Origin of the sequence: Rhizobacter sp. LjRoot28 (assembly GCF_964253025.1) — a bacterium.
GTDB lineage: Bacteria > Pseudomonadota > Gammaproteobacteria > Burkholderiales > Burkholderiaceae_C > Rhizobacter.
The window spans coordinates 1,444,827-1,501,365 of the sequence record NZ_CAXUQC020000001.1 but is presented as its reverse complement, the minus strand read 5'-3'; the positions used below and the strand labels follow the sequence as shown (position 1 = coordinate 1,501,365).

The window sequence follows — 56,539 nt, the reverse complement described above, 5'->3', positions numbered from 1 at the left end:
GCAAACCGGTCAGCCACGAACTCGGCAGCCCGGCGCGCTTCCCGCGATTCCCCAACTCGTCGCGCTACGACCGCGTGGCCGAACTCGGGCCGCGCCACCTCGAAATCCTCGAACTCGTGCTGTCGGGCTGCTCCAACCAGGAGATCAGCAGCGCGACCGGACTGTCGCTCGGCACCATCAAGAACTACGTTTCCACGATCCTGCTGGCGCTGGACGTGAAGTCGCGCTCGCACCTCATCAGTCTCTTCCGCTGAGCGCGCGGTGAGCTTCAGCATCTCGCCGCCCGCATCCGGCCGGACGCAGGACGCTGCCCTGGAGGATGCGCTGGACCGGCGGCGCGCCCGCCTGCGCTCCACGCAGCTCGAACGGCTGCTCATGCGCTCGTACCAGCAGCTGGTCGTCAGCTTCGTGCTGGCACTGGCGCTCTGGACCGGCCACTGGTTCATCACCGGAAAGACCGACGCCATCGGCTGGGCGCTGATCGTGCATTCGGCCCAGCTCCTCCAGTGGGCCGTGGCGCGTGCCTTCAAGCTGAGCGGGCGCGCGGCGCTGGTGGAGTCCGCCCGCTGGCTGCGCCGCTACCAGCTCACCTTGTTCATCTCGGCCACCGCCTGGGGTCTGGCGGCCGTGGTCGTGCTTGCGAACGAGACGAACCTGATGGTCATCACCGCCTGGGCCGTCACCCTGCTCGGCATGGCAGGCATCGGCGCACACGTGGTCTCGGCCGTGCATTCGGCGATCTACCTCTGGCTCGTGCCCCTGCTGTTGCCGCTCGTGCTGATGATGCTGGCCAACGGCGGCGTCGTGCAGACGAGCGTCGCCGTGCTGGTGCTCGGCTTCGGCTCCATGACCGGTTTCTTCGCGAGCGCGATGCACCGGCTGCTCCGCACCGCCTTGCAGACCAAGCTCGACAACGACGCCCTCGTGCGTGCCTTGCGCCAGCAGGTCGTGCTGGTGGAGCGGGCCGACCGAGAGAAGAGCCGCTTCCTCGCCTCGGCCAGCCATGACTTGCGCCAGCCCATGCACGCGCTCGGGCTCTTCGCCGGCGCACTCGACAAGCACCTCAACGGCACCGCGCTGCAACCCACGGTGACGAACATGATTCGGGCGATCGACGCGCTCGAACAGTCGTTCAGCGCGATGCTCGACATCTCCAAGCTCGACGCCGGCGTCATCCAGCCGAACCTGCAGGCCTTTCCCATCCGCGACCTGTTCAGGGTGCTGCACATGCACTGCAGCGGCCAGGCGGAGGAAAAGGGCCTGGGCCTGCGCTTCAAGGCCGACGGCAAGATCGTCACCAGCGACCCGCAGCTGCTGCAGCGGGTGCTCAGCAACCTCGTCCACAACGCCCTGCGCTACACGCGCGAGGGCGGCGTGGTCGTGGTCGTGCGGCAGCGCGCGGGCCAGACGAGCCTCGAGGTGTGGGACACCGGCATCGGCATCGCCGAGGACGAGCTGCCCCGCGTGTTCGACGAGTTCTACCAGGTCACCAACCCGGGCCGCGATCGTTCACGCGGCCTCGGCATGGGCCTCGCGATCGTCAAGCGTCTCGTGCTGCTGATGGGCCACAGCCTGGAAGTCCGGTCCACACCCGGGCGCGGCACGGTGTTCCGGATCCTGATGAAGCCCACCGAGATGGCCGACATGGAAAGCGTGGTGCTGGGCGCCGACACCGTGCCCGCGCCGATCGACGAGGACCACACGGTACTGCTCATCGACGACGAGGAGAGCATCCGGACCGGCATGCGCGAGTTGCTGGAAACCTGGGGCTACCAGGTGCTCACCGCGGGCAACATCACCGAAGCCTGCACCGAGGTGCGCCGCCATGCCGGCGTCATCGACCTGGTCATCTCGGACCTGCGCCTGGCCAACCGGGAGGACGGGATCCACGCCATCGAGCGGGTTCGCGAAGCCTATGGTGCGCCCCTGCCCGCCCTGCTGATGACCGGAGACACCTCGCCCGAACAGGTCAAGCGCGCACACGAAAGCGGGCATCGGGTGCTGTTCAAGCCGGTGCGCACGCGCGACCTGCACGCCGTGCTGCGCGGCATTCCCTGACGCACCCTGCGCTGCGCGAGTGTTCCGGCGCTCGATCGCAGTCACCTTGGTCACTTGGACCCGCCCGACGGCCCTCCTACGATGACGGAGGTCACCATCGCACAGGGCACCCCGTGGCATCGACTCGTCTTTCTCTTCACGCGCTGTGCCGCGCTGCCTGCCTGGTCGCGACGGTGGCGCTGCTCACCCCGGCAGGCGCGCAAACGCCGGCATCCCCCTCCCCGCTCGCGCCGCGCAGCGCCGTCATGGACCACGCACTGGCTCGCCAGCGCGACGCCGAGACGCTCGTCGCGCTGAGCGCCGAGGGGCGCGCCCTCTACGAGCGCGACGTCATCAAGCTCGACGGCTACGCCTACTGCGGCGCGGCCCTGGCCCTGGCCGAGCAAGGGGAGTTCCGCCAGAGCATCCGGGCCGCCAGCAAGGCGCTGCACCTGGGCAACGTGCAGGGCAACGACGACCTGAAGGCGGTGGCCCAGCGCGACCTGGCCATCGCCTACAGCTACGCCGGCCTGCTGGACGAAGCCGAACGTCATGCCCGGGGCGCCCTCGCCATGACCGCCAACGATCCGCAACAGGCCCATGCCCCGGCGCACAAGGTGCTGGGCGACGTGGCCAGCCGGCGGGGGCGCTTCGACGAGGCTGCCGCCGCGTATGAGCGCGCCCTCGCCCTGGCCAGCGCGCGCTACCGCCCGCTGGTGCTCATCTCCATGGCCAACACGGCCACCCGGGCCGGCCGGCCGGCGGAGGCCCAGGCGCTGCTGGACCGCATCGTCCCGGCAGAGGCCGACGCCTTCGCACCGTTTCACCGACGCAGCCGGGCGAACGCACTGCTGGCGGCGGGCCAGCCGGACCAGGCCCTTCCCCTCTTCAGGGCCGCCGGGTCCGCCCCCGGTGCCGATGCGGCGTACCACCGTTTGTGGTCCAGCGAAGGCGTGGCCCGCGTCGCGCTGTTCCGAGGCGATAAGCCGACGGCCCTGGCCGCCTACCTCGACACCGTGCGCCAGGCCGAGTCGCTCCGCGGGCGCTTCCAGTCCGAGGAGTTCAAGACCGGGTTGTTCAGTGACGTGCAACAGGTGTTCGACGCCGCGCTCGCGCTCAGCCTGGACAGCGGGGACTTCAACGCCGCCTGGGAGTTGTCCGAGGCCTCCCGCGCACGACAACTGCTCGACGCCGTTCGCGGCCGCGCGAGCGACCAGTTCGCGGGCCAGCGCGTCGCGCTGGCCGATCTGCAGTCGGCGCTGCCCGAGGGCGAGGCCGTGCTGCAGTTCCACGTGCTGGATGAGCACAGCATCGTCTGGCTCATCACCCGGCAGGGCGTGCAGGGCATGCGCCTGGCGGTAGGCGAGGCGGCCCTGGCCACGCAGGTGGAGACCTTGCGCACCAGCATCGTCGAGCGCCGCCGCGACACGGCGACGCTGGCGCAGGGCCTGTACCGCCAGCTGCTGGGGGGCCTGTCGACTCCGCTGCCTCGCCGCGTTCACATCGTGCCGCACGGCCCGCTCCACTACCTGCCCTTCCAGGCCCTGCACGACGGGCGCGGCTACCTGATCGAGCGCACGGCCATGGCGGTGTGGCCGTCGGCCGCCGTGGGCGCCGGCCTGCTGGCCCGCACAGCGCCAGCGGAGGTGAGCTTGGCCGCCTTCGGCAATCCCAGCACCGACCGCAACGTGCCGCTGCCAGGCGCGGAACGCGAGGCGCGGCGCGTGGCCGGCATGTTCGATCGCAGCGACGTCTATGTGCAGCACGACGCCACGCGGGCCCGCTTCCGCGAAGGGGCCGGCCGCGCCAGCGTCCTGCACGTGGCGGCGCATGCCGAGGTCGACGCGGTGGATCCCATGTTCTCGCGCATCCTCTTCGCCGCCACGCCCACGGATCCGGGCCTGCTGGAAGCACGCGACATCTACGGGCTGGACCTGCGAGCGGTCGGCCTCATCACGCTCTCGGCCTGCGAGAGCGGCCTGGGCAAGGTTGCCCGTGGCGACGAGATCATCGGCTTCACCCGCTCGCTGCTCTCGGCCGGGGCCAGCAGCATCGTGGCCTCGCTGTGGCCGGTGGCCGACGAGTCCACCGACCTGCTGATGGGCCGGCTCTACACCGACCTGGCGGCCGGCCGCGACCTGATGACCGGCATGCAGCACGCCCAATTGGAGGTGCAGCGCAACCGGCGCTTTGCCCATCCGTTCTTCTGGGCCCCCTTCAACGTGATCGGCAACGGCCGGATGGTGGCCGCGGCCCGTCCCGCCTCCCGCTGATGGAGCACGCATGACCTTCCGCTTGTCCCGCTGCGCGGCCGCCACGGCCGCGCTCGTCATCGGCCATGCCGTCGCACAGGACGCATCGAAGCCCGTCCCGCAGCCCTCGGCGGCGCCCGCCGCCATGAGGTTCACGCTCACGAAAGTGACCTTCACCGCCACGCAGGCCGTGAGCGAGGTCGAACTGCAGCAAGCCGTGGCGCCGTTCCTGGGACGGGAGATCGGACCCGCCGAGCTCGAGTCGCTCACCCAGGCCGTGCGCCAGCGCTACGAGGCGCGCGGGTTCGGCCTCGTGGGCGTGGCGCTGCCCGGCCAGACCCTCACGGACGGCGTGCTGCACGTGGCGATCGCCGAGCCGCGCATCACGCGCGTGCTCGTGGATCATGGCGATCCTGCGCCCGTGAGCGACGAACGAGCGGGTCGGGTGCTCGCGCGCCATGGCGTGGCCGCCGGTGAAGCGCTCAACCTTCAGCAACTCGACCGCGCCATGTACACCTTGAACGACTGGCCCGGCGTCAAGGCCCGGGCCACGCTCACGCCGTCGGGCGACGAGAACGCCTACAGCGTGGCGGTCCGCACGGAGTCGGCTCGCGCCTGGGACGCCAGCGTCGATGCCGACAACCACGGCACCAAGGTCAGCGGTCGGTACCGCGTGGGCGCCCTGCTGCGGCTCAACAACCCGGCCGGCATCGGTGACAACGTCGACCTGCGCGTCGTGGCCTCGGAAGGCAGCGGCAACCTCGTCGGCCGCCTGGCCTACGAAGCGCCGCTCGGCCCGACACCCCTGCGGGCAGGCGTCGGCTACTCGCGCGTGAACTACGAACTGGCCGGGGTGTTCGACGGTGCGGTGGGTACGGCCGACGTGGTCGACGCCTCGCTGTCGTACCCGCTCGTCCGCACGCGCGAGCGCAACGTCATTGCCCGCGTGGCCCTTGAACACAAGACCCTGCATGACGAGTTCTTCGTCGAGGCCTCCGACAAGCGCATCACCGCCGGCACCGTGCAGGTGTCCTTCGAGTCGCGTGACCGCTGGGGCGGCGGCGGCTACAACGGCGGCAACGCCGGGGTGATGCTGGGCCGCCTGCGCAGCGCGTCGACCCACCCCGCCGGAGTCGACACCAGCGCCCTCGGCGCCTTCGCCAAGGCCAGCCTGCAGCTCACGCGGCTCCAGGCCTTGACACCTCGCTTCTCCTTCTTTGCCGGCGTGGCCGGACAGTGGGCCAGCCAGAACCTGGACAACGCCGAGAAGCTCACCCTGGGAGGCGCCCGGGGCGTGCGCGCGTATCCGGCAGCCGAAGGTGCTTCCGACCAGGGCGCGATCGTGAACACCGAACTCCGCTGGTGGATCGACCCCCACTGGAGCAGTTTCGCCTTCTACGACGCGGCCCACGGCCGGCTGCGCCGTGCGCCCGACGGCCCCGGCGACAACACCCGCACGCTGCACGGGGCAGGACTGGGCGTGCAGTACTCGAATCCCGAGTTGTTCACGCTCAAGGCGACCCTCGGCGTGCGGGGCAGCGAACCCGTGCTTTCCGACAGCGACGCCAACGGGCGCAGCCTGCTGCTCGTGCAGCTCCAGCATTCCTTCTAGGAGTTTCACCATGACCCGCGCCCAGAAGACCCTGCGCTCCGGCACGTCGGCGTCCTCCGCCCACGCGGCGGCACGCCCTTGCGACCTTTCGAGCGAAGCCGCGCCGGCCCTGCCCCGACTTCTGCCCCTCTCGCTGGCCTGCGCGCTGGCCTTCGGCGCGATGGCGCCCGTGCAGGCCCAGCCGGCCAGCAACCAGTTGCCGGTGATCAACGGGGGCATCGCGCCCATCAACGCCGGCATCGGCGCCCAGACCGGGACGGCGGCGAACCCGGTGATGACCATCACGCAGACGGGCCCCCGCGGGCTCATCGAGTGGCAGAGCTTCAGCATCGGCGCGGGGGCGCGGGTCAACATCGTGCAGCCCGGTGCGCAGAGCGTGCTGGTGAACCGGGTCACGCCGGGCAACGCACCGGCCAGCGAGATCTACGGGCAGCTCAGCTCAAATGGCCGTGTGTTCCTCGTGAACCCGGCCGGCATCACCTTCGGGGCGGGCGCGCAGGTCAACGTCGGCTCGCTCGTCGCCACGACGCTCGACCTGGCCCCCTCGATGCTCGACAACCAGTACGCCGCGCTGCTCAATCCCGCCACGCCGAGCATCGCGCTCGCGGGCAACGGCACCGGCGGCCTGGTCGTTTCCTCCGGCGCCACGCTGCGGGCCGATCCGGCCGGCGGCGGTTCGGTCGTGCTGGTGGGCAACCAGGGTGTCACCCACAACGGCCTGGTCGAGGCGGTGCGGGGTCGCATTGCCGCCAGCGTGGGCACGGCCGCCAACGTCGTCCTGCTCGCCAGCGACAGCGGCTTCATCGACGTGGTGGTGACCGGGGCCGCCCCGACCGGAACCCTGGTCCTGGCCGGCGGCTCGGCCCTGCGGGCCGATGGCGGCTCGATCGTCATCGGCAGCAGCGCAGGCGGCGTGGCGCGCGCCGACGGCATCACGATCGACGGTGAAGTCAACGCCGGGTCCGAAGTGGCCGCGGGCGGCAGCGTCCGCATCGACGCGGGCGACAACGGCAGCGCCACGCTCGGCCGCGACGGCGCCATTTCGGTCGAATCCACCGCCGCCGGACAGCGCGGCGGCGACGTGCTGGTCCTCGGGCGCAACGTCACGCTGGACGATCGCAGCATCCTGACCGCCGTCCCCGTCACCGGCGCTGCGGCCATCGACGCCAGCGGCGTGGCGGGCGGTGGTTCGGTGACGCTCGGCAGCAACCAGACGCGCTCGGCCAGCGTGGGCAACAACGTGCTGGTGGCTGCTGATGCGACCGGCCAGGGCAACGGCGGCCGCATCGCGATCCTCGCCACCTATGAGGACGCATCCACCGCGCCGGTCGCGCGGGTGAACTACGGTGTCACCGAGATCTACGGTGCGCTCAGCGCGCGCGGCGGCGTGGACGGCGGCAACGGCGGGCGCATCGAAACCTCCGGCCGCGCCCTCACCACCAGCCTCGAGGACATCAGCCTCGGCAGCCTTGCCGCATCGGTGGACGCGCGCGCGCGCGCCATCGGCGGGGTGGCCGGAACCTGGACGCTCGACCCGTTCAACGTGACGATCTCCAACGGCGCCACGACCTCGACGAACGGTCGCTGGGAACCCACCGCGCCAGGCGCCAGCATCGCGGCGGCCGACATCTCCGCGGCCCTCGACCGCGGCACGAACGTCGAGATCACGACCGGCACCGCGGCTTCCGGCAACCAGGCCGGCACCATCACCTTCTCGAACGCGACCATCAGCCGCACCGTGGCGGGCGCGGCCACCACCTTGACCCTGCGCGCCCACGACGCCATCACCTTCGACGGCGCCGCGATCACGGCAGCCGATGGCGCGGCGATCAACGTCAACCTGTTTACCGACCTGGACGGCAATGCAACCGGCACCGCCCTGCTGAGTGGCTCACGGATCCAGACCGCCGGAGGCAACCTCGTGGTGGCGGGTGGCCTCGACCCTGCCAGCGGTTCGGCCGCCAGCAACGGCCAGCTCGCCGCCGTCACGCTCGACAACACGACGGTCGACACCACCTCGGCGACGGGCGACGGCAGCGTCACGCTGCGCGGACGCGCGACGGCAGGCAGCGTCGACCCGGGCGTGCGCCTCGGCGCCTCGTTCGTCACCGCGGGCGACATCACGGTGCGCGGGGTGGCCGACGCCGGTTCCGGTGTGCTGCTCGAGGGCGGCACACTGCAAAGCGGCAGCGGCAACATCGATGTGCGCGGGGTCGCGACGCGAACCACGGGTGCCGGCACACAGGCGATCGGCGTGGAGGCGGTGGGCACCACCATCAACCTCGGCACGGGCAACCTCGTGCTCGCCGGCCGGGGCGACGATGGCGGTGTGCTCTTCGACGGCAATGCCGCGACGGGCCTGCAGTACAGCAACCTGCGCATCACCACCGAAGGGACCACGGGCGGGAACATCCAGCTCGCCGGCGAGGCGGCGAACAGCGCTGGCGCCGGCATCGCGTTCCGCGACCTGGACACCGGTGGTCTCGAAGTGCGCGCCGGCGCCTCCACCGGCATTCCGACCCTGGCCAACGTCAGCCTGGGCGCCATCAGTGCCGATGGTCTTGCCATGGTTCTGGGGCTGGATGCGGATCCCGCTGCCGCCAGCGTGCGCACCAGCGGTGCCATCAACTTCCGGCCCGTGGGCGTGGCCGCTGACGGACAGTTGGTCGAACGGACCGACGCGGCGATCACGGTCGGGGTCGACCGCAGCAGCGGCTTCGTCATCGATCCGCGGCAGCTGGCCCCTGCTTCGTTCCAGGCCGAGCGCGGCATCGTCGTCGGCTCCAGCAGCCACGCAGGCGCCATCGATGTCCAGGCCGGCGCACTGGCCGGGCTGCAGGGTGTCTCGCTCAGCTTGCAGAACCAGGGCGCGGGCTCCGGCGGCGTGTCGATCGGTGGCGGTGCGCAGCTCGGCAACCTGGCGATCCTGACGGCCGGCAACGTGAGTCAGTCGGGCAACTTCGCCGTCGCAGGCGACCTGACGCTCGTCGGGGGCGCCACCGTGAACCTCGCTGCCGCGGGGAACACCGTCGGCGGCAACGTCTCCTTTGCCGGTCCGGCCAACCTGTCGCTGCTCGTGGACGGCAACCTGTCAGTCGGCACGGCCGCGGCACCCGCCGCGCGCTTCGACGCCGCCACCGGCTCCTACGCCGCACCGGCCCTCACGGCCAGCAGCGGCAGCAGCCAGGCCACCCTGCGCTCGAGCAACGGCACGGTCTCGGTCTCCCATGGCATCGGCATGGCTGCCGGTCAACTGGACCTCGTCTCCAGCACCGGCGTCGCGGTCGATGCTGCGGCCACCTTGAGCGGCGCGGCCGTGCGGGCATGGGCGCCCGTGGTCGACTGGGGTACCACGGGTCGCGTCAACTACTACGGCTGCACCTTCCCGGACTGCTCGCTGTCCGGGATCGCGACACCGACCACCGGCCTCAACGCGTTGTTCCCGACGCGGCCCGTGCTCACCGTGGTGGCCCGTCCGGGTGTCGGCTCGACCGGGTCGGCGCCACCGGCCTTCTCGTTCGACGTCAGCGGATTCGCCAACGGCGACACGGCCGGCGCGGCCCTCACGGGCGCGCTCACGACGACCGCGACGCCGACCAGCCCCGCGGGCACCTACACGATCGACCAGGGCAGCCTCACCTCGCCCACCGGCTATGCGATCCAGTACACCGGGGCGGCCTACACGCTGGCCCAAGGCCAGGCTCCGGGCCCCGGCCCGGTATCCGGGTTGTTGAACGACTTCAGCCGCGAGACCGTTCGCTCGGCCTACCTGTCGGAGTTCCGATCCGACGTGTACGGTCGCAACCTCGCGCTGCCCTTCGTGTGCACGGCCCAGTCCGTCATCCGTGACAGCGTGGGCAGCGAGGCCGCGTCCGATCCGCTCGCCTCCGAATGGGGCAAGGTGCGCCAGCAGCCGCAGCTGACCGGTTGCCTCGAGGTGACCCAAGGCGGCCAGTGCGCCGCCTTCTGAGGCGTGTCGCGCTGTGCCGGCGAGCCGTCGGCACAGCGGGCCGCGCGAGCGGCGAAGTGACTTTCGGCTGATGTCCAAGCGGCCCGGGCTTTCTAGAGTCACACCACTCGCCAAGCGCCCCGCATTCACGCCCTCGCCTTCCTCCATGAGCCTGCTGCCCGTCGACCAACTCCTCGCCCCGCTGGACGAGCTCGCGCCTTGTGGCGAGGACCTGGAGTACGACCCCGCCTTCCTGGCGCTCGAAGAAGCGGCGCGCGGCAAGCCCGAGCAGCAGTTCGGCGATACGGTCATCCCCGCCCAGGCACCCGACTGGCGCCAGGTCCACGAGGACGCCCTGGCCCTGGCCGAGCGCACCCGCGACCTGCGCCTGGCCGTGTTGCTGGCCCGCGCCGGCGCGCACCTGCACGGCATCCGCGGCTACGCCGACGGCCTGGCGCTCGTCGCCGGCCTGGTCGAGCAGCACTGGGACCACGTCTACCCGCTGCTCGACGCCGACGACGCCAACGATCCCACCATGCGCCTGAACGCGTTGGCGCCGCTCGTCGATGCCGCCACCGGTCTTGCCGACCTGCGCCAGGCCACGGTCGGCTCCGGCCGCATTCCCCTCACGGTGCGCCAGATCGAACTGTCGGCCGGCAAGGCGGAGCCGCACGACGACGAGTCCGTGCCGACGACCGCCGGCATCGCGCAGGCCTTGCAGGCCATCGAAAGCCAGTCCGAGGGCGTCCTCGAAGCGCTGCAGTCCCCGTACCTGCAGTTGCTGCGCATCGAGTCGGTCCTGATGGACCAGGTCGGCTCCCGGGGCCCCGACCTCAAGCCGCTGCAGACCATCGCGCGCTGGCTCGATGGCGCGGCCGCATCCGCCCGAACCGACGGCGCAGGCGATGGCGCCACCGAAGCCGCCGACGTCGACTTCGACAGCCCTTCGGCCGGCGGCGCGATGGCCTCGGCTCCCGGTGCACTGCGCCACCGCGATGACGTGGTGCGCACGCTCGACCAGGTGTGCGACTGGATTCAACGCAACGAACCCACCAACCCCGCGCCGCTGCTCATCCGCCGCGCGCAGCGGCTGATGACCATGGACTTCATGGACATCATCCGCGACCTCGCCCCCGAGGGCCTGTCCCAGATCGAGAACATCGCCGGCACCCGCGGCGACTGACCCCGTACCGGGCCACTCGCATCGAACGGCCCACCCGACACAACCACCAGCGACCAACGCAGAGGAGTCCACCCATGGCCACCAGCAGTCAGAAGTTCATCGCGCGCAACCGCGCGCCACGCGTGCAGATCGAGTACGACGTCGAACTCTACGGCGCCGAGAAGAAGGTGCAGCTGCCGTTTGTCATGGGCGTGCTGTCCGACCTGTCCGGCAAGCCCACCGAGCCGCTGGCCCCGGTGGCCGAGCGCAAGCTGCTCGACTTCGACGTCGACAACTTCGACAGCCGCATGAAGTCGATGAAGCCGCGCGTCGCCTTCCAGGTGCCCAACACCCTCACCGGCGAAGGCAACATGAGCGTCGACATCACGTTCGAGAACATGGACGACTTCTCGCCGGCCGCCGTGGCCCGCAAGGTCGACTCCCTCAACAAGCTGCTCACCGCACGCCAGCAGTTGTCGAACCTCATCACCTACATGGACGGCAAGACCGGCGCCGAGGAACTCCTCGCCAAGGTGATCGCCGACCCGGCCCTGCTCGCCAGCCTCGCGAGCGCCAAGAAGACGACCGACGACGGCGCCGCCACGGCCGAGCCGAAGGCCGAGTGAGAACCGGCACCCCAGGAACAGACGGAGATTCGTGATGGCCGAAGCCCAAACCCAAGCACACAACCAATCCTCGGCGCTGCAGGGCGTCGAGTTCCAGGGCGGCGATTTCGCGTCGCTGCTCAACAAGGAATTCAAGCCGAAGAGCGATGAGGCCAAGACGGCCGTCGAATCGGCGGTGCTGACGCTGGCCCAGCAGGCCCTGTCGCAGACGCAGCTCATCGGCAGCGACGTGGTGATGTCGATCGAGGCCATGATCGCCGAGCTCGATCGCAAGCTGAGCGAGCAGATCAACCAGATCATGCACCACGCCGACTTCCAGCAACTGGAAAGCGCCTGGCGCGGCCTGCACCACCTCGTCAACAACACCGAGACCGACGAGCAGTTGAAGATCCGCGTGATGAACATCTCCAAGCAGGAGCTGGGCAAGACGCTGAAGCGCTACAAAGGCGCGGCCTGGGACCAGAGCCCGATCTTCAAGCGGGTGTACGAGGAGGAGTTCGGCCAGTTCGGTGGCGAGCCCTTCGGCTGCCTGGTCGGCGACTACTACTTCAACCACGGCCCTCAGGACGTCGAGCTGCTGGGCGAGATGGCCAAGGTGGCCGCTGCCGCCCACACGCCCTTCATCGCGGCCGCCGACCCGGCGCTGGCCCAGATGGGTTCGTGGCAGGAGCTTGCCAACCCCCGTGACCTCACCAAGATCTTCACGACGCCCGAGTACGCCGCCTGGCGCTCGCTGCGCGAGTCCGACGACGCCAAGTACATCGGCCTGGCCATGCCGCGCTTCCTGGCGCGCATTCCCTACGGCGCGAAGACCAACCCCGTCGAGGACTTCAACTTCGAGGAAGACACCGGCAGCGCCGACCACACCAAGTACACCTGGGCCAACTCGGCCTATGCGATGGCGGTGAATATCAACCGGTCGTTCAAGGCGTACGGCTGGTGCTCGCGCATCCGCGGCATCGAGTCGGGCGGTTCCGTCGAAGGCCTGCCCACGCACACCTTCCCGACCGATGACGGCGGCGTCGACATGAAGTGCCCGACCGAGATCGCCATCAGCGACCGTCGCGAGAGCGAGCTCGCCAAGAACGGCTTCATGCCGCTCGTGCACCGCAAGAACTCCGACTTCGCCGCCTTCATCGGCGCACAGTCCCTGCAGAAGCCGGCCGAGTACGACGATCCGGATGCCACGGCCAACGCCAACCTGGCGGCGCGCCTGCCCTACCTCTTCGCCACCTGCCGCTTCGCGCACTACCTCAAGTGCATCGTGCGCGACAAGGTCGGCTCCTTCAAGGAGCGCGACGACATGGCGAAGTGGTTGAACAACTGGATCATGAACTACGTCGATGGCGACCCGGCCAACTCCTCCGAGACCACGAAGGCGCAGAAGCCGCTCGCGGCCGCCGAGGTGCAGGTCGAGGAAATCCCGGGCAACCCGGGGTACTACAACTCGAAGTTCTTCCTGCGTCCGCACTACCAGCTCGAAGGCCTGACGGTGTCCCTCCGTCTCGTCTCCAAGCTGCCCTCGAACAAGGCGGCCTGAGCTGCGCGGGGTCCGTCCGGCCCCGGCATGCCTCCGCCCATCCCGCGCCGATCCGGCGCTAGCAGTACCTCTGTCTTGACATTCAGGAGCAACGAGCAATGAGCAGCGATTTCCACATCAAGTTTGACGGCGTCGAAGGCGAAGCCACCCACAAGGAACACAAGGGCGAGATCGAGATCCTGTCCTGGGGCTGGGAAGTGAGCCAGGTGTCCGGCGCGCAGTCGGGCGGGGGCTCCGGCCGTGGCAAGGCCACTCCGGGCGACTTCGTCTTCTCGCACCGCTACGACAAGGCTTCGCCCGTGCTGGCCAAGCACTGCGTCTCCGGCAAGCACTTCAAGGACGCCAAGCTGACCGCCCGCAAAGCCGGCGAAGGCCAGAAGGCCTACCTGACGATCACGCTCAAGGAAGTGTTCGTCACGAGCGTCGCACCCTCCGGCGAGTCCGAGGGTGACATCACCGAAGAGGTGAAGTGCTCGTACAAGGACATCGAGTACTCGTACAAGGCCCAGGACGACAAGGGCGGCCTCGGCGGCGAGGTCAAGTTCGGCTGGAACACCGCCACCACCGAGACCCGCTGAACCCCGTCCGACGCACGCCTGCGACAGCGGGCGTGTCGTCGCAGCGCCCTGCGGCGCTCGCCCGGTCCTGGCGCCATGCGCCGCGGCCGGGCCTTGGTGCTGAAAGCCATCGGTCCCGCCGCCTCCCGGCGCTCCGTCTCGAAGAAAGGCCCCCATGCCCGTGTTGAACCCCCTGTCTGCACTTGCTCCCGGAGAGGGGGCCGTCGACGTGTTCCTGTCGGTGCAATCCAAGCGTGCCGGCCGCATCAAGGGCGAAGCGGAGGCGCGGGAACACAAGGACGAGATCGTCATCACGGCCTGGGACTGGGGCGTCGCCGCCAGCTCATCGCTCGGCAGCACCCAGAAGACGGCCCGCCGGTCGTACCGCAACCTCACCGTCAGCAAGCGGGTCGACAGCAGCACCACCGCCCTGCTGAGCGTGCTGGCCACCAACGACGAGATCAAGGAAGCCAAGCTCACGGTGCGCAAGGCCGGTGAAGGCCAGCGCGACTTCTTCACCCTGATGCTCAACAACGCCCGCGTCACCGCGGTCGACCTGGCGTGCGATGCCACCGGCACCCTGACCGAGACCGTCACCTTCAGCTTCAGCCGCGTGCAGGTCGACTACGAGCTGCAGCAGTCCACCGGCCAGCGCGGCTCCGGCTTCAGCTTCCACGACGAGATCCTGCCGACGTGAACACCCAGCTCACCCCTCAAGACCACCTCGCCGCGGGTGATCCGGCCGCGGCGCTTGCCGCCCTGCAGGCCCAGGTGCGCGAGCAACCGGCCGATGCCAGGCTGCGCACCTTCCTGTTCCAGCTGCTGGCCGTGCTCGGCCAGTGGGAGCGGGCCCTGGCCCAGCTCGACGTGTGCGGCCAGCTGGACGCAGGCGCCCTTCACATGGTGAATGCCTATCGCGAGACGATCCGCTGCGAGGTGGTGCGGCAAGCGGTGTTCGCCGGTAAGACGACGCCCGTGGTCTTCGGCCAGCCTGCGGCCTGGGTGGCAATGCTCATCGAAGCCCTGGCCCAGGCCGGTCGGGGCGACGCAGCCCAGGCAAGCCACCTCCGGGCAGAGGCCCTGGAACTGGCACCGACCACCGCCGGGCAGATGAACGGCGAAGCCTTCGACTGGATCACCGACGCCGACTCCCGGCTCGGGCCGGTGCTCGAAGTCGTCTTGAACGGGCGCTACACCTGGGTACCGTTCGAGGCCCTGTCCGCCGTCACGGTAGAGGCTCCGGAGGACCTGCGCGACCTGGTGTGGGCGCCTGCCCACCTTACCTTTGCCAACGGCGGCCAGAGCGTCGCCTTCATCCCCACCTGCTATCCGGGCACGCGCGAGCAGGCCGACGGCGCGCTCAAGCTTGCCCGCGGCACGCAGTGGGCGCCGCTCGGCGAGGACCAGTTCTCCGGTCTCGGCCAACGCCTGTTGTCGAGCAGCGGGCCTGAACTTGCGCTGCTCGAAGTGCGCGAGCTGCGCCTGTCGCCCACCGCCTGAACGCTCGCCCCCTCGCCCCGTCACCGCCATGAACCTGCGCGACCGGCTTCAACCCGTGCTGCTCGACCGCCTGACCGACCTCTCGCCGCAGACACGCGTCGAGGGCGACGACAGCCGCATGATGAACAAGGCGCAGATCCGGGAGGCCGTGCTTCGCGACCTGTCCTGGCTGCTCAACGCCGTGCAACCCATGCCGCGCCTGGCCGACCAGCACGCGCAGGCCGCCCACTCGGTGCTCAACTACGGCCTGCCGCCGATGTCCGGCCAGCTTGCCTCCCGGGTGGACGTGAGCGTGCTCGAGCGCACCATCCGGCAGGCCATCCTGCGCTTCGAGCCGCGGGTCATGGAAGACTCCCTCGAGGTGAAGGCCATCGACGCCAGCAGCGTGCTGGACACCCACAACGTCATCGAGTTCGAGATCCGCGGCTTCATGTGGGCCCAGCCCGTGCCGCTGGAACTGCTGCTGCGCACGCAGCTCGACCTCGAGGCCGGCCAGGTGGAAGTGCGTGACGCCTCAGCCACCACCCTGCGCCGCAAGGCCTGAGCCCCAGCGGCACCGCCCCTCATGGATCCCCACCTGCTTCGCCTCTACAACGACGAGTTGACCCACCTCCGCGAGGTGGGTGGCGAGTTCGCCCGTGAGTTTCCGAAGATCGCGGCCCGTCTGTCGATGGACGGGGTCGAGGTCACCGACCCGTACGTCGAGCGGCTGCTCGAAGGCTTCGCCTTCCTCGCCGCACGGGTGCAGCTCAAGATCGACGCGGAGCATCCCCGGCTCGTGCAGCACTTGCTCGAGACGGTGTACCCGGGCTTCCTGTCGCCCGTGCCCTCGATGGCGGTGGTGAAGCTCCAGCCCGACCTGCTCGACCCCAACCTCGCACGCGGCTTTGCCGTTCCGCGCGGCACGGCGCTGACCAGCGAAGCGGTGCGTGGCCAGAGCACCCGCTGCGAATTCCGCACCGCCCACGACGTGACGCTGTGGCCGCTCGAGATCGACTCGGTCCAGTACTTCAGCCACGCACCCGACCTCCCCATCGCGCGCCTGCCGTGGGGCCGCCAGGTGCGCGGTGGCCTGCGCATCCGCGTGAAGGCGCATGGCGGGCTGCGCCTGCGTCAGCTCCAGCTCGACAGCCTGCCCTTCTACCTGAGTGCGCCGGACGACGTGGCGTTCCGGCTGCATGAACTGGTGCATGGCAGCGGCCTCGCGACCTGGGTCGGCGGCGCCGACCGCAGCGCGTCGTCCGCCTTTGCCGGCGCCACGTCGATCAGCGCCACGGGCTATGGCGACGACGAGGCCTTGCTGCCCGACACCCTGCGCGGCTTCAGCGGCCACCGCCTGCTGCAGGAGTACGCCGCGATGCCGCAGCGTTTCCTCTTCTTCCGGGTGGACGACCTGGCGCGCCGGCTGGCGACCGTGGATGCGCCGGAGGCGGAGATCGTGCTGCTGTTCGGCAAGGGCGACGCCGCGCTCGAATCGCTCGTCGACGCCGCCAGCCTCGCGCTGCATTGCACGCCGGCCGTCAACCTCTTTCCGAAGCGCCTCGACCGCATCCAGCTCGGTACCAGCCAGTTCGAGCACCATGTCGTGCCGGACCGCACCCGGCCGATGGACTACGAGGTGCACAGCCTGCAGAGCGTGACGGGCTTCGGCACCGCCCAGGCCGCCGAGCAGAAGTTCCTGCCGCTCTACGCGACCTTCCATGAATCGCCGCACGGCCACGGCGCCTACTACACCGCGCGCCGCGAGCCTCGGCTGCTGTCGAGCCGCCAGCGCCTGGAGGGCCCGCGCTCGGCCTACGTCGGTCAGGAACTCTTCCTGTCGCTCGTGGACCCGCAGAACGCGCCCTACGCCGAGGACATCCGCCAGCTGTCGCTGACGGCGCTCGTGACGAACCGCGACCTGCCGACGCTGCTGCCCGGCGCCGCCACCACCTGGACGCTGGAGGCCGCGGGGCCGGTCACCCGCATCGAGACCCTGCGCGGGCCGACCCGGCCGGTGCAACGCATCGCCCGGGGCGACGTGGGCTGGTCGATGATCAGCCTGCTGACCCTGAACTACGTCAGCATCGCGGGGGAGGACCCGTCGCGTGCAGCGGCCTCGCTGCGCAGCCTCTTGAACCTCTTCGGGCCCGAGCAGGACGTCGCGTGGTCGCGCCAGGTCGACGGCATTCATGCGCTGCAGGCCCAGTCGGTGGTGCGCCGCCTTCCCTTCCCCGGCCCCTTGACCTTCGGCTGCGGCGTGGAGGTCAACCTGCTGGCCGACGACCTCGCCTTCCAGGGCTCGAGCGCCTTCCTGCTCGGATGCGTGCTGGACCAGTTCTTCACCCGGCATGCGTCGGCCAACAGCTTCGTGGAAACCGTGGTGCGCTCTGCGTCCCGCGGGGAGATCCTGCGCAGCAAGCCGCGCGTCGGGACACGGGCCGTGCTGTGAACGCGTCCACCGCCTCGGCCGAACGGCATGCCCGTCAGGTGCGCCTCTTCGAGGCGCTCGCCGAGGCGCCGTGGGCGCACGACTTCTTTGCCGTGCTGCGCCAGATCGAGTCCCTCGCACCGTCGCAGCCGCGCCTGGGCACCGCGCTGCGGCCCGGCGCCGAACCCATCCGGCTCGGTCAGGATCCGGAGCTCGACTTCGCCCCGGCGGCCATCATGTCGTTCAAGGCCGGCGAGACCGGACGGCCTCGCCTGGGCGTGCGCTTCTTCGGCCTCTTCGGACCGATGGGGCCCTTGCCGCTGCACCTGACCGAGTACGCGCGGGATCGCCTGCGCAACCACGCCGATCCCACGCTGGCCCGCTTCGCCGACGTCTTCCACCACCGGGCCCTCCTGCTGTTCTATCGCGCCTGGGCGCAGGCCCAGCCCGCGGTGCAGGCGGACCGCCCCGGCGACGACCAGTACGCCAAGTGGGTGGGTGCGCTCTTCGGGCAGGCCCCCGAGGCCATGTGCGGCGCCGACGCGGTGCCTGACGGCGCCAAACGGTACGCCGCCGGGCACCTGTCCCGCGCCACCCGCAACCCCGAGTCCATCGCCAAGGTGCTGCGCCAGTACTTCGGCGTGCCGGTGCGCGTGGAGCCCTGGGTGGGGCACTGGCTGGCGCTGCGCCCGACCGACCGGACGCGCCTCGGCGCGCCCGGCGACCGGCACGGCGCCGCGCTCGGCGCATCGGCCGTGGCCGGCAGCAAGGTGTGGGACCGGCAGTACAAGCTGCGGCTGCACATCGGCCCCCTCACCCTGGCGCAGTACCGCAGTTTCCTGCCCGGCCAGCCGTCGCTGCTGGCCCTGCGCGACTGGATGCGCCAGTTGCTCGGCTTCGAGATGCTCTGGGACGTGCGCCTCGTGCTGCGCGGCCCGGACGTGCCCGCCCTCGGCCTTGACAGCGGTGCCCGCCTCGGCTGGACCACCTGGCTCGGTCGCAAGGCCCCCCATTCCGACCGCGGCGACCTTCGCCTGCATCCGGCGCGCCTCGGGGCGCGCCCTTCACTTGTCCACGGAGATTCCCATGGCTGAAATCAGTCGCACCGCCTTGTTCGGCAAGCTCAACCCGCTGGCGTACAAGGCGATCGAAGGCGCCACCGTCTTCTGCAAGCTGCGCGGCAACCCCTACGTCGAACTGCAGCACTGGCTGTTCCAGATCCTGCAGAACCAGGACTCGGACCTGCACCGCATCGTCAAGCACTACGGCATCGACGCCGCCGTGCTGGTGGCCGACCTGCAGGCCTCGCTCGACCGCCTGCCGCGCGGCGCGACCTCCATCACCGACCTCTCCAGCCACATCGAGAACGCGGTGGAGCGGGCGTGGGTGTACGGCTCGCTGATGTTCAAGGACACGCAGGTCCGCACCGGCTATTTGCTCGTCGGGCTGCTCAAGACGGCGTCGTCGCGCAACGTGCTGCTGGCCATCAGCAAGCAGTTCGAGCGCATCCAGCTCGACGACCTCACGGAGAACTTCAGCGCCTTGCTGTCGGGGTCGCCCGAGGAAGGCCAGCGCGCCAGCGACGGCTCCGGTGCCGCCGAGCCCGGCGAAGCCAGCGAGGCCATTGCGCCCGCCGCCATGGGCAAGCAGGAAGCCCTCAAGCGCTATGCCGTCGACCTGACGGAGAAGGCCCGCAAGGGCGAGATCGACCCCATCGCCGGCCGCGACGAGGAGATTCGCCAGATCATCGACATCCTGATGCGCCGCCGGCAGAACAACCCCATCCTCACCGGGGAGGCCGGCGTGGGCAAGACGGCCGTAGTGGAAGGCTTCGCCCTGCGCCTCGCGCGCGGCGACGTGCCGCCGCAGCTGCGCGACGTGTCGCTCATGATGCTCGACATCGGCCTGCTCCAAGCGGGTGCCAGCATGAAGGGCGAGTTCGAGAACCGCCTGCGCCAGGTGATCGACGAGGTGCAGTCCTCTGCGAAGCCCATCATCCTCTTCATCGATGAAGCGCACACCCTGATCGGGGCGGGTGGTGCCGCCGGCACGGGCGACGCCGCCAACCTGCTCAAGCCGGCGCTCGCCCGCGGCAAGCTGCGCACGGTGGCTGCCACCACCTGGGCGGAGTACAAGAAGTACTTCGAGAAGGACCCTGCCCTCACCCGCCGCTTCCAGGTCGTGCAGGTGCCCGAGCCGAGCGAGGAGAAGGCGGTGCTCATGCTGCGCGGCGTGGCCTCCATCCTCGAGAAGCACCACCGCGTGCAGCTGCTGGACGAGGCCATCGAGGCGGCCGTGAAGCTGTCGCACCGCTACATCCCCGCCCGCCAGCTGCCCGACAAGGCGGTGAGCCTGCTGGACACCGCATGCGCCCGCGTCGCGGTGAGCCAGCACGCCACGCCGCCCGAAGTGGAGGACGTGCAGCGCCGCATCGAGGCCCTGACCACCGAGCAGCAGATCATCAGCCGCGAAGGCGAAGTCGGCATCGACGTGGCCGCGCGCCAGGCCCGGGTGTCAGGGCAGCTTGCCGAGGCCCAGGCCGCGCTTGCCACGCTGGACGCCCGCTACCTTCAGGAGAAGCAGCTGGTCGACCAGGTATTGGCCTTGCGGGCGCGCCTGCGCACCGGCGGCGCCGGTGTCGACGCCCCGACGGACGCGACGGGGCCAGTGCCACTTGCCGATGACGAGCGCACGCGGTTGCTCGCCGACCTCGCCGAGCTGCAGGGCCAGCTCGCCCGCCTGCAGGGCGACGCGCCCCTCATCCTGCCGTCGGTGGACGAGACCGCCGTGGGCGCCGTCGTGCAGGACTGGACCGGCATTCCGGTCGGCCGCATGGTGAAGAACGAAGTGGAGTCGGTGCTGCGCCTGGCCGACACCCTCAACGAGCGCGTCATCGGGCAGAAGCATGCGCTGGAGATGATCGCCCGCCGCATCCAGACGTCGCGCGCCAAGCTGGACAACCCGAACAAGCCGATCGGCGTGTTCATGCTCGCGGGCACGTCCGGCGTCGGCAAGACCGAAACGGCGCTCGCGCTGGCCGAGGCGCTCTACGGCGGCGAGCAGAACGTCATCACCATCAACATGAGCGAGTACCAGGAGGCGCACACCGTCTCCACCCTCAAGGGCTCGCCCCCGGGCTACGTCGGCTACGGCGAAGGCGGCGTGCTGACCGAAGCCGTGCGCCGGCGCCCGTACAGCGTGGTGCTGCTCGACGAGGTGGAGAAGGCCCACCCCGACGTGCACGAACTGTTCTTCCAGGTCTTCGACAAGGGTTGGATGGAAGACGGCGAAGGCCGGCTGATCGACTTCAAGAACACCATCATCCTGCTCACCTCCAACGCCGGCAGCGAGCTCATCATGAAGCTCTGCCAGGACCCCGAGCTCATGCCCGAGCCCGACGCCATCGCCCGCGCCCTGCGCGAACCGCTGCTGAAGGTGTTCCCGGCGGCGTTGCTCGGCCGCATCGTCACCATCCCGTACTACCCGCTCTCGGAAGCCATGCTCGCGCAGATCGTCGCGCTGCAACTCAACCGCATCAAGAAACGCGTCGAGGCCAACCACGACGTGCCCTTCACCTTCGACGACGAGGTGGTGCGCCTCGTGGTCAGTCGCTGCAACGAGGTGGAGAGCGGCGGCCGCGTGATCGACGCGCTGCTCACCAACACCGTGCTGCCGCGCATCAGCCACGAGTACCTGACCCGACTCGCGTCTGGTACGCCGCTCAAGCGGGTGGCGTTGAGCGTGGCCGGTGGGGACTTTGCTTACGCGTTTGATTGAGGGTCAGCGGACGGACACACGCAAGCCGCCACTACGATCAGTCATGACCAACCCGACGGAAGACGTTCAAGGTGAGGCCATGCCACAAGCGGTTGGACGGATGCCGCGGCGGTTGTCATGGCTCGTCTGGATCGGTCTGGCCATTGGCGTCACGGTGTCGGTTCTCTCGCTTCAGGTCCTAGCAACCGTCGTTGTCGACCTCGTCAGCGACGGAATGGTGTTGATTCCCCGCAGCCGAAGCCGCGAACCCGACCTGTGGGTCACGTGGCCACACGCCTGGGCATACATGGTCGGAAACACGTTGCTCTTCGCAGGGGGCCTCTCTTGCGTCGCGGCCTGCCTCGGGCGCAAGACTTTCGGCCTGTTCGCTCTCACGTTGCTCCCCCTCGGCGGCGCGCTGGTGCTGCTTTCTCGCCTTCTGTCCACGTTCGCCGGCGTGGGAATCTTGGTGGTGCTGGGCAGCGTCTTCGTTGTGAATCGGCGTTTCGGAAAGGTCGCGGCAGTGGGTTACTGGGCAGCGATCGTCGGCCTGTTAGTACTCCACGAGCATCTGCACTGGCCGGGAATCGCATGGCCTCGACCCTAGCGGTCGGGGACTTTGCCTGCGCGTCGGATGACGGGTGATTCTGGACGGCGTGTCGAGCCGCGCCGCCTGCGCTAGTCGAGAGCGCTCCGCGTCCAGCCCGGCATGACGCCGCAAGGTGCCGCGCTGCCGCGCAGGCTAACCGCGCGCACCTCAAGCGCACCCCATGCGCACTGTATGCGCAGGCTATCCTTGCATCCTGTCTGGAGCAGATCATGCCAGCACCGCACGTCCCATCATTCCTACGCACCAAGACCGCGGGTCGGCAGCCGACCAACCTGCCACTCAACGCCGCGCTGGTTGCAACTGCTCGCGAGCTCAAGGTGAACCTCTCGGAGGCCGCCGAGCATGGCATTGCCTCAGCGGTCGCGGCGCGACGCCGCGAGTTATGGCTCGCAGCAAACCGGGCTGCGCTGGCAAGCTCGAACGACTACGTCGAGTCATTCGGTCTTCCGCTCGCTCGGCATCGCGGCTTCTGAACGTGGCGCGCTTCAACCTCTACGAGAACAAGGAAGGCCGTGGTGATCTCCTCGACATGTAGGCCCGACTGCTGGATAAACTGAAGACCCGCATCGTCGTACCACTGATGCCCGAAGGCTCCTCGCCGAAGCCCGCGAAAGGGCTGAACCCGGTGTTCACCGTCGCAGGTGAGGATCACCTCATGGTCACGCAGTTCTTGGCCGCCGTACCCGTCAGCGCACTCGAAAGCGAAGTCGCCAGCCTGGCGTCGGACGACGCGACCATCGTGGGGGCACTCGACTTCCTGTTTCAGGGGATCTGAGGCCTGCTCCACCGCCGAGCGAAGCTGGCGCGACGCTCCTCCCCCCTCATCCCCCGTCGGCTTCTGCGCGCCCTGTCGCGGCCTGAGCCGCCAGCACCGCCTCTCGACGCGTCACCTGACGCGGCACCAGCGGCACCCAGACCAGGTAGAGCCAGCAGGTCACCAACCAGCCGATCGCTCCGATCGCGATCAACAGGGACGCGCCACGAACGAGCCCGGAGAGCACAATTGCAACGGCCACAAGCGTGGGCGTGAAGGCGGCAATCGCCTGCGGCACGGCGGTCGACACCTTCAGGCCGCAACGTCGGCAGTTCGACGTGGCGACGGGGCCGAGCGCGAGTTTGCGCCAGGCCGCCATCGCGTCCAGTCCGCAGTGCGGACACGTGAGTTTCATGCGCGGGTGCTCGTGGGTGATCGACGGTCGGAGACGGATTCAGGCGATCGCCGGCCGGCCGATCAGCTCAGTGCCGGCACCCCCAGCACATCCAGCACCGCGTTGAGCTGCGCGGCCGACTCGGGCTGCGCCACGCCGCTCGCGGCAAACCACGGCCGTGCGGCGATGTCCGGCACCACCCGATCGTCGTCGTCGGCCGTAGCCTCGAAGCGCGACGGGTCGCCCTCGAACTCATCGACCGTGCCGTGGAGGTTGTCGCGCAGTGCCGCCAACTGGTCGGACGGCATGTCGTTCACCCACTGCACGTAGCGGTCGCGGTCGGTGGCGTTCGTCAGGTCGAGGCCCTGTGCCCGGGCGTACTGCTCGAGGAAGGGCACGACGCTGCGGCCGTCACCGCTCTGGTCGACCAGCGCGCGCGAGGCGTCCTCGTCGAAGCCGGCGTGCGCCAGGAAGCGTTGGGAGACGCCGTTGTCACTGCCGGGCTCGTGCTTGTTGGCTTCCTTGTTGCCGTTGACGATGGCCAGGCCCACGGCCGAGACCACCACCAGGCCGAGCCCGATCGGGCCCGCCATGCTGCCGGTGCCGAGTGCGGCCAGCAGGCCACCGCCCGCACCGACGCCATACAGCACGCCGGAGGCGACATCGCCCTTCGAGAAGGCTTCGGCCGCACTCCAGGCGTCGAAGCCGGCCGTGAGGCTGCCCAGCAGCTTGCCCGCCAGCGCACTGCCCAGGTGGCCGACCGTCGAGGTGGACGACGCGCCGGTGAGGCCGGCGTACAGCTCGAAGCCCTTCTGCCCGAGGCCGGCGGCGTCGACGACGATGCGCAGCTCGTTTTTGAGCGACGGGTCCATCTGCGCGCGGTCGATGGAGGCCAGAAATCCCACGCCGGCGAACGCCAGACCCACCCCGCGCAGCATCTGGCCCTTGAAGGTGGACTTGTCGAAGCCCTTCAGGCCATCGAGCTGGTCGTCGAGCGCCTTCAGGCGCTTGGCCACGTCGTCTGCGGACTCGCCGGGGGCCGGGATGGTCTTCTTCAGCGCGTCGATGGTCTTGTCGAGGGCCCCGCCCTGCAGGCCCATCGCGCGTGACCACTCCGTGTTGCGGCGCAGGGTTTCCAGGGCGTCGGTGGCGCGCTTCACGCTGGCCGGATTGGCGGGGTCGAAGTCGGTCCCGACGGCGCTGAGGACGGTCGCCTTGACGTGAGCCGTGGCGAACTCCTGGGACATCTTGCGGAACTGGTCCGCCACCTTGGCGCTGGCCGCAAGCGGCGAGGTGTTGACGAACTCCAGCAGACGCTGGCCGCGGGCGCCCGTGACGATCTCGGGGCGCGTCTGCACCGCGGTCTGGATCGCCAGCTGGGACGAGGGATCGGCGAGCGTCTCCTCGATGGTGCGGCTGGCCGCTTGCTGGTGGTCTTCCAGGCCGGCGGGCAGTTGGTCGAGCGCGGTGATCTGCGCCAGCAGCTTGTCCCCGTCGTCGGCCAGGGTCTGGCGCAGCGTCTCGGCCTTCGCCTCCCACTCAGGGCCCTTCTCCTTCTTGTAGTCGGCGATGGCAGCGTCGACCTGTTCGGGGGTCATGGAGCCGCCGTGGTTGGTCACCAGCCACGACAGTTCCTCCATGTGCGCGCCGTAGGCCTTGACGTCGTCGTCGATCTTGCTGCGGAAGGAGGCAACGCCCACGTTGGCCGCATCCATGATGCGGATCGCGTCCATGCCCGGTTGACGGGCGAGTGCCAGCACGTACGCCGGGTGGGCGCCCTGGCTGATCGCGTTGATCGCGCCACCGTCATCCCACAGGCCCAGCTTGGCGATGCGCTCGGCGGCCACGGTGCCACCGGGCGCGTCGGCCACGCGGCCGAGCGTCGTCACCAGGCGGGAGAACCCTTCCGGCCCGAAGGGCTGGCCGCCATAGTTGCCCTGGTAGTTCAGGACGAACTTCTCGATGCCGGGCGTCGCTGCGCTCACCACGCGGGCCGCCGTGTCGGCGTCCAGGCCGGCCGTCAGGGTGTCGAGGCGCTCCATCGCCTGCAGGCCCGGGACCTGCGGCGCGTCCGCATCCTCGATGTCTTGCTGCAGCGGCTCGATCGCCCACGCGGCAGCATCGTCGATCACCTGCTTCGCCCCGGTGTCGATGCGCAGGGCTGCCTGCACTTCGGGAGAGGCCTTGGCCGTCTGCTCGCTCAGGCTCTGGACCGCCTTCTGCGGGTCGCCCGTGGCCCGGGCGGTGGCGACGATGGCCTGCGCCTGGCGATCGACCGTCACCCGCTGGACCGAGGCGTCCACCGCCGCGGCGGAGTCGGGCGCCTCGCGGTAGCGGGTGCTGACCGTGTTCGCGGCCTGTTGCCATTCGGCATCGGTGGCACCCGGGCCGGCGCGCAGCGTGATCTCGTGCTTCGTGGCCGCATCCAGCTGGTTGCGGGCGGTGGACAGGCTCTCCGACAGATAAGGCAACGCCGCCCCACGGCCCTGGGTCGAGGCGTTGATGTCGTCGTACTGCCGCTGCGCCAGGTTGACCCGCTGCACGGCGGCATCGGTCTGCTGCACGCTGGCGTCCACCGGCGAGGCGGCCACTGAGGGCGTGGCCGCATCGGGCGAGCGCGTGCCGGGAATCCAGAGTTTCTGCCCGACGACCAGCGGCTCGCCCGGCGTCACCTGGTGGCGGTTGGCGAGCGCCAGTTCCTGCTGCGGCTGGCGGAACTGGGCAGCGAGGTCGGCCAGCGTCTCGCCGGGCTTGACCTCGCGATCGATCGGCTCGACGCCGTAGCCCTCGCCGATGGGCACCCGCAGCGTCTGGCCGACGGCCAGCACATCGGGTTGGCGGAGCTCGGGGTTGGCGTCCTGGACCTGCCGCGGGGTGGTGCGGTAGCGGGTGGAGATCTCGCTCAGCGTCTCGCCGCGCTGCACCTTGTGTTCCACATGACGGGCCGGTGGCGCCGGCGGCGGTGGCGGCGGAGGCGGCGGAGGCGGTGGGGGCGGGGTGACGGTCGGCTTGCGTACGTAGTCGGACAACATCGGTGCATCTCCTGAGCACCGCCTTCCGGTGCCCCGGCACCTTACGCAGCCGGCCGGCGCCTCACAAGCTCGGGCCGGCCCCAGGGAGGGGGGCCGCGACCCTGGGGTGCACCCGAGGGTGACGTGCCGGCGGAGCGTTTCCATGGGATGGGTACCACCCACGCCGGGCGGTATGACTTTCGTTGATTGCCCCTGGCGCCGAGGTCCGGGATAAAGGAAGCTGGGCGAGCCGACGCCGTCGATCGGCCGCCCGCGGCATTCGGAGCCCTGCATGAACCTGGTGATCCAAGCTCACACCCTGAAGAACGAGCCCCTGTCTCAGCCCATCACCGGACGGTTCGATGAACGCGGCGGCACCATCGGCCGCTCGGACACCAACACCCTGGCCCTGCCCGACCCGGAGCGCCACATTTCCCGCCTGCATGCCGAGGTGTGGTTCAGCAACGGCGCCTACTCCATCCGCAACGTCGGCAGCGCCAACGCCATCCTCGTCAACGGTCGGTCGGTGGCGCCCGGCGAAGGGGCTGCGCTAAGCGAGGGCGACGAACTCGTCATCGGGGCGTATGCGCTTCGCGTGGCCTTCAACGTGCCGTCACAGATTCGCCCGGCCGACCGCGCCGTGGTCGACGGCCGCACCGTCATCAAGGCCTCGGCCGGCGAGTGGAAGACGAATCCGCCGCAGCCACGCGTGGTGCCTCGGCCGGCGGCGCCCGCCCAGCCCCCGGCGCCGGCATCGGCCGCCGACCCGTTCGCCGACCTGTTCGGCGCAGCACCTGACGCATCTGCGTCGGACCCGTTCGCCGACATTTTTGCCGCGGCGCCGGCCACGCCGCGTGCCGCCTCCCCCTTGGCGGCACCGCCCGCATCCCGTCCCGTATCGTCCCCGGTATCGGCCGCCCCGCCCGCGCGGCTGCCGGATGACTTCGACCCGTTCGCTGACCTGACGCCACCGCCGGCGGCGGCGGCCGGCCTGGGCGACTTCATGGCGGGCGCACCTGCCGCGCCCGCCGCACCGACCCCCGGCGCAGGCGGCGCCTTCGCCGACCTGCTCGGCCCGGGCGCGCCGGCCCCGGCCTCTAGCCTGGACGACCTCTTCGGGCTGGCCCCGGCTCCCTCGGCCGGGCGCGACCCGCTGGCCGACTTCATGGCCTCCGCACCGCCCGCCGGTGGCGCCCTCCCCGCGGCTTCGACGGACCCGCTCGCCATGTTCGGCGACCGCGCGCCGGCAGCGCCCGCGCGTCCGGCCGACTTCAACCACACGCCGGAACTCAAGGGGGCCTATCGCCCGCCGGCCGTCAAGCCGGCAGGTGAGCCCAGCACCGTCCCCGGCGTCAAGCCGGTCGGCATCGCACCGGTGGCGGCGGTGCTGCCGCCCATCCGGCCGAAGGCGCCCTTCCGCGAGCCGCCCCCGGCGCCCCCTTCCTCGCCGCGCCCCTACTCGTCGCCCACCGGCGCGGCGCCGCCCCGCCGTCCCTTCGTGCCGCTCGAGCCGGCCGAAACGACCATGCCGGCCATGCGTGTGACGCGGCCGCTGCCCGGGGACGACGATGACCCCGAGATCTCGGCCCCCATGCCGCTGATGCCCAGCGCACCTGCCCCCGCCGCGGTGTCCCGCCCTGCCCCTACACCGGCTCCCGCAGCGCATGCGCGCATGCCGGCGCAGCCCCCAGCGGCGACGCCCGCGCCCTCGGCCGCCATGGCGGCGGACGGTGGCGCCGGGCCGGCCTCGGCCGACGCCCTGTGGGCCGCCTTCTGCGAAGGCGCGGGCATCAATCTCACCCCGCCCCAGGGCTTGAACCCGGCCCTCATGCGCGTGATCGGCGAGGTGCTTCGCCACTCGGTCGACGGCACGCTCAAGCTCGTTGCCGTTCGTGCCGCAGCCAAGCAGGAACTGCGGGCGCAGGTCACCACCATCCAGTCGCGCAACAACAACCCGCTGAAGTTCTCGCCGGACGCCGGTGCGGCCATCGAGCAGTTGCTGCAGCCACCGATGCGCGGCTTCATGGTGGGACCGCAGGCGGTGAACGATGCGATGGACGACCTGCTCGGCCATGCCATCGGCACGATGGCCGGCATGCGGGCGGCCTTGGAGGGCGTGCTCTCGCGCTTCGAACCCGGCCAGCTCGAAAGCAAGCTCGGCAGCGGCAGCGTCATGGACACCCTGCTGCCGATGAACCGCCGCGCCAAGCTGTGGGAGCTGTACCTGCAGCACTTCAAGCGCATCCAGGGCGACGCCGAGGAAGACTTCCACGAGCTCTTCGGCAAGGCCTTCATCCGCGCTTACGAGGACCAGCTCGACCGCCTCGACACCGCCCGCCATCCCAACGTCTGACCCGTTCCCGTCGAGCCTGCCTGACATGCTGCATGTAGAGATCGCTGCCCGCAGCGAAACCGGAGATCGCCACCACAACGAGGACGACCTGCGGCACGGAGCGGCCGGTTCATTCCGCTATGCCGTGCTGTCCGACGGGGCCGGAGGCCACCGCGGCGGCGCCGTGGCGTCCGACCTCGTCGTGCGGCTCGCTGCGCTGGGCATGCAGTCGGCGCCTCACGCGAGCCCGGAGGCACTCAGTCACATCGTGTGCGAAACGCATGCGGCCCTGGGCGAGCAGCAGCACGGCAGGCGTGGCCACGACCGCATGCATGCCACCTTGGTGGCCCTGTGGATCGACACGCGCCGCGCGCTGGCGCTCTGGACGCACGTCGGCGACTCCCGCCTCTACATGCTGCGTCACGGGCAGGTTCGGCGCGTCACCGACGATGACACCGTGGTGCAGCGCATGGTGCACGCGGGCTACCTGTCGCCCGAGGAGGCGCGCGGCCATCCGCGCAAGCACCAGTTGCTGAGCGCCATGGGGTCGGCCGAAGCCGTGGAACCGAACACCACCGAGGCATCCGTTCCGGTCGCCGACGGCGACGCGTTCCTCCTGTGCACCGACGGCTGGTGGGACCACTTCGAACCGCATGACATCGAGACCGCCTTTGCCGCCGCCCGCTCCCCGCAGCACTGGCTCGACCTGATGGCCGACGACGTGCGCCGGGCGGCCGTGGCGGGTCAGGACAACTACAGCGCCGTGGCAGTCTGGATCGGCAACCCCGCCGACACCACGCGCGCGGGAAGCCCGCTGTGACCATCGGCCGCGCCACTCACCTGCGTCGACCATCGGCGCCTGAACGACCCAAGGAGTTCACCATGAACCACGACACCACTCGCCCGCAGCACCGCTCGACCCGCCACGCCCTGGCCCCGATGCTGGCGGCCCTGGCCTTCTTTCTGGGCACCACGCAGGCCTTCGCCCAGAGCGAGGCCGATACGGTGCTTCGCGGCAGCAACGTCACCGAGTCCAACCTGCTGGACGCGCTGACGCCGGATCCGGAGCCTGTCGTGACCCGCAGCCTCAAGGTCACCCGAGACGGTGCGCCGGCCGCACCGGCGCGCAAGCCAAGCGCCTCCCTGCTGATCACCTTCGAGACCAACTCCGCCTCGCTCACCGTCCCGGCGCGCAAGCAGCTCGACGTGGTGGCCGCCGCGCTCAAGAACGACCGGCTGGCCGAGTACGGCTTCAACGTGGAAGGCCACGCCGACCCGCGCGGCGACGCGGAGGCCAACCTGATCCTGTCGCAGCACCGCGCGGAAAGCGTTCGCGACTACCTCGTGAGCAGCCACGGCATCGCCGCCGAGCGCCTCAAGGCCGAGGGCCACGGCGACCGCAACCTGCTCAACCCCAAGGTGCCGGCAGCGCCCGAGAACCGGCGCGTGACGATCGTGACGAACGTGCGCTGAGCGGCCTTAGCCGGTTCAGCGGGCGGCGCTGCACCGCGTCAGCCAGCTACCACGACCGCGCGAAGCGCGGCCCGCGGTTCAGCATCGACTCGGTGTGGTGCAGCTGGCCGATGGAGACCAGGCCACCGCGGGCGAGCAGGTCGAAGTCGGCCTCGACATGCGCCTCGGGCACCGAGGGATCGTAGAGGTAGACGATGTCGGACTGCACGCGGTTGCCCATGCCGAGCTGGATGCGGTGGATGCACTTGCGGCCGGCGTCACCGTGTTCGCCGTGCAGCAGGCGGACGTGCAGTTCGCCCTGGCCGAGCTGCACGACATGCTCGCGGACGATGGTGGCGTTCTGGTAGGTGGACATCGGGCACTCCTCGCAAGCCCGCAGTATCGACGATCGGGCGACTCGATCGCGCCGCACCCCGTTGACGCCGATCAGCCGTTGGCCGCCCCGGCCGCGGCGGCCGCGACCTCGCGCAGATCCCGCACCAGCTCGTCCACCCGTTCGGGCTGCGAATCCCAGGCGAACATCAGGCGCACGCAACCGCCGATGAAGGTGTAGAAGCGCCAGCCCTTGGCTCGCAGGGCCTCCACGAGCGGTGGCGCCATCTTCAGGAATACGCCATTGGCCTGCACCGGGAACATCGGCTCGATGCCCTGCACGCCGTCGAGCCCGCGCGCCACGCGCTGGGCGCAGGCGTTGGCATGCTGGCCGTTGCGCAACCAGGCGCCACTGTCGATCATGCGCACCCACGGCGCCGACAGGAAGCGCATCTTCGAGGCCAGTTGCCCGGCCTGCTTGCAGCGGTAATCGAAGTCCTCGGCCAGCCGGCGGTCGAAGAAGAGGATCGCCTCGCCCGCGGCCATGCCGTTCTTGGTGCCGCCGAAGCAGAGCACGTCCACGCCCACGCGCCAGGTGATGTCAGCCGGCTCGCAGCCCAGGCTGGCGCAGGCGTTGGCGAAGCGCGAGCCGTCCATGTGCAGCACGAGGCCGAGCTCCCGGCAGGTGGCCGACAGCGCCTGCAGCTCTTCCGGTCGGTAGACGAGGCCGGTCTCGGTGGGCTGGGTGATGGTGACGACGCGCGGCTTGGGGAAGTGGATGTCGGTGCGGTTGGTGGCGATGGCGCGGATGGCCGCCGGCGTCAGCTTGCCGTCGGTGGACGGGGCGACCAGCAGTTTCGAGCCGTTCGAGAAGAACTCGGGCGCACCGCACTCGTCGGTCTCCACGTGCGACATGTCGGAGCAGATCACCCCGTGGTACGACTGGCACAGCGAGGCCAGGGCCAGCGAATTGGCCGCGGTGCCGTTGAAGACGAAGAAGACCTCGCAGTCGGCCTTGAAGAGCGATCGGAAGGCATCGGCCGCGAGCGTCGTCCAGCGGTCGTCGCCGTAGGCGGGTGCGTGGCCAGCGTTCGCCTCGGCCATCGCCGCCCAGGCGTCGGGGCAGATGCCCGCGTAGTTGTCGCTGGCGAACTGCTGGGCGGTATCGGCGGGGGAAGTCGTCGTGGCGTGTGTCATGTGCCGATTCTTCTCGACGCACCGGGAAAACGCAACGGCGGCACACGGCGGGCCACCGGGCCCGGGTGTCCGCGGTCACGCCATCAGGCCGCGGGCCGCGGTGGCGCGCCGAGCGCGCGTGCCGCGAGCTCAGTGTCCATGTACTCGGTCAGCTCCTTCATCAGCCCGCCCTCGAAGCGGCACACATAGCAGTAGCGGTTGTCGTAGCGGCCCCCCGCCCGCGTGGCCACGGCGCCCTCGCATTCCACCACCACGACATCCCCGTCCTGCAGGATGCGGCGGGCGCGGTTGGTGTACGTGCCGGCGAAGCGCGCAAAGAGCGGCTTGAACAGCTCCTCCCGAACGGCGCGCTTGCCGCGCCATTGACCCGACCACGTCGACTCGCCCGGGATCGTCCAGGTGAAGTCCTCAGCCATCAAGGCCACGAACGGTGCGCCGTCGCCCTGGGCGAGCGCGTCGAAGGCGGCACGCATCAGCGCCTTGGTGTCGACTGCCTGGTTCATGATGGGTCTCCCTCGGAGCGGGCGGCGGGCAGGAGCGGTGGCCGGTGGCCCGACGCCAGCCACTCACCGTAGAAATCAATCTTGCGGTCGATCAGGTCCAACGCCTCGGTCCACTGCGCAATCTCGGCAAGCGCCCTCTCGCGGTGGGCGCGCAGCAGGGCTTGGCGGGTGGCGAGCGTGGTGTCGCCTTCGCGGACCAGGTCGGCATAGGCGCGCATGTCCGCCACCGTCATGCCGGTGCGTCGCAGCCGGTCCATCAGGCCGAGCCAGGCGACGTGGCTTTCGCGGTAGACCCGGCGCCCGCCTTCGTCCCGCCGCACACCCGGGATCAGGCCCTGGGCCTCGTACCAGCGGATGGTGTGCGCCGTGCGGCCGGTGCGGGCGGCCAGTTGACCGATGTGCAGGGAAGTTGTCATCGTCTTCGAGACCTCCAGGTGGCCATTGGAAAGCCTTGAGTGCACTCGAAGTCAAGCGGTCGCGTGATGCGTCTGTTCACGCGCCGCATCCCCGACGCAAGGGCAACCCGCCATCGGGGCGGCCCTCAGGGCCCGAACTCCTCGACCTCCAGCAGACTCGCACCGTAGCCCGTGTCGCACGGGGCCTCGCCCTCGCACAGCACGCGGCCGAGGAACGGGCTGCGCCCCGGTTGGCGAGCGGCCCACAGGCCTTCGGCCTGGGCAAGGTCGAACTCCGGGATCTCGTCACCTGCGGCGCGCAGGCCGACGGCGCCGAGGTCGAGCGGTTGCCGTGAGACGACGGTGACGATGTGGTTGGTGCCGGGCGGGCCGCCCGCGGTGACGGCCCAACCCTTGCGCGGGAGCGTGACCTCGGTGTTGGCGGCGATGCGGTTGTCGCGGTCGATCTCGTTGGGGAAGAGCAAATAGAAGTGGCGCTTGTCGGTGCCGCTCAGGAACACGTAGACGTGGCCCGGCTCCTTCGACTTGATGCGGAACTGCAGGCGGTCGTGGCCGATGCGCAGGCGGGATCGGTCGGTCAGCGCGTTCACGGCCAGCAGCGGGTCGGCCTGGCGGACGATGTCGTTCAGGGCGGTCATCACGCTGAATGGCGTCGGTGGAGGCGCTTCGGCTGGCGGCACGGCGCCGCTCGCATCGGCGGGTGTCACCACGGACGCGGGCGGTGCCACGGCAGCCGGCGGGGCGGCGACGCGGCTCGGGGCCGGGTCCCGTGTCGCTGACCACCAAGCCAAGGACCCGGCGACCGCCAGCCCGGCGGCAAGGAGCACCCAGGGGGCACCGGTGATGCGGGGCGCCGACGCCCGCGACGTCGCCGCGGATGGCTTTGCATGCGCGGGCCGGTCGTCCTCGCCCGCAGGATGGGCGATCGGCCGCAACGGGGCGCCCCCTGCCGAGGGCGCACGGTCTGCGGCATGCGAAGGGAACGTCGGCGCATCCTCGGCCAGGGTCCGTTCCCCGTCGGGCAGCCACCCGATCCCGGCCAACGCGTCGACTGGATGCGTCGATTGCGTCGGAGCGGCGATGCTGGCCGGGCCGGCGCGCCGGGCGTCATCGAGGGCGCCCGCGCCGGCTGGGTGCCGGGCGCCGAGGTCCTCGACATGCGGCCCGCGCGAAGGCATCGGCGAGGCGCCGAACAGCCCCGCCTTCCTGGCCTGCGGCGCAGCGCCGGCGTCGGCCTGCAATGCGTCCGCCAGGAGCCGGCGCAAGGCCGGCATGTCGGGCGGGCGGTGTTCGGGGCGCACGGCCAGCCCGGCGTCGATCACGTCGAGGAAGGCCGGGCCGTAGCGGCCGGCGCCGGCCTCGGCCGCCGGTACCAGTTCGTCCTCGACGATGCGACTCACCGAAGGCGGCGGCGCATGACCGGTGATGGCGGCGTACAGAACCGCGCAGAGCGCATAGACGTCGGTCCAAGGTCCCTGGCGGATGCTGGTCGATTCGGCGTACTGCTCGATGGGCGCGTAGCCCGGCTTGAGAAAGACGGTGAGCGCCTGCGTGGCATCGCTGATGACGCGGCGCGCCGCGCCGAAGTCGAGCAGCACCGGCAGCACCTCGGCCTGGCTGCTGAAGGTCGTGCTCGAGGGCTGCACCAGGAGGATGTTGTCCGGGGCGATGTCGCGGTGATAGCAGCGGTTGGCATGCATCAGCGCGAGCGCGTCGATGAGCGGAGCGAGAAGGCGCCGCAACCACGCCTCGGTGGGTGCCCCATGCTCCGCCAGGAACTGACGCAGTGTGGGGCCCTGGTAGTACGGCATCACCATGTAGGCCGTGCCGTTCTCTTCCCAGAAGCGGTACACCTTGACCAGGGACGGCTGATCGAAGGCGGCCAGCAAGCGGGCTTCGTTGACGAAGCTTCGGCGCCCGAGCTCGAAGGTCCCCTGCTGTGTCTGCGAGCGCGGGGTCACCGTGGCACCGCCCCTGCGCCTCGCCAGAGACGATGGCATGTACTCCTTCACCGCCACCACACGACCGAGCTGCGTGTCCCGTGCGCGGTACACGATGCCGAAGCCGCCCTCGCCGACGAGCCCCTCGATCACGTACTCCTGCAGTGCGTGGCCGACGGGCAGTGGCTGGGCGACCGGCGGGCCGGTCGGAGCGTCCGAGGCAACCGTTCGGTCAGGGTCGGGGCCGAGGAAGTCCATTGCCATGGCCGCCTCCTTGTCTACCATTTGCCTTCGAGCAGCAACGCGAAGCTGCCCGCGTCGGGCAAGCCGGGAGACAGGCTCAGGCTGGTGTCCGGCGTGTGGGCGTGATCGGGCCACCACAGGCTCTTGCCGCCACACAGGTGCAGCGCCTCGCGAAGGCCGATGCCGGCCACCCACTGCGGCAGCGCGGCATCGCCGTCGAAGCGGTACCGGTCGCGTCCGGCCAGCCGCTCGAGCGACGGGCGGCGGGCCGGCACCTCATCGACCCACGGCGGCGCGCTGGCGAGCGCGGCCTCGAACGATTCGACGCTCGCCTGCGGCTGCAAGGTGTCGAGCACCGCCGCGCTCACGTGGGCGTACCAGGCGTCAAGCGTTTCCACGGCGGCTCCCGACTCGGGCGCGATGGTCGCCGGCCGTGCAGCCAGAAGCGGGAAGTAGCGGCCGACCTTGTCGACGCTCGGCATCATCACGCCGAACCACCATTGAGCGTCGAGCACGCCGGGGGCGAGCGCGAAGCGCCACACCGGCCCGGTGAGGTAGACGTCCAGCCATTGGGGCCCGAGCTGCTGGCGGCTCGCCTCCATGCCGGCAGCCAGCCAGGTGTCGATCGCATCGACGAAGGCCTGTGGCAGCCGGCGGTGGGCGAAGTCGCCGAGGGACGCCAGCTTGCCGTACCAGCCGGTGGCGGCAGCCGGTGCACCGATGCCTGCGAAGAGGTCGTCGAAGGCGCCCTGGCTCACAGGCGCCCCGGGCAGGTGAAGCGTTCGAGCTCGGGCAGCCGGAACGGGTTGCGCACGCTGCTGGCGGACACCTGGAAGACGGCCTTGCGCCCGTCGAGGGTGATGGTTGCCTTGAACCGCTCGGGGGCGCCGGCCGGTTCGACCAGCTGGCGATCGAAGAGGCGGAACAGCGCCCACGGACCTTCGTTCACGCTGCCGGAGACGCCGCCACTGGTCGAGACCGGCGCAAGCGCCACCCTCACCTGACCGGTGCCGCGCGGGCCGGGCCACTGCACCGACGTCGGGATCAGCGGACCGTGGGCGTACTTGACGACCTGGCCGTCGATGTCCAGCGTGAACTGCGTGATGGTGGCATCCATCTCGACCGGCTTGAAGTCGAGCCGCAGGCCGGGGACGTTGCCGCCCGCGCGGAAGAAGGTGTCGCGGATCACCGCCGCGTTCTGGAACTGCGCCAGGGTGAAGGTGTCCGCGCCCATCGAGGCCCCGTCGATGGACTTGAAACTCCAGGGCTTGGTGTTGGTGTTGACGAAGGTGGCAAGGTTCTTCTGGAAGAAGGCGTCGAAAAGGCCGCCGGGGGCGAAGACGCGTGCGAAGTCCTCGGTGGTGACGTCGCGCGTGGCGTTGCGGTCGAACGGGTAGCGGCCGTTGATGGCCTGCCGGCAGAAGTCGCCTACCTCGGCGGCCAGCGCCTGGCCGAGGTTGCTGCGGGTGATGTCGAGCGCCGCCTTGGTGCCGCTCACCGACAGGGTGTTGAGCATGGAGCGAACCGGCTCCGGCAGGCGCGCCGCCTCGGCCTTCACCTTGTTCGGCACGTCGGAAGGCGGCGGCACGTTGCCGCCCTTGACCGCCGTGTCGGATGCGTTCAGCAGCGTATAGACCTCGCCGATGAGACCCACCGTCTGGTCGATGGCGGCCGGGCCCTTGTCGCCCGACGGCGTGACGAGGTTGCGCAGGGCCACGAAGCGGTCGTCCACCAGGCTTTCGACCTTGGCCCCGGGCGGCAGCGGCGAGGCGTTGGGATTGCGCTGGTCGCCGATCAGGCGAAGGAGTTCCTCACGCGAGCGCTGGATGGCGTCGCGGGCCTTGTTCTCGGCCTGGGCGACGACATCGGTGTTCACGGCGAGCGTGGTCTCGCGCGACATGCCGCGCAGCAACGGCACCAGAGGGTTGTCGGGCGCGGACAGCACGCGGGCCATCTGCACCGCCTGCGCGAGGTTGCCGGTGGGCAGCATGCGCACGTCACCGATGAACTGCTCCCATGTGGCCGCATAGTCGGCCAGGTAGAGGCGGCGCACCTCGTCGGCAAGCTGCTGCTGCACATCGGCGCTGCGCAGGCTGCTCTGCCGGCTGGTGTCGGACACGCCGAGCACCCAGCCTTCTTCGTCGGCCAGCTGGCGCGTCACCCGCTCCACCTCGCGCTGGAAGCCCTTGTGGTAGCCGTCGTGGGTGAAGAGCCCCGGTACTCCCTGGGTGAGCGGCTTGCCGCTGGCCCGGGTGAACACCAGGGCCGCGCCCGGACCGGCGGCCTTGGCAATGGTGAACTCGGGAAGATCGGCCCCGACGCCCTGCCGCTTGAGGCGGCGGTAGATGCGTTCGGTCAGCGGTGCGGAGGCCAGGCGCGCGCGGGTCTGCGCGACCAGCGCCCGGTCCTCCGGCAGCGGCGAGACGGCCTGCCCCTCGGCAAGCAAGGCATCGAGGTGCGATTCCAGCGCCCCACGTTGCTCCGGCGTCACCGACCGGGGCAGGTTGGCATCCCAGTCGGCCTGCACGTACAGCTTGAGCGCGTCGGCGTCGAAGCGCTCCGGGTCGTACAGCATGATGTAGGCCTTCAGGGCCTCGTACTGCAGTTCCGGATTGTCGAGGCCGGTCTTGAGGCGGTCCTCGATGCCGAGCGCGATGCGGGGCAGTACCGCGTCGATCAGCATGCGGCGGTAGGCCTGCTGCGACGCGGCGTCGAGCTTGCGCCCCTGGTAGAGGCCGAAGCCGTAAGACATGGGCACCGACTCGCCGATGCTGGCGCGGGCCAGGTCACGGGTGGCTTCGAGCGCGGGCAGCAGCACCATCAGGTCGGGTGAAGGCCGGTTGGGCGTGGACTGCAGCAGCGTGCGCACCTCGTCCGCGTTCGCGCCCACCTTCTCCACATAGGCCTGGTTGTTGAGGTAGCTCACGCTCCAGGCCGCGATGGCGGACACCCCGAGCACAGCGATCACGGCATAGGCGACCACTGCCAACCAGCCGCGACGGCGCTCCCATTTCAGGTTGGTGCCGGCGAGCGCGCTTTCGGCAAAGACGACTTCCTTCAAGAGGCGCGCGAGGAAGAAGCTGCGCCCGCTGGACTGGTTGGGCGGCACCACGGTGCGCTCGAGCCGGTAGGTGCGGGCGATGCGGCCGAGCATGCGGTCGATCGGCGTGCCCTCCTGCGTGCCGCTGACGAAATACACGCCGCGCAACAGCGGATGGGCTTCGAACTGCGACGGGGAGAACACCTGCTCCAGGTAGTCCTTGAGCAGGCCGCGCAGCGCCTCGAACTGCTGCGGGAAGCCGTAGATGCGGGCCCGACGCTGGGGGTCGCGCTCGAGCTGCAGCCGGTCGATCAGGCCGTCGCTCAGGCGCTTTTCCAGCGCGTCGAACTCCGCACCGAAGGCGGAGAGATCGGTGTGCTGGTCGCGGTCGAGCTTGAAGGTCATGCCCCAGGGCGTGGCGCGCGTGTCGCGGTCGACGTCGCCGAGGGTGTCCATGAAACCGGCCAGCAGGTCGCACTTCGTGACCAGCAGGTAGATGGGGAAGCGGATGCCGAGCTGCTGGTGCAGTTCCTGCACGCGCTGACGCACCGCTTTCGCATGGTCGGCACGCTCGGCCGCGCTGCGGGTGAGCAGGTCGGTCACCGAGACCGTGACCAGCACGCCATTGAGGGGCTGGCGCGGGCGCGCCGCCTTCAGCAGGTCGAGAAACCCCTCCCAGGCCTTGCTGTCGTGCGCCTTGTCGCTGTCCTGCGTGGTGTAGCGGCCGGCGGTATCGATGAGCACGGCCTCGTCGGTGAACCACCAGTCGCAGTTGCGGGTGCCGCCCACGCCGCGCACCGCGTGCTCGCCCAGGGATTCGGCCAGCGGGAACTTGAGCCCGGAGTTCACGAGCGCCGTCGTCTTGCCGGACCCCGGCGCGCCGATGATCACGTACCAGGGCAGCTCGTACAGGTAGCGCTTGCCCACGCGTGACGACAGCCCGCTCCAGGCGCCGGCCAGGCCGGTCCGGCCCTGGTCGAAGCGGGCGCGCTTGAGCGTCTCGAGGGCGGTGGCGAAGCGTTCGCCCAGTGTCTTGAGTTCGGCATCGGCGGGGTCGTTGGAGGCGACCTTGGCCGGCGCGACGAGCTGCTCGACCACGCGGTCGTTGGTCTGGCGCGCACGCCAGAACTGCCAGGCCCGGCGCAGCGCCACCAGCAGCACGATGGCGCCGATGAGCACCACGCGCGAGGGGGTCGACTCCAGGGGCCGCACGCTGCCGATCGCCACCAGCGGGCCGACGATCCAGATGACGATGGCCAGCGCCAGCAAGCCGAGCGCGAGCAGCACCCAGGGGTTGAACAGGATGCCGAGGATCTTCTTCATGAGCCGGCTCCGGGCTGGCTGGTGGCGGCCGCGCCGGGGGCTGCGGCGCGGGAGACGAACAAGGTGATCTCGACCCGGCGGTTGAGCGCGCGATTGGCCGGGGTGTCGTTGGCCGCGATGGCTTCACCGTCGGCACGGCCCTCGGCCTTCAGACGCTCGGCCGGCACGCCGTCGCGCTGGAGGATGTCGCGCACGGTGCGTGCGCGTTCCTCCGACAGGTGCCAGTTGGAAGGGAATCGGGCGGTGTGGATGCGGACGTTGTCGGTGTGGCCGGTGACGAGCACCGCCCCCTGCACGCTCGCCAGCGCATCGGCGATGCGTTTCATCAGGGCCTCGCGCTCCGGCGTGAGCGTGGCGCTGGCCGGGGCGAAAAGACCATCGCCCCGCACGGTGACGACGCTGCGGTCCACCTCGTCGCGCACGGCCACGAGGCCCGCCTTGATCTCGCTGGCGAGGAACTGGGCCAGGCGGGGTGCGGGGGCTGGAATCTTGACGGGTGGGGTGGGTGGTGCGAGCCGGAGTTCCTGGATGCGGGCGAACACCGGGTCGGAGGCATCGCTGAGCCGCGCCGAAAGGAACCAGTAAAGGCCGAGCAGCACCAGGGCCACGACGGCACCCGTCACCCACAGCGGCAACCAGGTGAGCAGGGTGCGACGCGGGGGCTTCTCGCCGTGCCAGTTCTGAGCGAGGGCCGGTGCGAAGCCGCCCCGCTCCTTGCGGATGATCTGCGCCAGGCGCTCGCGGACGGCCTCGAGCTGCGCCCTGCCCCCTTCCAGCACCCGGTAGCGCCCCTCGAACCCGAGGCACAGCGCGGCGTAGATCAGTTCGAGGAGATCGCGATTGGCAGCCGGGTTCTCCGCCAGCTTGGCCATCAGCTGGAAGACCTTCTCGCCACCGCCCGTCTCGTTGTGGAACATGGCGAGCAGGCTGTGCCGTCCCCATTGCCCCGAGGCGCCCCAGGGCATGCCGGCGGCCACCTCGTCGAGCAAGGTGCAGAGCACATAGCGCGCGGCCAGCACCCGCTCGGGCGCGACGTTGCGCGCGCGCGCCTGGGCCTCGAACTCGCGCAGCCCCTGGGCGATGGACTCCCGCAGCGCGCTCGGATCCGCCAGGCGGGTGGTGGAGCGGATCTGCGGCACGAGCGCCAGCAACGGGTTGGCCAGCGCGACCAGCGGATTGAGCCCCGTCTCGGGCAGTCCGATGTCGTGCGCGACGTCGGGGCCGCCCGCCGCGGTGGTGCGTGCAGCGGGGGTGCCGGCGGCCGCGCCGCGGCCGCCCGGCGTGGGCATGATGAAGGTCCGGCCGTTGTCCAGCGCGGCAAACGGGTCGTCCGGGGAGGTCGTGCTCATCGGGGGCTTTCAGGTCGGCTCGCCCGCTCGAACGGGCCCGCCAGCGGAATCATTGGCGGATGGCCCACAGCTCCAGCGCCAGCCCGGGGAAGTCGCCCGAGATGTGCAGGGCCATGCTGCCGTTCTGCTCGATCGCCTTCCACAGTTCGTCGGACCGGTCGAGCTCGAAATAGAAGTAGCCGGCATGGAACGGCAGCTGGCGCGGCGCCACCGGCAGCGACCGCAAGCCGATGCCGGGCAGCTGCAGGTTGACGAGGTCGCGGATCTTGTCGACGGGACCGAGCTTCGTCTGGGCCGGGAAGCGCTGGCGGAGCTGTTCGCCCGGGACCTGCGCATTGACGGCCAGCACGAAGGTGCCGCGCCGCACGAGTTCGAGGTCGCTGACGACCGCCGTCCGCACGCCGTACTTGCGGTCCACGAGTTCGATCTGCAAGGCGTTCTGCTCGAGCACCGAAGTGAGCATGCGGCGCAGCTCGTCGAAGACGGGCGCGAAGGTGCCGCGCAGGTCGTCGTGGCGGTAGGGCGGGAACTCGGGCGGGCGCCGCGTCGGGCTGGCCAGCGTCGCCAGGTCGCCGCACAGGCGCAGGCAGTCCCGGTGCAGTTCGCGCGGGTGGGCGTTGGGCGTGGCGGCATGCTGGCTGAAGATCGGCTCGTTGCGGTTGAGCGTCTGCAGCATCAGGAAGTCGGCCAGCTCGGACACGCCGCTGCTCAGCTGCCCCATGCGCCCGGCCAGCGCCTGAGCCCGTTGCAGCATCAGGCCGTGCAGCAGCGAGCTGCTGGCCGAGAGCTGGGCAGTGGCGTCCAGGCTGACCTGGGGTGCGATGAAGCTGCGGTCGAGGGTGACGTGGCCGTCGCTGCGCCGCTCCGTCACGACGGCAATGCCCAGCAGCGCATGGGCGTCGTTCACCTCACGGGCGCGCACGAGCCGCGCGCGAAGGCGACCGGTCTGGATGGTCACCGGCTCGCCGGCGGCGTCGGTGTTGTCACGGACCTCTTCCTCCGCGGCCTCGAAGCGGGTCATGTCGGCGCCCTGCCCCGTGCCGAAGTCCACCTCGTCCAGGCCCTCGCGCTGCAAGGGGATGGCCAGGTAGATCACCTCACCCTTGACGTCGGACGGCAGGTCGAGCGGGGGCGGCAGCGCATCGAGCAGCGGCATGGAGAACGGCGTGCCGTCGGGCAGCAGGCCACTGGCGCGGGCGAGGCCGATCTTGCCCAGCGCCAGCAGGCCTTCGTCGAGCGCCAGCTCGGCAAAGCCCCAGGCGAAGGGCGACAGGCTGCGGGCCCGCGCATCGACCAGGCGCTCGAGGTAGCGGGTTTCCTGCTGGAAATGATGGGGCTGCAGGAACATCCCCGAAGACCAGACGACCTTGGCACGCCAGCTCATGTTGATGCAATGTCCGGGAAGGTGGGTGACGACAAGAGGTGGCGGCGAGCGCGGGCCTCACTCATCGCGAGTGATCGTGACGTTGACGTCGTCGATGCGGATCTTCATCGTGTTCTGCTTGTTGGCAACGACCGGTGCGGACACACGCCAGCGAGCCCGATCGAGGTCGCGGAAGCCGGCGACCACACCGATGAACTTGGCGTCGGGCGACAGCGTCTTGTTGATGGCCTTCACGTCGTTGGGACGCAGCACGAACTCCTCGCGGGACAGCAGCTCGGGCCCGAGCGCGGCCTGGTCCTTCTCGAACAGCGTGACGAAGTCGGTGGACTCGAAGAGGGCCGTGGCCTTCAGTTCGTACACCCGCACGATGACCGGGGAGGGGCGCTTGCGATGGTCGGGGTTGACGGCCGGGCCCACGATGGCGGTGGACACGAGCGTGGTCTTGGCCGGCGGCAGGATGGCAGGCGCGGAGGCGCAACCCGCCAGCAGGGCCGCGGCACCGGCTGCGAGGACCCCGGCCACGCGCAGGCGGGCAGGACGGGACGGAGCGGGGTGGAGAAGGTGCATGGGTGGTTCCGGGGCCGGGACGGCGAGGCACGGGCCCGCCGAAGAACGGGCGCGATCGAGCCGAAAGAAGAATACCGGCGGGGCCTGGAGCGAAGGCGTGACTTAGGTAATGGGTTCACCGCGGGCACCACGCGGGGCTTCGGAGCCGGTCCCGGGGCCGCCATTTGCCACGGCGCAGAAGCCCCGCCGCCGGCCATCCGGGCCGGCCGCGCTACCATCGGACTCGCTCGCCTGGATCCCACTGGATGGACAGCCTCGACCTCAACGCGTTGACCCTCGCCCGCGACTGGCACCGAGCCGGCCACGCGGTCTGGCTCGTGACCGTCCTTGAAACATGGGGCTCCGCGCCCCGCCCGCCCGGCGCCCTGCTGGTGCTGCGCGACGACGGCGTGGTGGCGGGCTCCGTCTCCGGCGGCTGCATCGAGGACGACCTGATCGCCCGCGTTCGCGATGGCGAACGGGTCGACCGCCCCACCCTCTTCACCTACGGCATCTCCAAGGACGAGGCCGCCCGCTTCGGCCTGCCCTGCGGCGGCAACCTGCGGCTGCTGCTCGAACCGCTCGGCCGCACCGACTGGATTGACGGTGTGCTCGAACGGGTGGGTCGGCATGAGCTCGTCGCACGCTGCCTGGACCTGCCGAGCGGCCGCGTCTGGCTCGAAGCTGCCGTGCGCGGTGAGCGCTTCGCCTTCGATGGCAGCCTGCTGCGCGGCATCTTCGGACCGCGCTGGCGGCTGCTCATCGTGGGCGCCGGCCCCTTGTCCCAGGTGCTGGCGCGCATGGCGCTGGCGCTCGACTTCGAGGTCATCTGCTGCGACCCCCGCGACGCCTACCACGAGGCCTGGAACGTCCCCGGTTCCACCTTCACCCGCGAGATGCCGGACGACGTGGCACTGGCCCTCGAGATCGACCCCCACTGCGCCGTGGCCGCCCTCACCCACGACCCCAAGCTCGACGACCTGGTGCTGCTGGAAGCCCTCAAGTCGCCGGCCTTCTACGTGGGCGCCCTCGGCTCGCGCCGCCACACCGCCCAGCGCAAGGAGCGGCTCGCCCAGTTCGATCTGAGCCGGGACGAGATCAACCGCCTGCACGGCCCGATCGGGCTCCACCTCGGCGGCAATTCGCCCGCCGAGATCGCGGTGTCGATCCTGGCGGAGATGATTGCCGTGCGCCACGGGGTGCCGCTGGCCCAGAAGAAGTCGGTCGGTGCGGGGAGCGCGGCATGATCCCGTGGCTGCACGGTTCGCGCGACCGCTTGCCGGACCCGAGTCTGGCCCTGCCCCACGACTCGGAAGCACCCGGCCTGCTCGCGGCGGGCGGCGAGCTCACTCCGCAGCGGCTGGCCGAGGCCTATGGCAAGGGCGTGTTCCCCTGGTACGGCGCCGACCAGCCGGTGTTGTGGTGGTCGCCCGACCCGCGCATGGTGATGTTCGTCGACGAGTTCCGCCTGACGCGATCCCTGCGCAAGACGGTGCGCCGGTTCGCGCGCACCCCCGACTGCGAAGTGCGCATCGACGGCGACTTCCGCGCGGTGATCACGGCCTGCGCCCAGGCGCCCCGCGAAGGCCAGAGCGGCACCTGGATCGTGCCGGAGATGATCGACGCCTACTGCCGCTGGCATGCCCTCGGGGCGACCCACAGCGTGGAGACCTGGATGAACGGCGAACTGGTGGGGGGCCTGTACCTGGTGAACATCGGCCGCATGGTGTTCGGCGAATCCATGTTCGCCCGCCGCACCGATGCGTCCAAGATCGCGTTCGCCGCGCTGGTGTGCTTCTGCCGGGCGCAGGGGGTCTCCCTGATCGACTGCCAGCAGCGCACCGGCCACCTGGCCTCGCTCGGAGGCAGGGAAATCCCGAGAAGCGAGTTCGAGCGGGCCTTGTCGGTACGCAACAGCGCGCGACCGATCGACGATTGGTCCTATGATGCGGCGATGTGGGACCTGTTGGATCGTCCCACCGACCCGACCGACCAGGACCCCGGCCCGTGACGCACCCGAAGGAGCTTCCGCTGTCGTCGTTGCAGTTCTATGCAACGGCACCCTACCCGTGCAGCTACCTGCCCGACCGGATGGCCCGCTCGCAGGTCGCGACGCCCAGTCACCTCATCCACGCCGACGCCTACTCCGGCCTCGTCTCGAACGGCTTCCGGCGCAGCGGCATGTTCACCTACCGGCCGTTCTGCGATGGCTGCAAGGCCTGCGTCCCCCTGCGCGTGCCGGTGGCCGGCTTCACGCCGACCCGCAGCCAGCGCCGCGCCTGGAAGGCCCACAGCCACCTCAAGGCGCGCGTGCTGCGCCTGTGCTTCGTGCCCGAGCACTACGAGCTCTACCTCCGCTACCAGGCCGGACGCCACAGCGGCGGCGGCATGGACAACGACAGCGTCGACCAGTACACCCAGTTCCTGCTGCAGAGTCGCGTCAACTCCCGCCTGGTGGAGTTCCGGGAGCCGGTGCCCGACGGTGCGGGGATCGGGGCGCTCAAGATGGTCTCCATCCTCGACATCCTGAACGACGGCCTGTCGGCGGTCTACACCTTCTACGCGCCCGAACCGCATACCAGCTACGGCACCTACAACGTGCTCTGGCAGATCGAGCAGACCCGCCTGCTCGGGCTGCAGCACACCTACCTCGGCTACTGGATCCGCGAGAGCCAGAAGATGGCTTACAAGGCGCAGTTCAATCCCCACGAACTGCTGGTGGATGGCAGCTGGGTGCCCGCGCCGCAGCCTCAGGCCGGCTGAATCCCCAGTCGGGCGAGCACTTCGTCGGCCAGCGCCAGGCAGGAGGTGAGTCCGGGCGACTCGATGCCGAAGAGGTTGACCCAGCCAGACACGCCGTTCTCCGCCGGCCCCTGAACCAGGAAGTCGGGCGCAGGCGCATCGGGCCCGTGGATCTTCGGGCGCACGCCGCTGTAGGCCGGCACCAGCGCGCCATCGGGCAGCCCCGGCCAGTAGCGCCGCACGTCGGCATAGAACGCCTCCGCCCGGGCCGGGTCCACCCGGTAGTCGATCGGCGCTGCCGGGTCGTCGGGCAGCCACTCGACATCCGGCCCGAATCGCGCCTGCCCGGCCTGGTCCAGCGTGAGGTGCACCCCCAGCCAGGCGTCCTGCGGCAGCGGGTACACGAGGCGGGTGAACGGTGCACGCCCCGACAACGCGTAGTAGTTGCCCTTGCTGCGCCAGGCCTTGGGAACCAGCGCGGCCGGGAACCCTTCCGTGCCGGCCGCCAGCGCCACCGCACCCAGGGCCGCCGCGTTGACCACGTGGCGAGCGCTGAGGGTCATGGGTTCGGCGCCACCCACCCGCAGCAGGTGTCCGCCCGCACCGCAACGCGCGGACAGCACCGGCGACGCGAGCGCCACGGCGCCGCCGGCGCGTTCGAGGTCGCCCTGCAGGGCGAGCATCAGGCCGTGGCTGTCGACGATGCCGGTGGAGGGCGACCACATCGCGGCGACGCAGTCGAGCTCGGGCTCCATGGCGAGCGCCTCGGCGCGGGTCAGGCGCTGCACGTCGGTGACCCCATTGGCGTGGGCCTGGGCGAACAGGCGATCAAGGCCCGGCAACTGGCGCTCGTCGGTCGCGACGACCAGCTTGCCGCAGCGCCGGTGGGCCACGCCGTGGCTGGCGCACAGGGCGTAGAGCTGGTCGCGCCCCGCGACGCAGAGCCGCGCCTTGAGCGAGCCCTGCGGGTAATACAGCCCGGCGTGGATGACCTCGCTATTGCGCGAGCTGACACCGGTGCCGATGGCCGTCTCGGACTCCAGCACCAGGGTGTCGAGGCCACTGCGGGCCAGTGCCCGCGCCACGGCCAGGCCCACCACCCCGGCGCCCACCACCACCGCATCCACATCCGTCATCGTCACTGCCTCGAACGGCGCCCGAGGTGGCGCCCGCTCGCAAGCATAGCGGGCCGAGGCCAGTCTCCCCGCGGCCGCACGGCGAATCCGGGTCGTCGCGCCGGCCCCGCATGAATCGGGTGGACAATGCAGGGCTTGGACCCGTTTTTCCGACTCCGACGCCCCTGCGTCCCCGGGGCCGGCCTGCCGCTCGCGGCGGGCCGGGCGACACAACTCGAAGACCTTTCATGAGTACCCTCCCGAGCCTGGTTTCGTGCTGGCTTCCCACCGAACTGGGCGAATTCCAGCTCCACGGCGTGACCGATCCGGTGACCGGCCGCGAGCATGCGGCCCTGACGATGGGCGACATCGCCAGCGGCTCGCCCGTGCTGACCCGCCTGCACTCCGAGTGCCTCACCGGCGACACGCTCTTCAGCCTCAAGTGCGACTGCGGCCCGCAGTTGCGCGGTGCCATCGAGGCGATCGCCAAGGAAGGCCGGGGCGTGCTTGTTTACCTGCGACAGGAAGGCCGCGGCATCGGGCTCGTGAACAAGATCCGGGCGTATGCGCTGCAACAGGCGGGCGCCGACACCGTCGACGCGAACCGGTTGCTGGGCCTGCCCGACGACTCCCGCGACTACCAGATCGCCCACGACATGCTCGTCGCGCTGGGCGTGAGCAGCGTGCGCCTGATGACCAACAACCCCGCAAAGGTCGATGCGCTGCGCCGCTTCGGCACCACGGTGGAGGAGCGGGTGGAGCTCAATGTCGGCGGCAACCCGCACAACGCCGGCTACCTGGACACCAAGGCGCGGCGCATGGGGCACCTCATCAGCACCCCCATGAACCTGCACGGCTTGTTCAACAAGGAACAGTCGTGACCTTCGCCTCGCGCGCCGCCGCTTCGCCCTGAAGCACCTCGGCGCGCCGACCGAGCGACTGCGAGACCCACCACCAGCCGGCCGCGAGCACGGCCGACAGCCAGGCGATCTGAACGGACGTGATCTCCAGCGCCCGCAAGCCGGCGAAGCCCCAGGCGGACGCCGTGTCGCCCGTGCGGTGGACCAGGGTGTCGATGACGTTCTTGGCCTTGTACTTCTGCTCGGGCGGCAGCACGTTGAAGAGGGTCTCGCGGGCCGGCTTGGTCAGCGCGTATTCGCCCGCACGCCGCACGATCCCGAAGGCCACCAGCACGCCAAGCGCCGGCCAGCTCCCCGCCAGCACGATGAAGCCGGCGATGGACACGACGGGCAGCAATCCGAGCACGAAACGCACGCCCAGGCGGGTGATGAGTCCCTTGAAGGCGAGCAGCTGCAGCAGCAAGGCCAGCACGTTCACCGCCAGGTCGACCTGGGCCAGCAACTGCGTGCGCTCGCCGCTGTCGCTGATGGCCTTGGGAATGAGCTCCGCCCCGAGGAAGTAGAGGAAGGTCGACAGCACCGTGTAGCCGAGCAGGAACACGCACAGGCTGAGCAGGTAGGGGGAGCGCAGCACGTCGACCAGCCCGCCCACGACCGAACCCTTGAGCCCCTGCTGCTCGCCGCTGTCCGCGCCCTGCCCTGTCGCACCCGTGCGCCGAGCCCACGCCCGCAACCGCAGGATCGCGACGATGGACACGCACAGGAAGCCCGCGGACACCAGCAACAGCGGACGCGCGCCGAGTGGCCGCACGAGGCTCGCGGTGAGCAGCGGACCGGCCAGTGCGCCCAAGGTGCCGCCGGCCGAGATGAAGCCGTACAGCCGCTTCGCCTGCCCCGTGTCGAAGAGGTCGGCCATGAAGCTCCAGAAGACGGAGATCACGAACAGGTTGAAGACCGCTGCCCAGACGAAGAAGACCTGGGCCAGCACCGGCCGCTGCACCCCGCCCGCATCGAACGCGATGTGGAAGCCGACCAGGTTGAGCGCGAAGAAGGCATACAGCCAGGGCAGCAGTTGCCGCCTCGGGAACCGGCGGGTCAGCCAGCCGAAGGCGGGCACCAGCAACAGCATGGCGAGGAACACCCAGGTGAAGAGCTGCTGCAGCACGCCGGGCCCGAGCTGCAGGCCCATCTCGTCGCGGATGGGGCGCAGCACGTAGTAGCCGGCCAGCAAGGCGAAGAAGTAGACGAAGGACCAGACGACCGCGCCGAGTTCCTCGGCGGTGGCCCGGCTGGTGCGCAGCAGCAGGGACCTCATTCGAGGTTGTGCGCCGCGGCGTCGGCAGCGGCGTCGACGGCCGGGGCATCGTCGTCCGGCACCTCCTCCGTGGCGCCCTCCGCCTCGTCCAGCACGATGTACTCCACGTTGAGCGTCACGGCCTCGGCGTAGCGCAGCACGAAATAGTCGCCATCGACGGCGTAGAAACGCTCGCCGGCCGGCGGCGCCTCGCCGGCCGGCTTGTCCTTGCCGAGCGGGCGGCGCATCACCTGCGAGAGGATGAGCCGGTCGAGCTGGCCATCGGCATCGAGGTAGTAGTCCTCCAGCACGCCGGTGTAGAGGAAGGGATCACCCGACACGTTGACGATGGCACTGATGGCGATCAGGTCGGGGCATTCGTCCTCCGCGAAATCGGCACCGCTCAGCAGGTAGTACCACGGCGCGCCGGAAAAGCGGAGCAGCCCGCTGAGGGGCGAGCCCACCCGGTCCCAGCGGCGCCAGGTGATGAGCCGCCGCATGCCGAGCGGCCCGAGGTAGGCAAAGGCCAGCAGCGAACCGAAGTAGAAGGTCAACGCCGGCGTCTCCCGGGCCAGGGCCTGCAGCGCGGCCGTCTGGGTGCGCGGCTCGATGGAGAGCAGCGTCAGGGCGATCTCGGGCCGGAAGACATAGGGCGTGAGCCAGCCCATCAGGAGCACCCACAGCACGTGCAGGCCACCGGCCCAGACCACCGCCTCGGTGGCGACCTGCCCGAACGGTGAGTAGTCGACCGACAGGCGTTCGATGCGCTTGAGCCGCGAACGGGCGATGAAGCCCGGCAGCAGCAGGACGAACACGACCACGGCGGGCAGCGCAATGTTCATCGCGCGGCCGAACGCTCAGGCAGCCTTGGCGACCACCCTGGGCTGGACACGCAGTGTCTTGCCACCGGCCTGCTGCACCTCGATGAGCTCGGCCCGGACACCAGCCGCGTGACCGGCGGGACGGCCGGTGCGGGTGGCCAGGAAGCTGCGCAACTGGTCGCGCGCCTCGGGGTCGGCGAGGACGGCTTTGGCGCGTTTGCTTTGGAGGGCTTTCACGGATGTCACTATGCCACAGGCTCGACCACCCGGCATGCGCCTCGAAGAACGGCGTCACGGGAGCAAGGGCAGCATGAAAAAAGCCCGCAGTCCGTGAGGGCTGCGGGCTTCTCGACTGGTGGGTGGTACAGGGATTGAACCTGTGACCCCTGCCGTGTGAAGGCAGTGCTCTACCGCTGAGCTAACCACCCGAAACTCGGGCTGTGAAACGTGACGCTGGAGGGGGCGGGAGCCACCGAAGCGGTGCCTGTCGTTGCCGTCAGGCGCTGCGTTTCGCAGAGCCTCGCATTATGCCACAAGCAAATGCCATTTGGTCTTTCCGTTTGAAGATTTATCGAGATCCTTGAGCACACCCTGGTGGGCGTCGAGCTCCTCGGCGGTGGCCGTCAGCACCGGCAGGGTGAACTGGCTCAGGTCGATGGCGGCGACGACGATCTGGTCGTCCCCGCTGTCGGAGGCATCGATGACCAGGGAGTCCTGGCCGCGCGTCATGCGGATGTAGACCTCGGCCAGCAGGCCGGCGTCCAGCAAGGCGCCGTGCAAGGTGCGGTTGGTGTTGTCGACTTCCAGGCGCTTGCACAGCGCGTCGAGCGAGTTCGACTTGCCGGGGAACATCTCCCGCGCCATGGTCAGGCTGTCGGTGACGGCGCTCACCTGCTCCGGGAACTTCGGGCGCCCGAGGCGGCGAAGTTCCTCATTCAGGAAGCCGACGTCGAACGCGGCGTTGTGGATGATGATCTCGGCGTCCGCGAGGTACGACATGAGTTCGTCGGCCACGCTCGAGAACAGCGGCTTGTCGGCCAGGAACTCGTCGGTGAGGCCGTGGATCTTGACGGCGTCCTCGTGGCTCTTGCGCTCCGGGTTCAGGTAGAAATGCAGGTTGCGGCCGGTCAGCCGGCGGTTCACCATCTCCACGCAACCGATCTCGATGATGCGGTCGCCCGACTCCGGGCTCAGGCCGGTGGTTTCGGTGTCGAGGAAGATCTGCCTCATGCCGCCGCGCCCTCCGGCAGGCCCGCGCCGCGGCGCGTGGCCCAGGCCCACATGATGGCGCCGGCCGCGATCATCGGCAGGCTCAGCCACTGGCCCATGGTCAGGCCGAGCGACAGCAGGCCGAGGAAGTTGTCGGGCTCACGGAAGTACTCGGCGATGAAGCGGCAGACGCCATAGCCCACGAGGAACGCCCCGGACACCTGGCCGCGGTGGCGCGGCTTGCTGGCGTACCACCACAGCAGCACGAAGAGCAGCATGCCCTCGAGCAGGAACTGGTAGATCTGGGACGGATGGCGCGCCGCGCTGTCGAAGCGGGGGAACTGCATGGCCCAGGGCAGGCTCGGATCGGCGGTGCGGCCGACGAGTTCGCCATTGATGAAGTTGCCCACCCGGCCGGACGCGAGGCCCGTCGGCACGCACGGAGCGATCAGGTCCCAGACCTCCATCACCGGCCGCTTGCGCACCCAGGCGAAGACGGCCATCGCGACGATCACGCCGACGAGGCCGCCATGGAAGGACATGCCACCCTTCCATACCGCGAACACCTCGCCGAGGTGGCTGGCGTAGTAGCTCGCCTTGTAGAAGATCACATAGCCGAGCCGTCCGCCGAGCACCACGCCGACCACGCCGTAGAACAGCAGGTCCTCGACGTCGCGGCGGGTCCAGCCCCGGCTGGCGAACTGCGGCCGGCGCACCCGGATGGAGGCGAGCCACAAAAACAGGCCGAAGGCGACGAGGTAGGTCAGGCCATACCAGTGGATGGCGACCGGACCGATCTTCACGGCGACAGGGTCGATGTAGGGATGAACGAGCATGGGCGTGAGTGAATCCGACGAGGGCGAACGATAACCCACCAGGCCGCGGCTCAGGGCCGCAGCCTCCCATTATCCCGGGCGACGGGTACGGCGTGCGCAGGGACTTCGGGCAGAGGATGAGACATGCGTGGCCGCACGGCCCGATACTGCAGCCATCGCGGTGCCCCGCCCCGCCCTCGCCTGCCCAGGAGCTCCCATGAGTGACATCAACCGCCGCTCGCGCCACATCACCGAAGGCGTGGCCCGCGCCCCCAACCGCTCGATGTACTACGGCCTCGGCTACGAGGAAGGCGACTTCCGCAAGCCGATGATCGGCGTGGCCAACGGCCACTCCACGATCACGCCGTGCAACGCCGGCCTTCAGCGCCTGGCCGATGCCGCCGTGGCCGGCATCGAGGAGGCGGGCGGCAACGCCCAGATCTTCGGCACGCCCACCATCAGCGACGGCATGGCGATGGGCACCGAAGGCATGAAGTACAGCCTCGTCTCGCGCGAGGTCATCGCCGACTGCATCGAGACCTGCGTGGGCGGCCAGTGGATGGACGGCGTGCTCGTGGTCGGCGGCTGCGACAAGAACATGCCCGGCGGCATGATGGGCATGCTGCGCGCCAACGTGCCGTCCATCTACGTCTACGGCGGCACCATCCTGCCGGGCCACTACAAGGGCCAGGACCTGAACATCGTCAGCGTGTTCGAGGCCGTGGGGCAGTTCACCGCCGGCCAGATGACCGAAGAGGACTTCTGTCAGATCGAGCGCCGCGCGATCCCCGGCAACGGCTCCTGCGGCGGCATGTACACGGCCAACACGATGAGCTCGGCCTTCGAGGCCCTGGGCATGTCCCTCCCCCGCTCCAGCACCATGGCCAACCCGCACGAGGAGACCGTCGCGCATGCCAGGCAGGCCGCCCGGGTGCTGGTCGAGGCGGTGCGTCGTGACCTGAAACCGCGCGACATCGTCACGCGGCAGTCCATCGAGAACGCCGTGGCCGTCATCATGGCCACCGGCGGCTCCACCAACGCGGTGCTGCACTTTCTCGCCATCGCGCATGCGGCCGGGGTGGAGTGGACCCTGGACGACTTCGAGCGCGTGCGCCGCAAGGTGCCGGTGCTGTGCAACCTGAAGCCGTCGGGCGAGTACCTGGCCGTGGACCTGCACCGGGCGGGCGGCATCCCGCAGGTGATGAAGGTCCTGCTCGAGGCCGGTCTGCTGCACGGCGACTGCCTCACCGTCACGGGCCAGACGGTGGCGGAAAGCCTGGCCCATGTGGCGCCGGTCCCCGATGCCGCGCAGCAGGTCATCCGGCCCATCGACCGTCCGATCTATGCCGAGGGTCACCTGGCCATCCTCAAGGGCAACCTCTCGCCCGACGGCTGCGTGGCGAAGATCACCGGCCTGAAGAACCCGGTGATCACCGGGCCGGCGCGGGTGTTCGACGACGAGCAGTCGGCCCTGGCTGCCATCATGGACCGGCGCATCCAGGCGGGCGACGTGATGGTGCTTCGCTACCTGGGTCCCCAGGGCGGCCCGGGCATGCCGGAGATGCTCGCGCCCACCGGCGCCCTCATCGGCCAGGGGCTGGGCGAGTCGGTGGGGCTCATCACGGACGGACGATTCTCCGGCGGCACCTGGGGCATGGTCGTGGGTCACGTGACGCCGGAAGCCTACGCCGGTGGCGTGATCGCGCTGGTGCAGGAGGGCGACACCATCACCATCGATGCCCATACGCTCACCTTGCAGCTGCACGTGAGCGATGCGGACCTTGCCACGCGACGTGCGCAGTGGCGCGCGCCTGCTCCGCGCTACACCCGCGGGGTGCTCGCGAAGTTCGCGCGCAACGCGTCGAGTGCCAGCACGGGCGCCGTTCTGGATCGCTTCGAAGACAGGGGCGCATGAGGGTTTCCACGCCAATCCGGTATCCACCTGCTACAGAGCGTACCCATCGGTGAACGCACGCGCCTTTTCCCCCTGAATGAGGGGAGTCCTCCGTGATATTCATCACTACGATGACTCATCCGGCTTCGATCAAGTCGGCGCTCAACTCAGGGAAATTACATGCGTTCATCGATCCTCGCCCTCGCCGTCGTGGCGAGCTGCCTCTCGCCCTTGGCTCACGCCAGCGCCGACTACTCGGCCCGCTTCGAGCTGACCGAGCAACGCCTGCCGACGCTGCTCACCGGCACCGGCATGGATGGCCCGGACTCCATCGCAGGCCAATGGACGAGCCCGAACCGCACTGACGCTGTCGTCGAAACGCGCGCCACCGCTGGCGGCCCCCTGAACCACAGCGACAACATGCACGCCGCCGGCGGCCCTCCCCTGCAGATGGGCGAAACCCGCGCCCAGGTCTATGGCGCCGTGAGCCCGGCCACCGGCACGGCCGCCGTGCATTACACCAATCTGGGCGCCAACCTGCAGATGCCCACCAGCGACGCCACCGGCTTCGCCCGCGCCACCTGGACGCGCGACTTCTCGCTCGACGCGCACTCGTCGTTCACCTTCTCCGGCCTCGCGTCCATCGGCATCTCCGGTGACGCAAGCCCGCTCGACGCCAGCACCGTCTTCAACATCGATACGGTGCAGTCGTTCGCCTCGCTGACGCTGGCCGATGCCGCCGACCGCGTGCGCACCAGCATCAGCGCCAGCATCTCGAGCCTGTTCACCGGCAGCCTGAGCGACATCTTCGCGTACAGCATCGGCCCGAACGGCCTGCTGTCGCTCACCATCAGCAACCACGGCGACTCCGCCCTCACCGGCACGCTGGGCGCCGGCAGCTACGTCAACGTGGCAGCGACCACCGTCGCCGCTCCGGTGCCGGAACCGGCCGCCATGCTGTCGATGCTCGTCGGCGTCGGCTTCGTGGGCGCCGCCGCCCGCAAGCGCCTGCGTGCCAAGGCGAAGGCGCTGGCTGCCTGACCGCTTCCACGCGCCGTGGCGCGGTTCGACAAAGGCGACCTTCGGGTCGCCTTTTTTCATGGCGCGCGCCGAAGGCTCTTCAGCCATCACCGCCTTCGCGGGCCGAGGCACTACCGTGCTGCCGTCTGCGTGATCGGTTGGCTGACGCACGCACCAATCGCTCCGGTGTGCCGCACCAAGCCGCCTTGGCATCGAAACCGTCGAAAGACCCAATGAATGCACTGACCCTCTATGAACGGGCGATAAGGGATCGCTATGCCCGCTTGCCCGCAGCGGTGCAGCACTTCCACCGGCTCCAGGGACGCGTGGTGCTGCACGGGTCGGTCGAGACGTTCGCTCCGACGTCTTCGCTCGGGCGATGTCTCGCGCGGTTCCTCGGGACGCCGAGGCAGGACACGGCCGGACCCATTCGGTTCGAACTCGACGCGAGCCCCGACCACGAGTCGTGGACGCGGCGCTTCCCGTCGCAGCGCATGACATCGCACATGCGTTGGGTGCAGGGTCGGATCGAGGAACGCCTGGGCGCGGCCCGGCTCACGTTCGAGTTGTCGGCCGAGGATGGTGCGCTGGCGATGAAGCTCATCCGCCTGCGCTTCTTCGGGGTCCGCTGCCCGCGGTGGTTGATGCCCCATGTCGTTGCACAGGAGCGGGGCGAGGGCGACTCGCTGCACTTTCGCGTTTCGGCGTCGCTGCCTCTGGCCGGCGTCGTGGCCAGCTACCACGGTCACCTGGTGCTCCAGCGAAGCGTGGTCCCCTGATCGTGGTGTTCGAGGCGCACAGCCCCGATGCGGCCGTAGCCGCGAGGTGTCTCGCCTGAGGCCACCGGCGTCCGTGCGGGGCGCCACGGGGCGTCAACCAAGTGAATCAATCGAGGCGCGGTTCGGCCGATCGCAGGCGCGAACCGGGAGAACGCGGGCGGCGTCAGCGGCGCTTGCCGCGGCGGCCGCGCTCGTCCATGCCCAGCTTGGCCAGGTTCTCCTGGCGGCGCTTCGCCTGGCGGGCGTCCATCTTGTCCATCTCACGGCGCTTGGTGTAGCCGGTGGCATCCGCCCAGGCCCACCACACCACGGCGGCGGCGAAGGGCGACAGGATCCCCCACCAGGACCATTCCGCCACGACCCCGAACTCCGCCACCTTCATCACGAGCAGCAGCACACCGATCACGACGAAATACATCGATCCCACCTCCGGAAATAGTGCCCGGTTCGGACCAGGACGGTCCCCGGGTCGGGTCAACCCCGACGCATAGAATGCGTTGAGTGAACAGTGTTGGAACTGTAATTCACCTGGATCGCACCAACACGGAAGGAAATCATGAAGTCATCTGTTTCGATCGCGCTTGCCGTGGCAGCCTTTGCGGGCCTGTCCATCAGTGCACCGGCCCGCGCCAGCGCCGACCTGGCCCAGAAGAAGAACTGCATGAGCTGCCACACGGTGCAGAAGAAGGTGGTGGGCCCGGCCTTCAAGGACGTCGCGGCCAAGTACGCCGGCCAGAAGGACGCCACCGAGCGTCTCACACAGAAGGTGCTCAAGGGCGGCTCGGGCGCCTGGGGCCCGGTCTTCATGCCGGCCATGAAGGATGCCAACCCGCCCGTGAGCGAAGCGGAAGCCCGCCAGCTCGTGCAGTGGGTGATGCAGCAGAAGTAAACCGTGCACCGGGCGGCGCTTGCCGCCCTGCCACCGCCTGCCCGGGACCGCCGCGGGCAACCCCCGCCGTCCTGCGGCCGGGCTCGACCCGACCCGACGCCCGCGCCACGCGGTCGCTCCGCAACGGCCCAGGCAAGCCACCGGTGTGCGCAGGCGCACCTGCAACACCGGTGGACTCGAACACCGGAGGTCAGTAGGCCTGCCCCAGTTGGTCAAGGATGGCCGGGTTCTCCAGCGTGCTGGTGTCCTGCGTCACCGCCTCACCCTTGGCGACCGAGCGCAGCAGGCGTCGCATGATCTTGCCCGAGCGGGTCTTGGGCAGGTTGTCGCCGAAGCGGATGTCGCGCGGCTTGGCGATCGGGCCGATCTCCTTGCCCACCCAGTCACGCAGTTCCTTGGCGATGGCCTTGGCCTCGTCGCCCGTGGGGCGCGGCCGCTTGAGCACCACGAACGCACAGATGGCCTCGCCCGTCGTGTCGTCGGGACGGCCCACCACCGCCGCCTCGGCCACCAGGTCGGTGTGCGAAACAAGCGCCGACTCGATTTCCATCGTGCCCATCCGGTGCCCCGACACGTTCAGCACGTCGTCGATGCGCCCGGTGATGGTGAAGTAGCCCGTCTTGGCGTCCCGGATGGCGCCGTCGCCCGCCAGGTAGTACTGGCCCTTGAAGTCTTCGGGGTAGTAGCTCTTCTTGAAGCGCTCAGGGTCCCCGTAGATCGTGCGGATCATCGAGGGCCAGGGCTTCTTGATGACGAGGATGCCGCCCTGCCCCCATGGCACTTCCTTGCCGGTCTCGTCGACGACGGCGGCCTGGATGCCCGGGAACGGCAAGGTGCAGGAACCCGGCACCAGTGGCGTGGCGCCCGGCAGCG

General features: G+C 69.9%; 49 protein-coding genes and 1 tRNA gene (2 of these 50 only partly in view). 29 read left to right on the top strand and 21 right to left on the bottom strand.

The features are described from left to right. From ACSQ2F_RS07115 to ACSQ2F_RS07030, 18 genes are all read left to right on the top strand, one after another. Positions 1 to 254 carry the 3' portion of a response regulator gene (locus ACSQ2F_RS07115; RefSeq protein ID WP_436021189.1) on the top strand. The gene continues 466 nt to the left of window position 1, outside the view, so 254 of the gene's 720 nt are visible here — the last part of the coding sequence; its start codon lies beyond the left edge, outside the window; its stop codon occupies positions 252 to 254. A 7-nt stretch (positions 255 to 261) separates the two neighbouring features. Continuing rightward, complete coding sequence (locus tag ACSQ2F_RS07110; RefSeq protein WP_436021187.1) at positions 262 to 2,058, top strand: ATP-binding response regulator; 1,797 nt, start codon at positions 262 to 264, stop codon at positions 2,056 to 2,058. 113 nt (positions 2,059 to 2,171) lie between these two features. Beyond that, the gene (locus tag ACSQ2F_RS07105; protein WP_436021185.1) at positions 2,172 to 4,310 is read left to right on the top strand and encodes a CHAT domain-containing protein; all 2,139 of its coding nucleotides are present in this window, start codon (positions 2,172 to 2,174) and stop codon (positions 4,308 to 4,310) included. 10 nt (positions 4,311 to 4,320) lie between these two features. Continuing rightward, the gene (locus tag ACSQ2F_RS07100; RefSeq protein WP_436021183.1) at positions 4,321 to 5,901 is read left to right on the top strand and encodes a ShlB/FhaC/HecB family hemolysin secretion/activation protein; all 1,581 of its coding nucleotides are present in this window, start codon (positions 4,321 to 4,323) and stop codon (positions 5,899 to 5,901) included. 10 nt (positions 5,902 to 5,911) lie between these two features. Further along, entirely contained in the window at positions 5,912 to 9,871 is a 3,960-nt protein-coding gene (locus tag ACSQ2F_RS07095; protein WP_436021181.1) for a beta strand repeat-containing protein, read from the top strand. A gap of 145 nt (positions 9,872 to 10,016) precedes the next feature. Further along, a complete protein-coding gene (gene tssA, locus ACSQ2F_RS07090) occupies positions 10,017 to 11,033 on the top strand; it encodes a type VI secretion system protein TssA (RefSeq protein ID WP_436021179.1) in 1,017 nt (338 codons plus the stop codon). Between the two features lie 74 nt (positions 11,034 to 11,107). After that, a complete protein-coding gene (gene tssB / locus ACSQ2F_RS07085; RefSeq protein WP_436021177.1) occupies positions 11,108 to 11,638 on the top strand; it encodes a type VI secretion system contractile sheath small subunit in 531 nt (176 codons plus the stop codon). Between the two features lie 34 nt (positions 11,639 to 11,672). Continuing rightward, positions 11,673 to 13,178 carry a type VI secretion system contractile sheath large subunit gene (tssC, locus tag ACSQ2F_RS07080; protein ID WP_436021175.1) on the top strand — a complete coding sequence of 502 codons (1,506 nt, stop codon included), beginning with the start codon at positions 11,673 to 11,675 and terminating at the stop codon, positions 13,176 to 13,178. A gap of 98 nt (positions 13,179 to 13,276) precedes the next feature. Then, a complete protein-coding gene (locus ACSQ2F_RS07075; RefSeq protein ID WP_436021173.1) occupies positions 13,277 to 13,756 on the top strand; it encodes an Hcp family type VI secretion system effector in 480 nt (159 codons plus the stop codon). 154 nt (positions 13,757 to 13,910) lie between these two features. Next, entirely contained in the window at positions 13,911 to 14,432 is a 522-nt protein-coding gene (locus tag ACSQ2F_RS07070; protein ID WP_436021171.1) for an Hcp family type VI secretion system effector, read from the top strand. Then, positions 14,429 to 15,235 carry a type VI secretion system accessory protein TagJ gene (locus ACSQ2F_RS07065; protein ID WP_436021169.1) on the top strand — a complete coding sequence of 269 codons (807 nt, stop codon included), beginning with the start codon at positions 14,429 to 14,431 and terminating at the stop codon, positions 15,233 to 15,235. Before ACSQ2F_RS07070 ends, ACSQ2F_RS07065 begins: the two co-directional genes overlap by 4 nt. A gap of 28 nt (positions 15,236 to 15,263) precedes the next feature. Beyond that, on the top strand, positions 15,264 to 15,779 hold the full coding sequence (gene tssE / locus ACSQ2F_RS07060) for a type VI secretion system baseplate subunit TssE (RefSeq protein ID WP_436021167.1): 516 nt from the start codon (positions 15,264 to 15,266) through the stop codon (positions 15,777 to 15,779). Positions 15,780 to 15,800: 21 nt separating this feature from the next. Beyond that, positions 15,801 to 17,666, top strand: coding sequence for a type VI secretion system baseplate subunit TssF (gene tssF / locus ACSQ2F_RS07055; RefSeq protein WP_436021165.1), 1,866 nt, complete (start codon positions 15,801 to 15,803; stop codon positions 17,664 to 17,666). Continuing rightward, positions 17,663 to 18,739: a type VI secretion system baseplate subunit TssG gene (gene tssG / locus ACSQ2F_RS07050; protein ID WP_436021163.1), complete on the top strand. Its 1,077-nt coding sequence runs from the start codon at positions 17,663 to 17,665 to the stop codon at positions 18,737 to 18,739. Before tssF ends, tssG begins: the two co-directional genes overlap by 4 nt. Further along, positions 18,732 to 21,422, top strand: coding sequence for a type VI secretion system ATPase TssH (tssH, locus tag ACSQ2F_RS07045; protein WP_436021161.1), 2,691 nt, complete (start codon positions 18,732 to 18,734; stop codon positions 21,420 to 21,422). The genes tssG and tssH overlap by 8 nt, the downstream gene beginning before the upstream one ends. Before the next feature lie 43 nt (positions 21,423 to 21,465). Then, positions 21,466 to 22,008: a hypothetical protein gene (locus tag ACSQ2F_RS07040; protein WP_436021159.1), complete on the top strand. Its 543-nt coding sequence runs from the start codon at positions 21,466 to 21,468 to the stop codon at positions 22,006 to 22,008. Between the two features lie 212 nt (positions 22,009 to 22,220). After that, on the top strand, positions 22,221 to 22,484 hold the full coding sequence (locus tag ACSQ2F_RS07035) for a type II toxin-antitoxin system CcdA family antitoxin (protein ID WP_436021157.1): 264 nt from the start codon (positions 22,221 to 22,223) through the stop codon (positions 22,482 to 22,484). 68 nt (positions 22,485 to 22,552) lie between these two features. Then, positions 22,553 to 22,786, top strand: coding sequence for a CcdB family protein (locus tag ACSQ2F_RS07030; protein WP_436026760.1), 234 nt, complete (start codon positions 22,553 to 22,555; stop codon positions 22,784 to 22,786). A 46-nt stretch (positions 22,787 to 22,832) separates the two neighbouring features. Here the strand turns inward: ACSQ2F_RS07030 and ACSQ2F_RS07025 are convergent, their stop codons facing one another. Together ACSQ2F_RS07025 and ACSQ2F_RS07020 are read right to left on the bottom strand one after the other, a co-directional pair. Continuing rightward, the gene (locus ACSQ2F_RS07025) at positions 22,833 to 23,180 is read right to left on the bottom strand and encodes a hypothetical protein (RefSeq protein ID WP_436021155.1); all 348 of its coding nucleotides are present in this window, start codon (positions 23,178 to 23,180) and stop codon (positions 22,833 to 22,835) included. A 62-nt stretch (positions 23,181 to 23,242) separates the two neighbouring features. Next, positions 23,243 to 26,191: a LysM peptidoglycan-binding domain-containing protein gene (locus ACSQ2F_RS07020; RefSeq protein WP_436021153.1), complete on the bottom strand. Its 2,949-nt coding sequence runs from the start codon at positions 26,189 to 26,191 to the stop codon at positions 23,243 to 23,245. A gap of 271 nt (positions 26,192 to 26,462) precedes the next feature. Here ACSQ2F_RS07020 and tagH point away from each other — a divergent pair, with 271 nt between their 5' ends. The 3 genes from tagH to ACSQ2F_RS07005 all read left to right on the top strand — a co-directional run bounded on the left by tagH (position 26,463) and on the right by ACSQ2F_RS07005 (position 29,975). Continuing rightward, complete coding sequence (gene tagH / locus ACSQ2F_RS07015) at positions 26,463 to 28,523, top strand: type VI secretion system-associated FHA domain protein TagH (protein WP_436021151.1); 2,061 nt, start codon at positions 26,463 to 26,465, stop codon at positions 28,521 to 28,523. Positions 28,524 to 28,548: 25 nt separating this feature from the next. Continuing rightward, positions 28,549 to 29,322: a PP2C family protein-serine/threonine phosphatase gene (locus ACSQ2F_RS07010; protein WP_436021149.1), complete on the top strand. Its 774-nt coding sequence runs from the start codon at positions 28,549 to 28,551 to the stop codon at positions 29,320 to 29,322. A 62-nt stretch (positions 29,323 to 29,384) separates the two neighbouring features. Beyond that, positions 29,385 to 29,975 (top strand): OmpA family protein, encoded by a 591-nt coding sequence (locus ACSQ2F_RS07005; protein WP_436021147.1) that lies wholly within the window; start codon positions 29,385 to 29,387, stop codon positions 29,973 to 29,975. Positions 29,976 to 30,021: 46 nt separating this feature from the next. Here the strand turns inward: ACSQ2F_RS07005 and ACSQ2F_RS07000 are convergent, their stop codons facing one another. The 10 genes from ACSQ2F_RS07000 to tssJ all read right to left on the bottom strand — a co-directional run bounded on the left by ACSQ2F_RS07000 (position 30,022) and on the right by tssJ (position 42,249). Further along, positions 30,022 to 30,330: a hypothetical protein gene (locus ACSQ2F_RS07000; RefSeq protein ID WP_436021145.1), complete on the bottom strand. Its 309-nt coding sequence runs from the start codon at positions 30,328 to 30,330 to the stop codon at positions 30,022 to 30,024. 71 nt (positions 30,331 to 30,401) lie between these two features. Beyond that, positions 30,402 to 31,484, bottom strand: a complete 1,083-nt coding sequence (locus ACSQ2F_RS06995; protein ID WP_436021143.1) for a threonine aldolase family protein — start codon at positions 31,482 to 31,484, stop codon at positions 30,402 to 30,404. 83 nt (positions 31,485 to 31,567) lie between these two features. Continuing rightward, positions 31,568 to 31,987, bottom strand: coding sequence for a nuclear transport factor 2 family protein (locus ACSQ2F_RS06990; RefSeq protein ID WP_436021141.1), 420 nt, complete (start codon positions 31,985 to 31,987; stop codon positions 31,568 to 31,570). Continuing rightward, the gene (locus ACSQ2F_RS06985) at positions 31,984 to 32,403 is read right to left on the bottom strand and encodes a MerR family transcriptional regulator (RefSeq protein ID WP_436021139.1); all 420 of its coding nucleotides are present in this window, start codon (positions 32,401 to 32,403) and stop codon (positions 31,984 to 31,986) included. The genes ACSQ2F_RS06990 and ACSQ2F_RS06985 overlap by 4 nt, the downstream gene beginning before the upstream one ends. A gap of 125 nt (positions 32,404 to 32,528) precedes the next feature. Next, positions 32,529 to 34,607, bottom strand: a complete 2,079-nt coding sequence (locus ACSQ2F_RS06980; protein WP_436021137.1) for a protein kinase domain-containing protein — start codon at positions 34,605 to 34,607, stop codon at positions 32,529 to 32,531. Between the two features lie 14 nt (positions 34,608 to 34,621). Further along, entirely contained in the window at positions 34,622 to 35,344 is a 723-nt protein-coding gene (gene tagF, locus ACSQ2F_RS06975; RefSeq protein WP_436021135.1) for a type VI secretion system-associated protein TagF, read from the bottom strand. Beyond that, complete coding sequence (tssM, locus tag ACSQ2F_RS06970) at positions 35,341 to 38,949, bottom strand: type VI secretion system membrane subunit TssM (protein WP_436021133.1); 3,609 nt, start codon at positions 38,947 to 38,949, stop codon at positions 35,341 to 35,343. The genes tagF and tssM overlap by 4 nt, the downstream gene beginning before the upstream one ends. Then, positions 38,946 to 40,298, bottom strand: coding sequence for a DotU family type VI secretion system protein (locus ACSQ2F_RS06965; RefSeq protein WP_436021131.1), 1,353 nt, complete (start codon positions 40,296 to 40,298; stop codon positions 38,946 to 38,948). Before ACSQ2F_RS06965 ends, tssM begins: the two co-directional genes overlap by 4 nt. Before the next feature lie 49 nt (positions 40,299 to 40,347). Then, positions 40,348 to 41,682 carry a type VI secretion system baseplate subunit TssK gene (gene tssK, locus ACSQ2F_RS06960; RefSeq protein WP_436021129.1) on the bottom strand — a complete coding sequence of 445 codons (1,335 nt, stop codon included), beginning with the start codon at positions 41,680 to 41,682 and terminating at the stop codon, positions 40,348 to 40,350. A gap of 57 nt (positions 41,683 to 41,739) precedes the next feature. After that, on the bottom strand, positions 41,740 to 42,249 hold the full coding sequence (tssJ, locus tag ACSQ2F_RS06955; RefSeq protein WP_436021127.1) for a type VI secretion system lipoprotein TssJ: 510 nt from the start codon (positions 42,247 to 42,249) through the stop codon (positions 41,740 to 41,742). 245 nt (positions 42,250 to 42,494) lie between these two features. Between tssJ and ACSQ2F_RS06950 the strand changes: the two genes are divergently transcribed. Genes ACSQ2F_RS06950 through ACSQ2F_RS06940 form a run of 3 tightly spaced genes read left to right on the top strand, consistent with a single transcriptional unit; the run spans position 42,495 to position 44,991 of the window. Further along, positions 42,495 to 43,475 carry an XdhC family protein gene (locus ACSQ2F_RS06950; protein ID WP_436021125.1) on the top strand — a complete coding sequence of 327 codons (981 nt, stop codon included), beginning with the start codon at positions 42,495 to 42,497 and terminating at the stop codon, positions 43,473 to 43,475. After that, entirely contained in the window at positions 43,472 to 44,239 is a 768-nt protein-coding gene (gene aat, locus ACSQ2F_RS06945) for a leucyl/phenylalanyl-tRNA--protein transferase (RefSeq protein WP_436021124.1), read from the top strand. Before ACSQ2F_RS06950 ends, aat begins: the two co-directional genes overlap by 4 nt. Next, on the top strand, positions 44,236 to 44,991 hold the full coding sequence (locus ACSQ2F_RS06940) for an arginyltransferase (protein WP_436021122.1): 756 nt from the start codon (positions 44,236 to 44,238) through the stop codon (positions 44,989 to 44,991). The genes aat and ACSQ2F_RS06940 overlap by 4 nt, the downstream gene beginning before the upstream one ends. On the opposite strand, the gene ACSQ2F_RS06935 is transcribed toward ACSQ2F_RS06940, so the two are convergent. Continuing rightward, positions 44,979 to 46,106 carry an NAD(P)/FAD-dependent oxidoreductase gene (locus ACSQ2F_RS06935; protein WP_436021120.1) on the bottom strand — a complete coding sequence of 376 codons (1,128 nt, stop codon included), beginning with the start codon at positions 46,104 to 46,106 and terminating at the stop codon, positions 44,979 to 44,981. The two genes, ACSQ2F_RS06940 and ACSQ2F_RS06935, sit on opposite strands and share 13 nt — an antisense overlap. 227 nt (positions 46,107 to 46,333) lie before the next feature. On the opposite strand from ACSQ2F_RS06935, the gene ribA reads away from it, so the two are divergent. Then, the gene (gene ribA / locus ACSQ2F_RS06930; protein WP_436021118.1) at positions 46,334 to 46,966 is read left to right on the top strand and encodes a GTP cyclohydrolase II; all 633 of its coding nucleotides are present in this window, start codon (positions 46,334 to 46,336) and stop codon (positions 46,964 to 46,966) included. On the opposite strand, the gene ACSQ2F_RS06925 is transcribed toward ribA, so the two are convergent. The 6 genes from ACSQ2F_RS06925 to lgt all read right to left on the bottom strand — a co-directional run bounded on the left by ACSQ2F_RS06925 (position 46,947) and on the right by lgt (position 51,105). Beyond that, a complete protein-coding gene (locus ACSQ2F_RS06925) occupies positions 46,947 to 48,260 on the bottom strand; it encodes an NTP/NDP exchange transporter (protein ID WP_436021116.1) in 1,314 nt (437 codons plus the stop codon). The genes ribA and ACSQ2F_RS06925 overlap by 20 nt on opposite strands. Then, a complete protein-coding gene (locus ACSQ2F_RS06920) occupies positions 48,257 to 49,081 on the bottom strand; it encodes a hypothetical protein (RefSeq protein ID WP_436021114.1) in 825 nt (274 codons plus the stop codon). Before ACSQ2F_RS06920 ends, ACSQ2F_RS06925 begins: the two co-directional genes overlap by 4 nt. Before the next feature lie 15 nt (positions 49,082 to 49,096). Beyond that, positions 49,097 to 49,297: a hypothetical protein gene (locus ACSQ2F_RS06915; RefSeq protein WP_436021112.1), complete on the bottom strand. Its 201-nt coding sequence runs from the start codon at positions 49,295 to 49,297 to the stop codon at positions 49,097 to 49,099. Positions 49,298 to 49,413: 116 nt separating this feature from the next. Further along, positions 49,414 to 49,488: transfer RNA gene (locus ACSQ2F_RS06910), tRNA-Val, on the bottom strand. A gap of 97 nt (positions 49,489 to 49,585) precedes the next feature. Further along, positions 49,586 to 50,290, bottom strand: coding sequence for a DNA polymerase III subunit epsilon (gene dnaQ / locus ACSQ2F_RS06905; RefSeq protein ID WP_436021110.1), 705 nt, complete (start codon positions 50,288 to 50,290; stop codon positions 49,586 to 49,588). Next, entirely contained in the window at positions 50,287 to 51,105 is an 819-nt protein-coding gene (lgt, locus tag ACSQ2F_RS06900; protein WP_436021108.1) for a prolipoprotein diacylglyceryl transferase, read from the bottom strand. Before lgt ends, dnaQ begins: the two co-directional genes overlap by 4 nt. Before the next feature lie 196 nt (positions 51,106 to 51,301). Here lgt and ilvD point away from each other — a divergent pair, with 196 nt between their 5' ends. The 3 genes from ilvD (at position 51,302) to ACSQ2F_RS06885 (ending at position 54,777) form a co-directional block, all read left to right on the top strand. Continuing rightward, a complete protein-coding gene (gene ilvD / locus ACSQ2F_RS06895; protein WP_436021106.1) occupies positions 51,302 to 52,999 on the top strand; it encodes a dihydroxy-acid dehydratase in 1,698 nt (565 codons plus the stop codon). A 159-nt stretch (positions 53,000 to 53,158) separates the two neighbouring features. Next, the gene (locus ACSQ2F_RS06890) at positions 53,159 to 54,019 is read left to right on the top strand and encodes a PEP-CTERM sorting domain-containing protein (RefSeq protein WP_436021104.1); all 861 of its coding nucleotides are present in this window, start codon (positions 53,159 to 53,161) and stop codon (positions 54,017 to 54,019) included. A gap of 212 nt (positions 54,020 to 54,231) precedes the next feature. Beyond that, positions 54,232 to 54,777, top strand: coding sequence for a DUF4166 domain-containing protein (locus tag ACSQ2F_RS06885; RefSeq protein WP_436021102.1), 546 nt, complete (start codon positions 54,232 to 54,234; stop codon positions 54,775 to 54,777). Positions 54,778 to 54,940: 163 nt separating this feature from the next. Here the strand turns inward: ACSQ2F_RS06885 and ACSQ2F_RS06880 are convergent, their stop codons facing one another. Continuing rightward, on the bottom strand, positions 54,941 to 55,195 hold the full coding sequence (locus tag ACSQ2F_RS06880) for a TIGR04438 family Trp-rich protein (protein WP_436021100.1): 255 nt from the start codon (positions 55,193 to 55,195) through the stop codon (positions 54,941 to 54,943). A 138-nt stretch (positions 55,196 to 55,333) separates the two neighbouring features. On the opposite strand from ACSQ2F_RS06880, the gene ACSQ2F_RS06875 reads away from it, so the two are divergent. Next, positions 55,334 to 55,666 (top strand): c-type cytochrome, encoded by a 333-nt coding sequence (locus tag ACSQ2F_RS06875; protein WP_436021098.1) that lies wholly within the window; start codon positions 55,334 to 55,336, stop codon positions 55,664 to 55,666. Positions 55,667 to 55,856: 190 nt separating this feature from the next. On the opposite strand, the gene acs is transcribed toward ACSQ2F_RS06875, so the two are convergent. Further along, positions 55,857 to 56,539: the end of an acetate--CoA ligase gene (acs, locus tag ACSQ2F_RS06870; protein ID WP_436021096.1), read on the bottom strand. Its footprint extends 1,288 nt past the window's final position; only the last 683 of its 1,971 coding nucleotides appear in the window; its start codon lies off the right edge, out of view — the gene reads right to left on this strand; the stop codon is at positions 55,857 to 55,859.

What these genes read in the sequence shown, in the direction of transcription:
- ACSQ2F_RS07100 (WP_436021183.1), top strand. Translation starts at nt 4,321, where the DNA reads ATGACCTTCCGCTTGTCCCGCTGCGCGGCCGCCACGGCCGCGCTCGTC.
- ACSQ2F_RS07095 (WP_436021181.1), top strand. Translation starts at nt 5,912, where the DNA reads ATGACCCGCGCCCAGAAGACCCTGCGCTCCGGCACGTCGGCGTCCTCC.
- tssA (WP_436021179.1), top strand. Translation starts at nt 10,017, where the DNA reads ATGAGCCTGCTGCCCGTCGACCAACTCCTCGCCCCGCTGGACGAGCTC.
- tssB (WP_436021177.1), top strand. Translation starts at nt 11,108, where the DNA reads ATGGCCACCAGCAGTCAGAAGTTCATCGCGCGCAACCGCGCGCCACGC.
- tssC (WP_436021175.1), top strand. Translation starts at nt 11,673, where the DNA reads ATGGCCGAAGCCCAAACCCAAGCACACAACCAATCCTCGGCGCTGCAG.
- ACSQ2F_RS07075 (WP_436021173.1), top strand. Translation starts at nt 13,277, where the DNA reads ATGAGCAGCGATTTCCACATCAAGTTTGACGGCGTCGAAGGCGAAGCC.
- ACSQ2F_RS07070 (WP_436021171.1), top strand. Translation starts at nt 13,911, where the DNA reads ATGCCCGTGTTGAACCCCCTGTCTGCACTTGCTCCCGGAGAGGGGGCC.
- tssE (WP_436021167.1), top strand. Translation starts at nt 15,264, where the DNA reads ATGAACCTGCGCGACCGGCTTCAACCCGTGCTGCTCGACCGCCTGACC.
- tssF (WP_436021165.1), top strand. Translation starts at nt 15,801, where the DNA reads ATGGATCCCCACCTGCTTCGCCTCTACAACGACGAGTTGACCCACCTC.
- tssH (WP_436021161.1), top strand. Translation starts at nt 18,732, where the DNA reads ATGGCTGAAATCAGTCGCACCGCCTTGTTCGGCAAGCTCAACCCGCTG.
- ACSQ2F_RS07040 (WP_436021159.1), top strand. Translation starts at nt 21,466, where the DNA reads ATGACCAACCCGACGGAAGACGTTCAAGGTGAGGCCATGCCACAAGCG.
- ACSQ2F_RS07035 (WP_436021157.1), top strand. Translation starts at nt 22,221, where the DNA reads ATGCCAGCACCGCACGTCCCATCATTCCTACGCACCAAGACCGCGGGT.
- ACSQ2F_RS07025 (WP_436021155.1), bottom strand. Translation starts at nt 23,180, where the DNA reads ATGAAACTCACGTGTCCGCACTGCGGACTGGACGCGATGGCGGCCTGG.
- ACSQ2F_RS07020 (WP_436021153.1), bottom strand. Translation starts at nt 26,191, where the DNA reads ATGTTGTCCGACTACGTACGCAAGCCGACCGTCACCCCGCCCCCACCG.
- tagH (WP_436021151.1), top strand. Translation starts at nt 26,463, where the DNA reads ATGAACCTGGTGATCCAAGCTCACACCCTGAAGAACGAGCCCCTGTCT.
- ACSQ2F_RS07010 (WP_436021149.1), top strand. Translation starts at nt 28,549, where the DNA reads ATGCTGCATGTAGAGATCGCTGCCCGCAGCGAAACCGGAGATCGCCAC.
- ACSQ2F_RS07005 (WP_436021147.1), top strand. Translation starts at nt 29,385, where the DNA reads ATGAACCACGACACCACTCGCCCGCAGCACCGCTCGACCCGCCACGCC.
- ACSQ2F_RS07000 (WP_436021145.1), bottom strand. Translation starts at nt 30,330, where the DNA reads ATGTCCACCTACCAGAACGCCACCATCGTCCGCGAGCATGTCGTGCAG.
- ACSQ2F_RS06995 (WP_436021143.1), bottom strand. Translation starts at nt 31,484, where the DNA reads ATGACACACGCCACGACGACTTCCCCCGCCGATACCGCCCAGCAGTTC.
- ACSQ2F_RS06990 (WP_436021141.1), bottom strand. Translation starts at nt 31,987, where the DNA reads ATGAACCAGGCAGTCGACACCAAGGCGCTGATGCGTGCCGCCTTCGAC.
- ACSQ2F_RS06985 (WP_436021139.1), bottom strand. Translation starts at nt 32,403, where the DNA reads ATGACAACTTCCCTGCACATCGGTCAACTGGCCGCCCGCACCGGCCGC.
- ACSQ2F_RS06980 (WP_436021137.1), bottom strand. Translation starts at nt 34,607, where the DNA reads ATGGCAATGGACTTCCTCGGCCCCGACCCTGACCGAACGGTTGCCTCG.
- tssM (WP_436021133.1), bottom strand. Translation starts at nt 38,949, where the DNA reads ATGAAGAAGATCCTCGGCATCCTGTTCAACCCCTGGGTGCTGCTCGCG.
- ACSQ2F_RS06965 (WP_436021131.1), bottom strand. Translation starts at nt 40,298, where the DNA reads ATGAGCACGACCTCCCCGGACGACCCGTTTGCCGCGCTGGACAACGGC.
- tssK (WP_436021129.1), bottom strand. Translation starts at nt 41,682, where the DNA reads ATGAGCTGGCGTGCCAAGGTCGTCTGGTCTTCGGGGATGTTCCTGCAG.
- tssJ (WP_436021127.1), bottom strand. Translation starts at nt 42,249, where the DNA reads ATGCACCTTCTCCACCCCGCTCCGTCCCGTCCTGCCCGCCTGCGCGTG.
- ACSQ2F_RS06950 (WP_436021125.1), top strand. Translation starts at nt 42,495, where the DNA reads ATGGACAGCCTCGACCTCAACGCGTTGACCCTCGCCCGCGACTGGCAC.
- aat (WP_436021124.1), top strand. Translation starts at nt 43,472, where the DNA reads ATGATCCCGTGGCTGCACGGTTCGCGCGACCGCTTGCCGGACCCGAGT.
- ACSQ2F_RS06935 (WP_436021120.1), bottom strand. Translation starts at nt 46,106, where the DNA reads ATGACGGATGTGGATGCGGTGGTGGTGGGCGCCGGGGTGGTGGGCCTG.
- ribA (WP_436021118.1), top strand. Translation starts at nt 46,334, where the DNA reads ATGAGTACCCTCCCGAGCCTGGTTTCGTGCTGGCTTCCCACCGAACTG.
- ACSQ2F_RS06925 (WP_436021116.1), bottom strand. Translation starts at nt 48,260, where the DNA reads ATGAGGTCCCTGCTGCTGCGCACCAGCCGGGCCACCGCCGAGGAACTC.
- ACSQ2F_RS06920 (WP_436021114.1), bottom strand. Translation starts at nt 49,081, where the DNA reads ATGAACATTGCGCTGCCCGCCGTGGTCGTGTTCGTCCTGCTGCTGCCG.
- dnaQ (WP_436021110.1), bottom strand. Translation starts at nt 50,290, where the DNA reads ATGAGGCAGATCTTCCTCGACACCGAAACCACCGGCCTGAGCCCGGAG.
- lgt (WP_436021108.1), bottom strand. Translation starts at nt 51,105, where the DNA reads ATGCTCGTTCATCCCTACATCGACCCTGTCGCCGTGAAGATCGGTCCG.
- ilvD (WP_436021106.1), top strand. Translation starts at nt 51,302, where the DNA reads ATGAGTGACATCAACCGCCGCTCGCGCCACATCACCGAAGGCGTGGCC.
- ACSQ2F_RS06890 (WP_436021104.1), top strand. Translation starts at nt 53,159, where the DNA reads ATGCGTTCATCGATCCTCGCCCTCGCCGTCGTGGCGAGCTGCCTCTCG.
- ACSQ2F_RS06885 (WP_436021102.1), top strand. Translation starts at nt 54,232, where the DNA reads ATGAATGCACTGACCCTCTATGAACGGGCGATAAGGGATCGCTATGCC.
- ACSQ2F_RS06880 (WP_436021100.1), bottom strand. Translation starts at nt 55,195, where the DNA reads ATGTATTTCGTCGTGATCGGTGTGCTGCTGCTCGTGATGAAGGTGGCG.
- ACSQ2F_RS06875 (WP_436021098.1), top strand. Translation starts at nt 55,334, where the DNA reads ATGAAGTCATCTGTTTCGATCGCGCTTGCCGTGGCAGCCTTTGCGGGC.